Here is a 55,152-nt window from a genome sequence, read left to right as displayed (position 1 = left end):
GCTCCAGCCGCCCGCGGATGCTGAGCTTAGCCAGACGCTACTGCCGGTCACGCTGGTCATCCGCAGCTCGGCCTAAAACCTTCGCTTTTGTGATCGACCCCGCTTCTGGCGATGGCGATCCTTTACCTTTATCCCTTGTCCGGGCATCGTACAGAAAATTGTGAGCGCTTCGCAAAAATCATGAGGTCGACATGTCTGCTGCTGCACTGAACACCCTGCTTGCCCGCCGCGACTGGGAAAACCCAGTTGTGACCCACTGGAACCGTCTGCCAATGCACGTCCCTCTGCGCAGCTGGCGTGACGCCGAAGCAGCGGCCCAGGAGAGTGGATCTCCGTCATGGCGGCTGCTCAACGGCGAGTGGCGGTTTAGCTTCTATCCCGCTCCGGAAGCCGTGCCAGCGTCGTGGATAGCGGAGGATGGCGCCAGTGCCGTTGCCATGCCGGTCCCCTCTAACTGGCAGATGCAGGGGTTCGATACGCCGATCTACACCAACGTCACCTACCCAATCCCGGTTACGCCGCCGTTTGTCCCTGCGGAGAACCCCACCGGCTGCTACTCGCTGACCTTTGACGTGGATGCGGCATGGCTGGCGAGCGGCCAGACGCGGATTATTTTCGAGGGGGTCAACTCAGCCTTCTATCTCTGGTGCAACGGAGAGTGGATTGGCTATTCGCAGGATAGCCGCCTGCCCGCGGAGTTCGACCTCAGCGCGGTGCTGCGGCCCGGCGCTAACCGGTTGGCGGTGATGGTTCTGCGCTGGTGCGACGGCAGCTATCTGGAAGATCAGGATATGTGGCGCATGAGCGGTATCTTCCGCGACGTAGTGCTGCTGCATAAGCCAGCAACGCACATCAGCGATTTCCGGGTCGAGACCGCGCTAAACGCGGATTTTAACCATGCCCGGATAAATACCACCGTGCAGCTTGCCGGTGAGTTCACTGACTACCGGGTGGCCGTCACCCTATGGCGCGGCGAGGAGCCGATCGCCAGCGCGGAGCAGCGCCCCGGCAGCGCGATTGTGGACGAGCGCGGCGCATGGGCTGAGCGGTTGAGCGTCGAGCTTGCTGTCGATAAGCCGGATCTCTGGAGCGCCGAGACGCCGCACCTCTACCGGCTGACCGTCGCGCTGCTCGATGCGCAGGGCCAGCTGCTGGAGGCCGAGGCCTGCGACGTGGGCGTGCGTAAGGTGGAGATTAGCCACGGCCAGCTGAAGGTCAATGGCAAGGCGCTGCTGATCCGCGGGGTTAACCGTCATGAGCACCACCCGGAAAACGGCCAGGCGGTGGACGAGGCCACCATGCGCCGGGATATCGAGCTGATGAAGCAGCATAACTTTAACGCCGTGCGCTGCTCCCACTATCCGAACCATCCTCTCTGGTACCGACTGTGCGATCGCTATGGCCTCTACGTCGTTGATGAGGCCAACATTGAGACTCACGGCATGGTGCCGATGAGCCGTCTGGCGGAGGATCCACAGTGGTTCCCTGCGATGAGCGAGCGCGTCACCCGCATGGTGCAGCGCGACCGCAACCATCCCTCTATCATCATCTGGTCGCTGGGGAATGAATCCGGCCACGGCGCGAGCCATGACGCGCTCTACCGCTGGGTGAAGTCCAGCGATCCCACCCGTCCGGTGCAGTACGAGGGCGGCGGGGCGAACACGGCGGCGACCGATATTATCTGCCCGATGTATGCCCGTGTGGATAGGGACCAGCCTTTCCCCGCCGTGCCGAAATGGTCGATTAAGAAGTGGATCGCCCTGCCGGAAGAGACGCGCCCGCTGATCCTCTGCGAATACGCCCATGCGATGGGCAACAGCTTCGGTGGCTTTGCCAAATACTGGCAGGCGTTTCGCGATAACCCGCGTCTGCAGGGCGGCTTTGTCTGGGACTGGGTCGACCAGGCGCTGACCAAGCGTGATGAAAACGGTAACGCCTTCTGGGCCTACGGCGGCGATTTTGGTGATACCCCAAACGATCGCCAGTTCTGCATGAACGGGCTAGTCTTCCCGGATCGCACCCCGCACCCGGCCCTCTATGAGGCCCAGCGCGCGCAGCAATTTTTCCAGTTCCGTCTGCTTAGCACCACGCCGCTGGTGGTTGAGATCCACAGCGAATACCTTTTCCGCCACGCGGATAATGAGGTGCTGCGCTGGCACATTGCCCGCGACGGCGAGGTGCTGGCCGAGGGCGAGCAGCGGCTAGAGATCCTGCCCCAGGGCGTACAGCGGCTGGAGATCGATGCCCCCGCGCTGTCTGCCGTGCCGGGGGAGGTGTGGCTTAACGTTGAGATTTATCAGCAGCGGGCCACCGCGTGGTCCCCGGAGAACCATCGTTGCGCATGGGATCAGTGGCGGCTGCCTGCGCCGCTGGCTGTTGCCCCACAGGAGGATGCCGGTCCCGGCGCGACGTTGGCAGTCAGCGACGAGGCGTTTAACGTCAGCTGGCAGGATCGGCGCTGGCACTTCTCACGCCGCAGCGGCGATCTGGGGCAGTGGTGGTGCGGGGAGACGCCGACGCTGCTGGCCCCGGTTCGGGATCGGTTTACCCGTGCGCCGCTTGATAACGATATTGGTATTAGCGAGGTGACGCGTATCGATCCCAACGCATGGGTCGAACGCTGGAAGGCGGCGGGCATGTACGCCATGACGCCGCGTCTGCTGCACTGCGCGGCGCAGGAGAGCGCCGGAGAGGTAATCGTTACTACCCGCCACGCCTGGGAGCATGAGAACAAGGTGCTGTTTATCAGCGATAAGCGCTGGCGCATCGACAGCCACGGCGTGCTGCACGGTGAGGTTGAGGTGCAGATCGCCACTGACGCGCCGCCACCGGCAAGGGTAGGCCTCTGCTGCCAGCTGGCTGCGGTGGAGGAGTCCGCGAGCTGGCTGGGTCTGGGGCCGCATGAGAACTACCCGGACCGCAGGCTGGCGGCAAGCCAGGGGCGCTGGACGCGGCCGCTAAGCGCGCTGCATACGCCCTATATTTTCCCCAGCGATAACGGCCTGCGCTGTGATACGCGTCAGCTGGAGTACGGTGCGCACCGGCTGAACGGGCATTTTCATTTCTCTCTCAGCCGCTACGGCCAGCGTCAGCTCCATGACACGACCCATCACCATCTGCTGTGCGAAGAGGAGGGCTGCTGGCTTAACCTCGACGCGTTTCATATGGGGGTAGGCGGCGACGACTCGTGGAGTCCGAGCGTGTCGCCGGAGTTTATTTTGGCTGAGGAGCGGGTGCGCTACGCCTTCAGCTGGCGTCAGGCGTAACCTGGTGGGGCCGGAGGTTCTCTTCGGCCCATGCCATAAATGCCTCCTTCGACAGCGCCTTGCTGTAGAACCAGCCCTGGGCGAACTGCACGCCGTGATTGCGCAGCCACTCAAGCTGGCCTTCGGTCTCAACCCCTTCCGCGACCATCGCCAGCCCCAACGCTTTTGCCATCTCGATAATGTGTGGGGTGACGTTTTTGTACTCCAGCGCATCAACGAAAGATTTATCGATCTTCAGAATATCGACCTCCAGATTTTGCAGATAGCTCAGGCTGGAGTAGCCGGTGCCGAAGTCGTCAATATAGATCGCGTGCCCGGCACGGCGAAGCTCGGCAATGGCCGGGGAGCTGACTTTTGGATCGGCAAAGCCGCGCTCGGTGATCTCAAGGGCAATTTGCGAGGCGCTGAGCTGCCAGCGGGTCAGCAGCGTGCTGAGCAAGGTCGGAAGGCGTTTCGACACCAGATCGCCGGGATCGAGATTGATCGAGACGTGTTGATCCGGATGGCGCTGTAGCCACGGCCCTAGATCGCTGAATACCGTCTCAATAATCAGCTGTGTGAGCTGGGGCATCAGGCCAGACTGCTCCGCCAGCGGAATAAAGATATCCGGCGTGAGAAAGCGGCCGTCGGCCTGCCGCCAGCGAGCCAGCGCCTCGGCCCCGACCACTTTTCCGCTGCCCAGCGCGACAATCGGCTGGTAGTAGACCTCGATCTCGCGGGCGTTAATGGCATCCAGAATGCGATAGTGGGGCGACTGCAGGCGGCGCAGCACCCGCAGCAGGAAGAACGCGATCGCCAGGCTCATCAGCACACCAACCGGAAGCCAAATCAGCAGCTGTCGGTGCAGGTTTTTCCCCAGCGGGTCGAGGGAGGCAGCGGTAATAATGGCTAACCCCAGCTCGGGGAAGCGGCGAACGTCATACAGTGTGCCTTTCTGCTGGAAACGTGTCAGCGTACTTTGTCGCGCCTGCTGCCAGATGGCAGGATTGAACCCGCCGCTGCTGGCAATCAGCCGGTTGGTCGTCATGCTGACCAGCGACACGTCAATGGGCCATGCGCCAAAGGGCAGGACGTCGATAAAGGACAGGGGATCGATCATTACCACATGGCGCTCGCTGCCCAGCGCAGCCATGATGCGGTTTAAGCCGATATCGTTCTGGGTGGTGAGCCAGGCCCGGTAACCGTCCGGGGTGATCCTCTCTACCGGCGGGAGCATACCTTCCCGGCTGTGGTTTTCCAGCGACGAGCAGACGGGTTGCAGATGGTCAACGTAGATCATCTCCTGCACGTAGTGGTTAGCAAAGGCAACCCTGCGCATCGCCAGCAGATGGGCGGGGCTACAGGGCGCGCCCGTAAACTGGTCAATCTCGTTAAGGGCTAATTTGGCTTGCTGAACCACTTTTTGGGTGCGCATCACGACTCGGGTGGCGTAAGCGTCCAGCTCTTTTATAAAGTTCTCCTGCGCCTGGCGGTGCGCCAGCCAGATGCTCAGTCCCACCGGGATGAGCACCGCAAGGATCAGGACAACGGTAACAACGCTTACCAGCCGTCGGCTTGTCATCATCAAACGTTCCTTTTTGATATATGGCGAAAGAGAGTCAGCAGCAGATGTGTATAATCTTTATACCATTCTCTGCGGCGATCCTCTGCTATTTCACGCCAAAATTCCTTGATGCAAAAAACGTTTAATGAAAAAAGCGTAGCGCTAGCGGCGGTGGGCCAGCCGACGTACCAGACGATCGCCGGTCATCTGCACCCCCTGAACCAGCGCCACTAAAATGACCACCGTGCCCACCATCACCTGGTCGTTAAAGCGCTGGTAGCCGTAGCGAATGGCCAGATCCCCCAGCCCGCCGCCGCCAATGACCCCGGCCATCGACGAGAAGCCAATCAGCATCACTACGGTGAGCGTGGTCCCCGCCAGCAGCGTCGGCAGCGCCTCCGGCAGCAGCGCTTTAGCGATGACGTGCCAGACGCTGCCCCCCATCGACAAAATGGCTTCGATGCGGCCATAGTCCACCTCGTCCAGCGCGTTCTCCGTCAGCCGGGCAAAGAAGGGAAACGCGCCGATGGTGATGGGGACCACCGCGGCGGTGCTGCCCAGCGTGGTGCCAATCAGCAGCCGTGTAAATGGGATCAGCGCAATCAGCAGCACGATAAACGGCAGCGAGCGGCCAAGGTTAATTATGGCCCCCAGCACGGCGTTGGTTTTAGGCATCGGCAGCAGGCCGTTTGCCCGGGAAATAGAGAGTAATACGCCGATGGGCAGACCAATCAGCACGGTAAACAGGGCGGCCAGCGCCACCATGTAGACGGTCTCCAGGGTGCCGTTCAACAGCATCGGCCACAGCTCATCCCAGCTCATGCTACGCATAGCGGCCTCCCGTTTAAGCCATGTCGTTGCAGGAAGAGGCGTTCCGCCTGCGGATCGGGCAGCAGCGCCTGGCGCAGGCGCGACCATGGCGTGACCAGCAGATCGGCAATCTTCCCGCTCTCTATCAGCTCGCCGTTCTCCAGCAGCGCCGCATGATCGCAGAGGCTTTTTACCACCTCCAGCTGATGGGTGATCAGCACAATCGTCAGGCCGAGCTGGCGGTTAATATCCGCCAGCAGGCTGAGCACCGACTGGGTGGTCTCTGGATCCAGCGCGCTGGTGGCCTCGTCGCAGAGCAGCACCTGCGGGCGCGCCGCCAGCGCCCTGGCGATGCCGACGCGCTGCTTCTGCCCGCCGGAGAGCTGAGAGGGGAAGGCCTGCGCCTTATCGCTCAGTCCCACCAGGTGCAGCAGCTCCTCGACCCGCGCCCGGCGCTGCGCTTTGGCGACGCCTGCGATCTCCAGCGGCACGGCGACGTTATCCGCCACGCTGCGGGCGTGCAGCAGATTGAAGTGCTGAAAAATCATGCCGGTTTGCAGACGGTGCGCGCGCAGCGCCGCTTTATCGAAGCCGGTGATGTCGCGCCCGTTAACCAGAATGCGGCCGCGGGTCGGCCGCTCCAGCAGGTTAAGACAGCGGATCAGCGTGCTCTTGCCCGCGCCGCTGCGTCCGAGAATGCCGTAAATGGCTCCTTCGGGAACGGTTAGCGAGATGTCGTTCAGCGCCGGTCGGCCTGCTCCGGCATAGGTTTTACTCAGCCCTTCAATCACAATCATGACTGCGGCGCGACCGGAATAACCGAGCCGTTGTAATTTTTACGGATAAATTCCGCCACCTGTGGCGAGGTGAGGTCCTTCGCCAGCTCCTTGATGCGCGGATCGTTGGCCAACGCCGGATTGGTCACCAGAATATTGGCGTAGGGGTTGTGCTCGGCACTCTCCAGCCCCAGCGCATCTTTAGCAGGCGTCAGGCCTGCCTCCAGCGCGTAGTTGCCGTTGATCACCGCCAGATCGACGTCGTCCAGCGAGCGGGGGATCTGCGGGGATTCGATCTCAAGAATTTTAATATGCTTCGGGTTCTCGGCAATGTCCTTCGGCGTGGCGAGGGTGGTGGCGGGATCGGTAAACTTCGCGTTGAGCTTAATCAGCCCCTGGCTTTGCAGCAGGAACAGGGAGCGGCTCAGGTTAGTGGTGTTGTTCGGGACCGCCACCGTGGCGTTGTCAGGAAGCGACTTGAAATCTTTATACTTACGCGAGTAGATGCCTAGTGGTTCAATGTGTACCGTCGCCGCCACGGCAAAGGTTTTGCCCAGCGCCTTCTCCTGATCTTTTAGGTACGGAACGTGCTGGAAATAGTTGGCATCGACGTCGCCATTAGCCAGCAGCTCGTTGGCATTGACGCCGCTGGTCAGCTCCACCACCTTGATATCCAGTTTGGGATCAAACGTTTTGATATAGTTGAGAATTTCCGCGTGCGGTACGGCGTCCGCAGCGATGCGCAACGCTTCCGCGTGGGCGGAACCCCATGCCAGAGAAAGAGAGAGTGCCAGCCCAGCCAGTTTAAATGCTGCAGGTTTCATGATTTTTATCCTTTATCGTTATGACGGTAGGTTTGATCAGGCAATCAGCTGTTCGCTGCGCTCGCGCAGCACGTCCCGGTAGTAACGCTCGGCCACGTCCGGATGGGATCGCAGCCGCCCTTTCAGGTAGTTCCAGCCCACGTCGCGCAGCAGCGGGTTTTGCGGATCGCTCTCTGGCCCATGTGCCTCCTGCGCCAGCTGCTCGGGCAGGGCGTAGACCGGTACCACCGCGTCCAGCTGCGCGCCGAGGAAGAAGGCGATCGACAGTCGCTCCTGTCCGGCTGCGGGCGAGACCACCCGGTGCACCGTGGCGCGCAGATAGCCGTTGGTCGCCAGCTCCAGCAGCTCACCAATGTTCACGACAAAGCTCCCGGCCAGCGGGGCGGCATCCAGCCAGCGGCCCGGGGCCACCTCCACCTGCAAGCCTCTCTGCTCATCCTGCAGCAGGAAGCTAAGGAAGCCGGAGTCCTTGTGCGCGCCGACGCCTTGCTGGCTCTCGGTTGCTGGCTGGCCAGGATAGCGGATCAGCTTGATATGCTCATTAGGCTTATCGCCATACAGCGCATCAAAAGCGTCCGGGGGGAGATCCAGTGCCTGAGCGAAGGCGCGCAGCAGGTTGAGTGCCATGCGGGTCATTGCTTTTTGCCAGGCGAGGAGGGCAGGCTTCAGCGTCGGCTGCGCCTCTGGCCACAGGTTCGGCCCCTGCAGACGCCGCCAGCGAGGATCGTTTCCGGCAACGTTCAGGGCCGGACGCTCAGCGCCAATATCAAACTGTTCGCGCCAGTCCGGCTGGCCGCGCGTCAGCTCAGAGGCCGCCCGGTTATAGCCACGAAAATGGGGAGAGTGGATCATCGCCACCTGCTGCTTCTCTGCGTCGGAAAGAGCGAAGAAGCGGCGGGCCTCCTGCTGGACGGCGCGCTGCAGATCGTCATCCACGCCGTGATTAACCAGATAGAAGAAGCCGATATCTCGTGCGGCATGGCGCAGCTGTTCCAGAAAGGCGGGACGATTGACGGGGTCGGCAAAGTGCGACAGGTCAAGAATGGGCAGGCGGGTAGCGGTCATGGCTGGCTCCTTATATTGGCTTTCTGGCAGAGTGCCTTAACGCCAAATTTTCAACCAATAACCTTCTTTTCTAATTTATGACCGAGTGGGATCAAGTGCTTTTGCGAAAAATGGATAAGGCAGGGGATGCGGTTCGCGGCAGGCCAAAATGATAAGAGCCCTGACAGAAGAAGTCAGGGCTCTTAGGGTACTGCTGATATTGCATTTAACATTAAGGAACTTAACTACATGATACTGCTTATGATACTGCTTTAAATGTACAGGTTTAAGGTCGTAGACCTCGGTACTCAAGTACACACCCTTCGCGATATAGACTTTTTGATGCGTGGCCTTACTTCCATTGCGTTTTAAAACATGATGTTTTAACGCGCAACCCAAACAACATATAACGGGGCCTTACATCATCGCGATTACGTTCACACCCTGCGATTGTAGAGACTGACTACGTGGCCTTAAAGCGTCATCGGGTAGGCTTGCAACTGATTTACGCTACGCCGACTCTCCCATACAACAAGACTTCGTGGCCTTTATCGCATTTATACATTACATCTTACTGCTTAACAGCGCCCTCAATGAGCAACGCTGTTAACTTAAATCTAATACTTTTTTTGGATATGTCAACTGACTCAAGAAGCGACCTGTGGCTGGGCGTGCGGCCCGGTTTTAGGCTTTGTCAGCGAGTAGACGTCGTAGAACGAAAGCTCGCCTTTTTTCTGCACCATCTGCTGCAGCTGGCTCTTCTGCGCTGCCTCTACCTCTGGCGACTGCATAATGGCGTCGATCAGCTCAGGCGGCACAAAGCGCGTGTTGTACCACTCACCGTTATAGCAGACGCGGAAATCGAGCACGTCGATATCCTCATAGCGGTAGCGCGGGTAGACGTCAAAGAAGAAGAAACCGTTCAGCAGGGCGAACAGCACCACCAGCAGCCAGACAGAGCCGGCCAGGGTTTCGGACTGGAGCATCACCGCCAGGGTAGCAAACCAGCCAACGTACATGCCGATAAACAGCCAGGGATGGTTGCGGATAAAGCTAATGCTGAAGCGTGGCCGATTGTCACGCTTCTCGCGAATATTTAGCTCATTAATAGTTTGGGTAAGCAGTCGCTCTATTTCTGTCATTTTTTACCTTTGGGGATCGGACAAAACGCAGGTGAAACAGCCTATTTTACGATCCGTGGCAGTGAGAAAAAAGTAACAGAAAGGCGGCAAAAAAGCATAACAGTTATGCCGAGGCCGACGGCAGCTTTTTAATGATCCGTGCCGGGTTACCCGCCACCACCACATCATCGGGAATATCGCGAATAACCACGCTGCCGGAGCCAATCACCACGTTGTTACCAATGGTCACGCCCGGGTTTATCACTGCCCGACCACCGATCCAGACGTTATGGCCAATAGTCACGGGGGCACCAAACTCTAATCCGCTATTCCGTTCGGTCGCATCAAGCGGATGGGTGGCAGTGTAGATATGCACGCCCGGGGCGAGCATGCAGTTATCGCCAATATGTATCGGGCAAACATCCAGCATCACGCAGTCAAAGTTGGCATAAAAATCGTTGCCGAGAAAAATATTGTAGCCGTAGTCGCAGCGAAAGCTTGGCTCAATGTAGGCATTGCCGCTTTTGCCCAGCAGCTCCGCAAGCAGGGCGCGCCGTTCGCTCTTCTCGGTCGGGCCAGAGTGATTATACTGATGCAGCAGCTCCCTGGCACGCAGGCGATCTGCCCGTAATGTTTCATCGCCAGATCGGTAGAGTTGACCGGCAATCATTTTCTGCTTTTCTGTACTCATGGCTATCTCACTGTTAAACATAACAGCAGCATCCTGGAGTGAGATAGCCTGAAAGAGTATAGCGTTGGCTATAGTATGTGAAATAGATCACACTACTTCAAGAGACAAAAGCCCAACCTTGAGATTCACCAAAACGTGTCTGATAAAGGCGGCGGGGAATCGCGATAAAACCGTGGGCGGACTAGCGAACAAATTTCCACACGGAGGAGGGGATTTTGTCATAAAGCTTATTCATTGTCAGTTCAGCCAGACGGTGATCCGCTGCGGAATAAAACACGGTTAGCTCATTGTCAGAAAGTTCGTATTTATTTTTTTCAATCACGCGTTCCAGCGTGTCAATTGTCTGACAGCGCCGCAGGCGCATCAAATAATCTACTTTTGTTAATGGTTTATCAGACATAAATTCACCTATGTATTTGTAATAGTTTTAACAGGACAAGCTAACAGGGTTAGCCTTGCTCACATTAACGAAACAGCGAAACAGTCGGTTGCCGGATTTGCGCCATTTCTGCAAGTCTTCTGTACTAATGCCATAGCTACTGAACAGCATAAACGTGTCGTCCAGGTATTCGTCAATCTGGGCAATCAGTTTATTATCTTCATTGTACTTAATTTTATAATTAAGTGCGAAGGTCGCAATATGCTCAATCAGCTCGTTCAACTGCAAATTGATTGCTGACGTGGGATCGTTAACCCAGCCATGATGGCTTTCTTCAAGGTTGGAGAGGCAATCATGGTACAACGTTTCGCAAAGAAATTTCAGTTGCGCGACATCATGCCTTTTTGGCGAGTATTCGTCCATAACGTATCCCCTTCTAAGTGGCTTTTTTTTCACATGGAACACCGTTTCGGGATGGATACCTCCTTGAGGTCGGCGTGTAAGCTGCTCTTGCGCCTCAATTTAACTATAAGTCACTCTGAAAAAGATTTCCTGGAGCGATTACGAAAAATTACAATTATCATCTTTTGCTTTCGTTCACCCTCGGCTAAAGGGGTGAACCTCAACTCTCTCTCTGCTGCTTACTAAGAATATTCTTACATGAAAGTCTGTTTACTATTAATTAAGAATATCTTCACTTCGTAAGATAATCCTTTAAGCCTTAAGAATTATGCGACTTATATTTGTTACAGAAAATAACCAAATAAACAATAAGCCGTCGTGATGATTTTCCGGCGAGAAATGAAAAAGGCCGCATACGCGGCCTTTGATTCATAACTCTCTGAGATTCAGAGCCTATTAACGATGTTCAACGGCATGGCTGTGTTCAACATCTTCTGACTTGCGGCTAAAGCGGCGGCGCACCACCACAAAGAATACCGGAACAAAGAAGACGGCCAGAACGGTTGCCGTCACCATCCCACCCATAACGCCCGTACCTACGGCGTTCTGAGCACCAGAGCCTGCGCCAGTACTGATAACCAGCGGCATAACGCCGAGGATAAACGCCAGCGAGGTCATCAGGATAGGACGCAGACGCATACGTACCGCCTCCAGCGTCGCTTCGATCAGCCCTTTGCCCTCTTTTTCCATCAGATCTTTGGCGAATTCGACGATAAGTATCGCGTTCTTCGCCGACAGGCCAATGGTGGTCAGCAGGCCCACCTGGAAGTAAACGTCGTTACCCAGCCCGCGGAAGGTCGCCGCCAGCAGCGCACCGATGACCCCCAGCGGAACAACCAGCATGACCGAGAACGGAATCGACCAGCTCTCGTACAGCGCCGCCAGACAGAGGAAGACCACGATCAGCGAGATAGCGTACAGGGCAGGGGCCTGGTTACCAGAGAGACGTTCCTGATAGGACATGCCCGTCCAGTCGTAGCCTACACCCGCAGGCAGCGTGCCCGCCAGCTGCTCCATCAGATCCATCGCTTCACCGGTACTCTTGCCTGCACCCGCTTCACCGAGGATCTCCATTGATGGCAGACCGTTATAGCGCTCCAGACGCGGAGAGCCATACTCCCAGTGCGACGTAGAGAACGCCGAGAATGGCACCATCTGACCATCGCTGCCGCGCACGTACCAGTTATTGATATCGTTTGGCAGCATACGGTACTTAGCCTGTGACATCACGTATACCTTCTTCACGCGACCGCGGTCGATGAAGTCGTTAACGTAGCTACCGCCCCAGGCCGTACCCAGTGTGGTATTGATGTCGCTGATGGAGACACCCAGCGCCTGCGCTTTCTCCTGATCGATATCGATCTTGAACTGCGGCGTATCTTCCAGGCCGTTAGGACGTACGCCCACCAGCATGTCAGGGTGTTTCGCCACCTCGCCGAGCAGCTGGTTACGTGCCTGCATCAGCTTGTCATGGCCAAGGTTGCCCTGGTCAATCAGCTGGAAGTCGAAGCCGGTTGCCGTACCCAGCTCAACAATCGCCGGCAGGTTAAAGGCGAAGACCATCGCATCTTTAATCTGCGAGAAGTGTCCGCTGGCGCGGCCCGTAATGGCCGGAACCTTGTTCTCTTCCCCTGCACGCTCATCCCAGTTTTTCAGGGAGACGAATGCAATACCGGTGTTCTGCCCACGACCCGAGAAGCCGAAGCCGTTCACGCTAAACACGGAGTTAACGTTCGCTTTCTCTTCTTTCAGGTAGTAGTCCGTTACCTCATCGAGCACCTTCTGCGTACGCTCCTGAGTGGCACCCGCCGGTAGCTGCGCCATGGTGAGGAATACGCCCTGATCTTCATCTGGCAGGAACGAGGTTGGCAGACGGACAAACAGGAACGCCATGCCCGCAACGATGATGATATAGAGCAGCAGATAACGACCGGTGCTGCGCAGAATATTCCCTACGCTGTCGGTGTAGTGGTGCGTGCTCTTATCAAACATGCGGTTAAACCAGCCGAAGAAGCCTTTTTTGCCTTCGCCGTGGTCGCCTTTAGCGATCGGCTTCAGCATGGTGGCACAGAGGGCTGGCGTCAGGATCAGCGCCACGATCACCGACAGCACCATCGCCGAAACGATAGTAATCGAGAACTGGCGATAGATCGCACCGGTAGAGCCGCCGAAGAAGGCCATCGGGATAAATACCGCCGACAGCACCAGGGCAATACCCACCAGCGCACCCTGGATCTGGTCCATCGATTTCCGCGTCGCCTCTTTGGGCGGCAGACCCTCTTCGGCCATAACACGTTCGACGTTCTCTACCACCACGATGGCATCATCCACCAGCAGGCCGATGGCGAGTACCATACCGAACATGGTGAGGGTGTTTATCGAGTAGCCGAAGGCATTGAGGATCGCGAAGGTCCCCAGCAGCACCACCGGAACGGCAATCGTTGGGATCAGCGTTGCACGGAAGTTTTGCAGGAACAGGTACATGACCAGGAACACCAGTACGATCGCTTCGACCAGCGTTTTCACTACTTCGTTAATCGAGATTTTAACGAACGGCGTCGTATCGTACGGATAAACCACCTCAAGGCCTGCCGGGAAGGTCGGCTTCAGGGACTCAATGGTAGCGCGTACTGCCTCAGCGGTATCCAGGGCGTTAGCGCCGGTTGCCAGTTTGATCCCGAGACCGGACGCCGGCTGACCGTTGTACTTAGCGATAACGTCATAGTTCTCACCGCCCAGCTCAATCTCTGCCACGTCGCGCAGGCGAACCTGGGAGCCATCCTGGTTCACTTTCAGCAGAATTTTACCGAACTCTTCCGTGGAGGTGAGTCGGGTCTGGGCAATGATCGAGGCGTTCAGCTGCTGACCTTTCACCGGCGGCGTACCGCCGAGCTGGCCCGCAGCGACCTGGGCGTTCTGCGCTTTAATCGCGTTAATCACGTCAACCGGGGTAAGCTGGAAGTTGTTCAGCTTGTTCGGATCCATCCAGATACGCATCGCATACTGGGCACCGAACAGCTGTACGTCACCCACGCCCGCGGTACGGCTAACCGGATCTTTCACCGTCGCGCCCACGTAGTCGGCAATATCTTCCTGGGTCATCGAGCCATCGGTGTTGATCATCCCCAGCACCATCAGGAAGCTGCTGGAGGATTTCTCAACGCTGACGCCCTGCTGCTGCACTTCCTGCGGCAGCAGCGGCATGGCCAGCTGCAGTTTATTCTGCACCTGAACCTGCGCGATGTCCGCGTCGGTACCGGAGTTAAAGGTCAGCGTGATCTGTACCGTACCCGATGAGTCGCTGGTGGAGGACATATAGAGCAGGCCATCGATACCGTTCATGTTCTGTTCGATAACCTGCGTCACGGTATCCTGCACCGTTTTCGCATCAGCGCCGGGGTAGGTCGCTGAGACCGTCACTGCCGGTGGCGCAATCGAAGGATATTGCGCTATCGGCAAGTTGAGGATCGAGAGCGCCCCCGCCAGCATGATAATGATCGCGATAACCCATGCAAAAATGGGGCGATCGATAAAAAACTTAGACATGTCTTAACGGCTCCTGTTTAAGTTAAGACTTCGTTTGTTCTGACTGCGCGCCGGCTGCAGCTTGCTCTTTCTTGTCAGAAGCCTGATCGGTATTCACTTCCTGCACTTTTACCTGCGCGCCCGGCCGGACTTTCTGCAGGCCGGTGACAATCACGCGATCGCCATCTTTCAGACCGCCGGTAACCAGCCACTTATCGCCAATCGCCTGTGAAGTCTGTACCTGGCGGGTTTCAACCTTGTCGCCTTCGCCAACAACCATGGCGGAAGCTTCACCGCGCGGTGTGCGGGTGATGCCCTGCTGCGGAACCAGCAGCGCGTTCGGGTTCAGACCCTCTTCCAGACGGGCGCGGACAAACATGCCCGGCAGCAGAGTCTGGTCCGGGTTAGGGATGATAGCGCGCAGGGTAATGGAGCCGGTGGTTTCATCAACAGTGACGTCAGAGAACTCCAGCGTACCGGTCTGCGGGAAGGTTGCGCCGTCGTTGGTGAGCAGTTCGACTTTCGCTTTACCGTTCTCCTGCTTCAGGGTGCCTTTCTCCAGCTCCTGCTTCAGGCGCAGATAATCATTGCTGGACTGGGTCACATCCACATAGATCGGATCGAGCTGCTGCACGGTTGCCAGCGCGTTAGTCTGGCCGGTCTGTACCAGGGCACCCTCGGTTACCGACGACTTACCAATGCGGCCGCTGATAGGGGAGATCACTTTGGTATAGGCCAGGTTGATGCGCGCGGTTTCAACGGCGGCTTTGGCGGCCACGACTGAGGCATTTGCCTGCTGCGCTTCGGCCTGGGCGTTATCAAAGTCCTGCTGGCTGATGTACTTGGTGCCAATCAGGCTCTGGTAGCGTTTGAGGGTTACCTGAGCAATATTCGCGGCAGCCTGGGCGCGAGCTAAATCGCCTTTCGCGCTCTCATAAGAGGCTTGATAGGTTGCTGGATCGATCTGATAAAGCGAGACACCCGCTTCGACATCGCTGCCCTCGGTGAAGTTACGTTTTAAGATGATACCGCTGACCTGCGGTCTGACTTCAGCAACGCGATAGGCGCTGGTGCGGCCTGGCAGTTCAGTGGTCATCTGCAGAGGTTCGGATTTAAGTGTCACAATCCCAACTTCTGGCGCTTGCTGTGCTCCTTGTTGAGCCGGTTTATCATCACATCCTGTTAGCGCTAAGCTGCCCGAAAGCATCAGAACGGCCGCCAGAGGGGTAAATCCTCTGTTTTTGTTCATAGGTAAACCTCGAGTGTCCGATTTCAAATTGTTCAGTGGATCAAGCGCCCACAAACCCATTGCTGCGTTTATATTATCGTCATGCTATGGTACATACATTCATAAATGTATGTAAATCTGACTACCATAAAATCACCAACATATGGCACGAAAAACCAAACAACAGGCCCAGGAGACGCGTCAGCATATTTTAGATGTTGCTATGCGGCTGTTTTCAGCGCACGGCGTATCTAAAACGTCTCTTGCAGACATTGCGCAGGCAGCGGGTGTCACGCGTGGCGCAATTTATTGGCACTTCAAAAATAAGTCAGATTTATTTGGTGAAATTTGGCAGCTGTCAGAATCCAGTATTGGCGATCTCGAGCTTGAGTATCAGGCAAAATTTCCTGATGATCCACTCTCCGTTTTGCGCGAAATTTTGGTCTATATCCTTGAAGCAACGGTAGTCGAAGAGCGCCGCCGTTTAATGATGGAGATAATTTTCCATAAATGTGAGTTTGTCGGCGAAATGACCATTGTGCAACAGGCACAGCGTAATTTATGCCTCGAAAGTTACGATCGTATTGAACAGACGCTCAGCCACTGCATTAAAGCAAAAATGCTGCCCGCGAATCTGCTCACCCGCCGGGCGGCTATTCTGATGCGCAGCTATATCTCCGGCATTATGGAGAACTGGCTCTTCTCGCCACAAACGTTTGATCTTAAAAAAGAAGCCCGCGACTACGTTGCTATCCTGCTGGAGATGTTTCAGCTCTGCCCGACGATGCGCGCAAAGAGCGACGTGCTCTGCGCCTAATTTCTCTTCACTGTGCCAGGAAATATCCTGGAGGCTATGCGCATTGCTATGTTGTCCCAGACGGGCGTGATATTCTCTGCGCGTGGCCAGTCCCGGCCCGCTTTCCCGTAAAGAAACCATTCATCTAAAAATTATGCTGCACTTCATACGCTCGCAAAATCCGCTATCTGCTTTTGCTCTGATGCTGGTGCTTGTCGCAAGCCTGTTTTCGACGGCTTCGCAGGCCCGTGCCAGTACCGATCTGCCCGGCCGGGCAGAGGTGCAAAGCCAGCTTGATGCGCTAAATAAGCAAAAAGATCATACCCCACAGGATAAGCTCGTCATTGACGATCTGACACAAACGCTGGACACCCTCGACAAGCTCGAGCGGGTCAAGCAGGAGACCACCCAGCTTCGTCAGAAGGTTGCTCAGGCGCCGGATAAGATGCGCGAGGCGACGGACGGGCTAAATGCGCTGAGCGATAAAGACAACGATGACGAAACGCGCAAAACGCTGGCAACGCTGTCGCTGCGCCAGCTGGAGTCGCGCGTCTCGCAGCTGTTGGACGATCTCCAGACCGCGCAGAACGATCTGGCGACCTATAACAGCCAGCTGGTGGCGCTGCAAACCCAGCCGGAGCGGGTGCAGAATGCCATGTACACCGCCTCGCAGCAGCTGCAGCAGATCCGTAACCGCCTGAACGGCACTGGAGCAGGGGAGGGGGCCTTGCGTCCGACCCAGCAGACGCTGCTGCTGGCCCAGCAGGCGCTGCTGAATGCCGAGATTGACCAGCTGCGTAAAAGCCTTGAAGGCAACACCACCCTGCAGGATACCCTGCAGAAGCAGCGCGACTACGTGACGGCCAACAGCAACCGTCTGGAGCATCAGCTTCAGCTCTTGCAGGAGGCGGTCAACAGCAAACGCCTCACGCTGACCGAAAAAACGGCCCAGGAGGCAGTTACGCCGGATGAGACCGCGCGTATCCAGGCCAATCCGCTGGTGAAACAGGAGCTGGATCTCAACCACCAGCTCAGCCAGCGGCTGATTGACGCCACGGAAAACGGCAACGCGCTGGTACAGCAGAATATTAAAGTTAAAAACTGGCTCGATCGCGCCCTGCAGTCCGAGCGCAATATCAAAGAGCAGATCTCGGTGCTGAAGGGGAGCCTGCTGCTGTCGCGCATTCTCTACCAGCAGCAGCAGACGCTGCCCTCCGCCGACGAGCTGGCGGATATGACTAACCGCATCGCCGACCTGCGTCTTGAACAGTTTGAGATCAACCAGCAGCGCGATGCCCTGTTCCAGAGCGACGCCTTCGTCGGCAAGCTGGAGGAGGGGCACGAGAGCGAGGTGAACGGTGAGGTGCACGATGCGCTGCTGCAGGTGGTCGATATGCGCCGTGAGCTGCTCGATCAGCTCAACAAGCAGCTCGGCAACCAGCTGATGATGGCGATTAACCTGCAGGTTAACCAGCAGCAGCTGATGAGCGTCTCTAAAAGCCTGCAAGAGGTGCTGACCCAGCAGATCTTCTGGGTAAACAGCAACAAGCCGATGGACTGGGAGTGGGTGAAAGCCTTCCCGCAGGCGGTTAAAGAGCAGTTCCGCACCATGAAGATCACCGTGAACTGGGAGAAAGCCTGGCCTGCGGTGGCGATTGCGTTTCTGGCCGGGCTGCCGCTGCTGCTGATCGCGGGCCTGATTCGCTGGCGTCTGCGCTGGCTGAAGCAGTACCAGGCCCGGCTGGCGGACGAGGTGGGCCAGCTGCGTAACGACAGCCAGGGCCATACGCCGAAGGCGATCCTCATCGACCTGATCCGCGCGCTGCCGGTCTGCCTGCTGATCCTCGCGGCAGGTTTGGTCCTGCTTACCATGCAGCTTAACATTAGCGAGCTGCTGTGGGCCTTCAGTAAAAAGCTGGCGCTCTTCTGGCTGGTGTTCGGCCTGTGCTGGAAGGTGCTGGAGAAAAACGGCGTCGCGGTGACCCACTTCTCTATGCCTGCGGAGCTGACCAGCCACTGGCGTCGGCAGATCGTGCGCGTCAGCCTGGCATTGCTGCCGCTGCACTTCTGGTCGGTGGTCTCCGAGCTGTCGCCGCTGCATCTGATGGACGACGTCACCGGGCAGATTGTGATTTTCCTCAACCTGCTGGTAATTAGCATTCTGATGTGGCCGATGTGCCGCGATAGCTGGCGCGATAAGGAGTCACATGCTCTGCGCCTGCTGACCGTTACCGTGCTCTCCATCGTGCCGCTGGCGCTGATGGTGCTGACGGCGACCGGGTACTTCTACACCACGCTGCGCCTCTCTGGCCGCTGGATCGAGACCGTCTATCTGGTGATTATCTGGAACTTGCTCTACCAGACGGTGCTGCGCGGGCTTAGCGTGGCGGCGCGTCGCATCGCCTACCGCCGTGCGCTGGCCCGTCGGCAGAACCTGGTGAAAGAGGGGGCTGAAGGCGCGGAGCCGCAGGAGGAGCCGACCATCGCTCTTGAGCAGGTCAACCAGCAGACGCTGCGTATTACCATGCTGGTGATGGTGGCGCTGTTTGGTGTCGTCTTCTGGGCAATCTGGTCCGATTTGATCACTGTGTTTGCCTACCTCGACAGCATTACGCTCTGGCACTACAACGGCATGGAAGCGGGGGCCAGCGTGGTGAAAAGCGTCACCATGGGTAGCCTGCTGTTTGCCATCATCGCGGCGATGGTGGCCTGGGCGCTGATCCGCAACCTGCCGGGTCTGCTGGAGGTGCTGGTGCTCTCGCGCCTGAAGATGCGCCAGGGGGCCTCCTATGCCATCACCACTATTCTCAACTATGTGATTATCGCCGCCGGGGCGATGACGGTATTCGGTTCGCTGGGTGTATCGTGGGATAAACTTCAGTGGCTGGCGGCTGCGCTGTCGGTCGGTCTCGGTTTCGGCTTGCAGGAGATTTTCGGTAACTTTGTTGCCGGTATCATTATCCTGTTCGAACGCCCGGTACGCATCGGCGATACGGTGACGATCGGCACCTTCTCCGGAACGGTCAACAAGATCCGCATCCGTGCCACGACCATTACCGATTTTGACCGCAAAGAGGTGATCATTCCGAACAAGGCCTTCGTAACCGAGCGCCTGATCAACTGGTCGCTCTCCGATACTATCACCCGCGTGGTGGTACGGCTCGGGGTGGCCTACGGCTCCGATCTCGATAAGGTGAAGGAGGTGCTGTTGAAGGCGGCGATGGATCATCCGAAGGTGATGCACGATCCGGAACCGGCGGTCTTCTTTACGACCTTTGGCCCGAGCACCCTGGATCACGAGCTGCGCCTCTACGTGCGCGAGCTGCGGGATCGCAGCTACACCGTGGATGAACTGAACCGCACCATCGATCGTCTGTGCCGCGAGAACGGCATCGACATTGCGTTTAACCAGCTGGAAGTGCACCTGCGCAATGCGAAGGGTGAGGAGCTGACCGAGGTGAAGCGCGACCTGAACGGCGACGATCCAACACCTTCCATCGCCTGATGCGGCTCTAAGAACGTCTATCCTGAAGCGGGACTTTTTTCTCAAAGTCCCGCTTTACTATCTCCAGCGCCTTCAGCACTGTTTCCGGCGCGATAGCGTGCTCCTCCAGCAGCATAATCAGATCTACCGCCAGCTTGACCTCTTCCGGCGCATTTTCCAGCGACATAGTAACTCCTGTTATTCCCTAGCGCGTTAACCGGGCCAGTACGTTCTCAATTCGCGCCAGCGCATGGCGACAGCGGGCCAGCCTACCCTCCAGCGCCACCACTTCTCGCTGTAAATTTTGCTGCTCCTCAAAACCGGTGGCTCTGGCGAGCAGCAGCTCGCGGGCCTGTTTCATCTCCTGCAGGCGACGCTCATACTGCTGGTGCTGTAGCCGCTGGCGCTGCCATTTGGTCACTGCCGGCGAGGCGCTGTCCCACTGCCGTAGCGACCATGTGGCCGTTTCTCGGGTAAGGGCAGCGAGCTGCGACGAGAGATGCTCCGCCAGCCAGGCCACCTGCGGCAGCTGCCCGGCATTAACCGCGTGGCGCAGCGCAGCCAGATTATGGTCGGCCTCGTCCAGGCAGGCTCGCATTAATGTGCTGCGGGTCTGGAACAGATGGCGGTCAAAGCGTGCGCTAACGGTGGCGTGGTGGGCCAGCGGCGCGGCCCGCTCGCGCAGGGAGGCGAGCTGTTTCTCCAGCGAATCTAAAAGCAAAACCGTTTTCAACAATCTTTCCCCTGTATTCATCGGGGCTATGTTACATTAGCCAAAAAGCCCGATAACGATCCCATTATGCAACGTACTCTGTTAATTATCACCGGCTGGCTGGCGGTTGCGCTCGGCACGCTCGGCGTGGTGCTGCCGGTATTGCCTACAACGCCCTTTATTCTGTTAGCCGCCTGGTGCTTTGCTCGCTCCTCACCGCGATTTCACGCCTGGTTGCTCTATCGCTCCTGGTTTGGTAGCTATCTGCGCCACTGGCAGCAGTATCGTGCCATGCCCCGCGGCGCAAAACCTCGGGCTATCGCGGTTATCTTATTGACGTTCGCGATCTCATTATGGCTGGTCAAGCTGATGTGGGTACGTTTTCTGCTGCTGGCGATCCTCGCCTGCCTGCTAATATTTATGTGGCGCATTCCGGTAGTTGATGAGGTTGTTGATGAAAAGCAACAAAAGCAGTGAAGCGCACTCAAGCTTATTGCATTTGTCCCGTTCTGCCAGTACATTCGACCGTTTTCGAGCACGGGCACGTTTGGTTAAATGTTAAACAATAGTTACATGACCCGCAAAGCGTGCAGTGAGTATGACCGTTTCTAGCAGGCAAAAATCCATGACAGCAACTGCGCAGCAGCTTGAGTATTTAAAAGACAGCATTAAAAGCATTCAGGACTATCCGAAACCGGGGATCCTGTTCCGGGATGTCACCAGTTTGCTGGAAGATCCGAAAGCGTATGCTCTTAGCATTGAACTGCTGGTCGCGCGTTTCAAAGACGCAGGCATTACCAAAGTGGTCGGTACCGAAGCCCGTGGCTTCCTGTTTGGCGCGCCGGTCGCCCTGGCGATGGGCGTCGGCTTTGTGCCGGTGCGTAAGCCGCGTAAGCTGCCGCGTGAAACCATCGCCGAGAGCTATGAGCTGGAGTACGGCACCGACCAGTTAGAGATCCACGTCGATGCTATCAAGCCGGGCGATAAAGTGCTGGTGGTGGACGATCTGCTGGCGACCGGCGGCACCATTGAAGCCACCGTTAAGCTGATCCGCCGCCTGGGTGGTGAAGTGACCGACGCAGCCTTTATTATCAACCTGTTTGATATCGGTGGCGAAGAGCGTCTCGCGAAGCAGGGTATCACCTGCTACAGCCTGGTCCCGTTCCCGGGCCACTGATTACCATCCGTCAGTACACAGTCTCGCTGTTAGGGCGAGGCTGTGGTAGCATTGCCCCTCGTATATCCACCTTCCAGCGTTCCAGAGCCTGCCCATGAGTTATCAGGTCTTAGCCCGTAAGTGGCGACCACAAACTTTTGCTGACGTCGTCGGTCAGGAGCATGTGCTGACTGCACTGGCGAACGGCTTATCGTTAGGACGCATTCATCATGCGTATCTCTTTTCCGGCACCCGCGGCGTCGGAAAGACCTCTATTGCCCGTTTGCTGGCGAAGGGGCTGAACTGCGAGACCGGCATCACCGCAACGCCGTGCGGCGTGTGCGACAACTGTCGCGAAATCGAGCAGGGGCGCTTTGTCGATCTGATTGAGATCGACGCCGCCTCGCGTACCAAAGTTGAGGATACCCGCGACCTGCTGGATAACGTCCAGTACGCGCCGGCCCGTGGCCGCTTCAAAGTCTACCTGATAGACGAAGTGCATATGCTGTCGCGCCACAGCTTCAACGCCCTGCTGAAGACGCTCGAAGAGCCGCCAGCGCACGTGAAGTTCCTGCTGGCGACTACCGATCCGCAGAAGCTGCCGGTGACCATCCTCTCCCGCTGCTTACAATTTCATCTCAAGGCGCTGGACGTGGAGCAGATCCGCCAGCAGCTTGAGCATATTCTCGACGAAGAGAAGATCCATCACGAGCCGCGCGCGTTGCAGCTGCTGGCACGCGCCGCCGACGGCAGCCTGCGTGACGCCCTCAGCCTGACCGATCAGGCGATTGCCAGCGGCGACGGCCAGCTTACCACTCAGGCGGTGAGCCAGATGCTCGGCACGCTGGATGACGATCAGGCGCTGTCGCTGATTGAGGCGCTGGTGGAGGCCAACGGCGAGCGCGTAATGGCGCTGGTCAACGAGGCCGCTGCCCGTGGCGTGGAGTGGGAGGCGCTGCTGGTTGAGATGCAGACCCTGCTGCACCGCATTGCCATGGTTCAGCTCTCGCCCTCCGCGCTCGGCAGCGATATGGCGGCTATTGAGCAGCGCCTGCGCGAGCTGGCGCGCACCGTGCCGCCGGGCGACGTCCAGCTCTATTACCAGACCATGCTGATTGGCCGCAAAGAGCTGCCGTTTGCACCTGACAGGCGGATGGGTATTGAGATGACCCTGCTGCGTGCCCTGGCGTTCCATCCGCGTATGCCGCTGCCGGAGCCGAGCGTGCCGACCCAGGACTTCTCTCCTGTGGCACCCACGGCGGTGCTGACCCCGGAGCAGGTGCCGCCATCTCCGCCCCCCGCGCCGCCGCGTAGCGATGCGCCGCTGTCGGACACCACCAGCCAGGTGCTGGCCGCCCGCAGTCAGCTGCAGCGTGCCCAGGGAGCGACCAAAGCAAAAAAGAGTGAACCGGCAGCGGCAACCCGCACGCGGCCGGTGAATAACGCTGCGCTTGAGCGGCTGGCATCGGTTACCGAGCGCGTCCAGGCGCGTCCGGCCGCCGCCGCCCAGCAGCAAGCGCCGGTAAAAAAAGAGGCCTACCGCTGGAAGACCACCCTGGTCACTGAAGAGGTGAAGGAGGTTGTCGCCACGCCGAAGGCGCTGAAGAGAGCCCTTGAGCATGAGCGGACGCCGGAGCTGGCGCAAAAGCTGGCCGAAGAGGCCATCACCCGCGATCCGTGGGCGGCAGAGGTGAGTCGGCTCAGTTTGCCTAAACTGGTTGAACAGGTAGCGCTTAACGCGTGGAGAGAGCAGGAGGGGAGCCGGATCTGCCTGCACCTGCGCACTACCCAGCGGCACCTTAACTCCCCCGGTACGCTAAAAGTTTTAGGTGAGGCACTTAACGCCCTGTACGGTTCAGCGGTTGAAGTGTCTATCATTGAAGATGATAATCCCGCGATGCGCACTCCGCTGGAGTGGCGTCAGGCGATTTACGAAGAGATGCTTGCGCAGGCGCGCGAGTCGATTATTGCGGATAGCAACATCCAGACCCTGCAACGATTCTTCGATGCGGATCTGGACGAAGAGAGCATTCGCCCTATTTGATCGTGAGTTTGACTTACGATTGTCATTTTTAACGTGAATGAAGAGAGAAGCCTATGTTTGGTGGTAAAGGCGGTCTGGGTAACCTGATGAAACAGGCCCAGCAGATGCAAGAGAAGATGCAGCAGATGCAGGAAGAGATTGCGAAGCTGGAAGTGACCGGTGAATCCGGTGCCGGTCTGGTGAAGGTCACCATCAACGGCGCGCACAACTGCCGTCGCGTGGAGATCGACCCAAGCCTGCTGGAAGACGACAAAGATATGCTGGAAGATCTTGTTGCTGCGGCCTTCAACGATGCGGCGCGTCGTATTGAAGAGACCCAGAAAGAGAAGATGGCAGGCGTCTCCTCCGGTATGCAGCTGCCGCCGGGCTTTAAGATGCCGTTCTAATGCAGACCAGTCCGCTGCTGACGCAGCTTATGGAAGCCCTGCGCTGCCTGCCGGGCGTTGGCCCAAAATCGGCGCAGCGCATGGCCTTTACGCTCCTGCAGCGCGATCGCAGCGGCGGGATGCGCCTTGCCCAGGCCCTGACGCGGGCGATGTCGGAGATTGGCCACTGTGCCGACTGCCGTACCTTCACCGAGCAGGAGGTGTGTAACATCTGCTCGAACCCGCGTCGCCAGGAGAACGGCCAGATCTGCGTGGTGGAGAGTCCGGCGGACATCTACGCCATTGAGCAGACCGGGCAGTTCTCCGGCCGCTACTTCGTGCTGATGGGGCACCTGTCACCCCTCGACGGCATCGGCCCGAACGATATCGGTCTCGACCGACTGGAGCAGCGGCTGGAGCGTGAGCAGTTGAAAGAGGTGATCCTCGCCACCAATCCCACGGTGGAAGGGGAGGCGACCGCCAACTATATCGCCGAGCTGTGCGGGCAGTATGGCGTTGATGCCAGCCGTATCGCTCACGGCGTGCCGGTGGGCGGCGAGCTGGAGATGGTCGACGGCACGACGCTCTCCCACTCGCTGGCCGGACGCCACAAGATCCGCATTTCGTGAAAAAAACGGGGGCATTTTTCTGCCCCCGCTTGAAATCCTTCCGCCATATCCCCATCTTCCCCTCAACACCAAATGGCATTGTTGAGGTATTTTTTCGATGAAAGGACAAGAAACACGCGGCTTCCAGTCAGAAGTAAAACAGCTTCTGCATCTGATGATCCATTCTCTCTACTCCAACAAAGAGATCTTCCTGCGTGAGCTTATCTCTAACGCCTCGGATGCGGCAGACAAGCTGCGTTTCCGTGCGTTGTCAAAACCCGAGCTGTACGAGGGTGACGGTGAGCTACGCGTGCGCGTCTCCTTTGATAAAGAGAAGCGTACCCTGACCATTGCCGACAACGGTATTGGTATGAACCGCGACGAAGTGATTGACCATCTGGGTACGATTGCTAAATCCGGCACCAAAGCATTTCTTCAGTCGATGGGCTCCGACCAGGCAAAAGACAGCCAGCTGATCGGCCAGTTCGGCGTCGGCTTCTACTCGGCGTTTATCGTTGCTGATAAAGTGACCGTGCGCACCCGCGCAGCGGGCGAGAGCGCAGAGAACGGCGTGTTCTGGGAATCCGCAGGCGAGGGCGACTACACCGTTGCCGATATCACCAAAGAGGATCGCGGGACCGAAATTACTCTGCACCTGCGTGAAGGCGAAGATGACTTCCTCAACGACTGGCGCGTGCGCTCGATCATTAGCAAATACTCCGACCATATCGCGCTGCCGGTAGAGATCGAGAAGCACGATGAGCAGGATGGCGAAACCGTCATCAGCTGGGAGAAGATCAACAAGGCCCAAGCGCTCTGGACCCGCAGCAAGTCCGAAATCAGCGACGACGAATACAAAGAGTTCTACAAGCATATTGCCCACGACTTCACCGATCCGCTGGCCTGGAGCCACAATCGCGTAGAGGGCAAGCAGGAGTACACCAGCCTGCTCTACATTCCGGCGCAGGCACCGTGGGATATGTGGAACCGCGATCACAAGCACGGCCTGAAGCTCTACGTACAGCGCGTCTTCATCATGGACGAGGCCGAGCAGTTCATGCCGAACTACCTGCGTTTCGTGCGCGGCCTGATCGACTCCAACGATCTGCCGTTGAACGTCTCCCGTGAGATCCTGCAGGACAGCTCCGTCACCCGCAACCTGCGTAGCGCCCTCACCAAACGTGCCCTGCAGATGCTTGAGAAGCTGGCTAAAGATGACGCCGAGAAGTATCAGGGCTTCTGGAAACAGTTCGGCCTGGCGCTGAAAGAGGGCCCGGCGGAGGACAGTGCGAACCAGGAGGCGATTGCCAAACTGCTGCGCTTTGCCTCGACCCATACCGACTCCTCTGAGCAGACGGTGGCGCTGGCGGACTACGTCTCCCGCATGAAAGAGGGCCAGGAGAAGATCTACTACATCACTGCCGACAGCTACGCCGCTGCGAAGAGCAGCCCGCACCTGGAGCTGCTGCGTAAGAAAGGTATCGAAGTGCTGCTGCTCTCCGATCGCATCGATGAGTGGATGATGAGCTATCTCACCGAATTCGACGGCAAATCCTTCCAGTCGGTGGCGAAAGCCGATGAGTCGCTGGATAAACTCAACGACGAGGTAGACGAAAGCGCGAAAGAGGCCGAAAAAGCCCTTGAGCCGTTCGTTGAGCGCGTGAAAACCCTGCTGGGCGATCGTGTGAAAGAGGTACGCTTTACCCACCGTCTGACCGATACGCCGGCGATCGTCACCACCGACAACGATGAGATGAGCACCCAGATGGCGAAGCTGTTTGCCGCTGCGGGCCAGGCCGTACCGGAAGTGAAGTACATCTTTGAACTTAATCCAGACCACGTTCTGGTGAAGCGCACCGCCGATATCCAGGACGAAGCGCAGTTCAAAGCATGGATCGAACTGCTGCTGGATCAGGCCCTGTTTGCCGAGCGCGGCACGCTGGAGGATCCTAACCAGTTTATCCGTCGCATGAACCAGCTGCTGGTTTCTTAACCTCTCTCCGCTCCGTTCCCTCTTACCCCCTGGTAGGAGGGAACGATTCAGCTGCTCAACTTCCCGCCGAACCCGCCTGCATAAGCCTCGCTTCCTTGTGGTGATACTGACTTTAGTGGTATGGTTTTCGCTTCAAACAACGTTGTATACCTGTCATTAATTATCTGGGTATAAAAATTTAAACGTAGAGGAATTACGCAATGCGTATCATTTTGCTCGGCGCTCCGGGCGCAGGTAAAGGCACTCAGGCTCAGTTCATCATGGAGAAATACGGTATTCCGCAGATCTCCACCGGTGACATGCTGCGCGCCGCGGTTAAATCTGGCAGCGAGCTGGGCAAACAGGCTAAAGACATCATGGATGCTGGCAAGCTGGTGACTGACGAGCTGGTTATCGCGCTGGTGAAAGAGCGTATCGCCCAGGAAGATTGCCGCAACGGTTTCCTGCTGGACGGTTTCCCGCGCACCATTCCTCAGGCTGATGCAATGAAGGAAGCCGGTATCAACGTTGACTATGTGCTGGAGTTCGACGTACCGGATGAGCTGATTGTCGATCGCATCGTAGGCCGCCGCGTTCACGCTGCCTCTGGCCGCGTTTACCACATTAAATACAATCCGCCGAAGGTAGAAGGTAAAGACGACGTGACTGGCGAAGAGCTGAGCACCCGTAAAGACGATCAGGAAGAGACCGTGCGTAAGCGTCTGGTGGAGTACCATCAGCTGACCGCGCCGCTGATCGGCTACTACCAGAAAGAAGCCGAAGCCGGCAACACCAAATACGCGAAGGTTGATGGCACCCAGGCCGTCAGCGCCGTTCGCGCCGAGCTGGAAAAGATCCTCGGTTAAAACGCTTATCCCCGGTGCCTGCGCCGGGGATGTTCTTCCCCATTTCCCCCCAAGCTTTTCCCTTTCGCAGCAATGGGTTTCGTTTACGCCCGTTTCAGTTACAATTCTCTCAGTTAATTTCTTAAGCTTAAATGAATACGAGGCGCGAATGAGTCACGCTAAAACCGGCATCCTGCTGGCGAATCTGGGTACACCCGATGCTCCCACCCCCGCAGCGGTCAAACGCTATCTTCGCCAGTTTCTCAGCGATCGACGCGTAGTGGATACCCCACGCCTGCTGTGGTGGCCGCTGCTGCGCGGCGTGATCCTACCGATTCGTTCTCCGCGCGTGGCGAAGCTCTATCAATCCGTGTGGATGGAGGAGGGGTCGCCGCTGATGGTTTATAGCCGTCGACAGCAGCAGGCGCTGGCTGCCCGGCTGGCTGACGTGCCGGTGGCGCTGGGGATGAGCTACGGCTCGCCCTCGCTGGAGAGTGCGGTAGATGAGCTGATCTCTCAGGACGTAGAGCACATTGTGGTTCTGCCGCTCTATCCGCAGTACTCCTGCTCGACCGTGGCCGCCGTCTGGGACGAGCTGGGACGTATTCTGCAACGCAAGCGCAGCATTCCCGGTATCTCATTGATCCGTGACTATGCCGACAACCGGTCGTACATCGACGCGCTGGCTAACAGCGTGCGGGCCTCCTTTGCCCGCCACGGCGAGCCGGATCTGCTCCTGCTCTCCTATCACGGCATTCCTCAGCGCTACGCCGAAGAGGGTGACGTTTATCCTCAGCGCTGCCGCGATACCACTCGCGAGCTGGTTTCGGCCCTCGGCGTGCCGCCGGAGAAGGTGATGATGACCTTCCAGTCGCGCTTTGGCCGCGAGCCGTGGCTGACGCCCTATACCGACGAAACGCTGAAGATGCTCGGCGAGAAGGGCGTGAAGCATATTCAGGTCATCTGTCCGGGCTTCTCTTCCGACTGTCTGGAGACGCTGGAGGAGATTGCGGTGCAGAACCGGGAATTTTTCCTCGAAGCGGGCGGGGAGAAATATGAATATATTCCGGCGCTTAATGATTCTGCCGATCATATCGACATGATGCTGGACCTGACGGCCCCCTACCGCTAATCGCGCCCGGTGCCGGGAGTGTGCTACCATTCCCGGCCCAATTGGTTATTCATAATAAACGCGCATGAAATTTCCCGGTAAACGCAAATCCAAACACTATTTCCCTGTTAACGCCCGCGATCCGCTTCTGCAGCAGATCCAACCGGAGAGCGATGCCAGCGCCTCCTGGGTGGTCGGTATCGATCAGACGCTGGTGGATATTGAAGCGAAGGTGGACGATGCGTTTATCGAGCGCTATGCCCTCAGCGCCGGGCACTCGCTGATCATCAGCGACGAGGCTGCCGACGCGCTCTATAAAGAGCTGGTCCGCGACAATCTCATCACCCACCAGTTTGCCGGTGGCACCATCGGTAACACCATGCACAACTACTCTGTGCTGGCGGATGACCGCTCGGTGCTGCTGGGCGTCATGTGCAGCAACGTGGAGATCGGCGGCTACGCCTATCGTTACCTCTGCAACACCTCCAGCCGGACCGACCTTAACTACCTGCAGGGCGTTGACGGGCCGATTGGCCGCTGCTTTACGCTGATCGGCGAGGCGGGGGAGCGCACCTTTGCTATCAGCCCTGGCTATATGAACCAGCTGCGTCCGGAGAGCATTCCCGAGTCGGTGATCGCCGGGGCCTCCGCGCTGGTGCTCTCCTCCTATCTGGTACGCTGCAAGCCCGGTGAGCCGATGCGTGAGGCGACCATGAAGGCGGTAGAGTACGCCAAAAAGCACAACGTACCGGTGGTGCTGACCCTCGGCACCAAGTACGTGATTGCCGATAATCCAGAGTGGTGGCGCGACTTCCTCAAAGAGAACGTCTCAATTTTGGCGATGAACGAGGAGGAGGCCGAGGCGCTGACCGGGCTGAGCGATCCGCTGCTGGCCTGCGATAAGGCGCTGGACTGGGTTGACCTTGTACTCTGCACCGCCGGTCCGGTGGGGCTGTACATGGCAGGCTTTACCGAGGAGTCGGCGAAGCGTAAGACCCAGCATCCGCTGCTGCCGGGGGCCATCGCCGAGTTTAACCAGTACGAGTTTAGCCGGGCGATGCGTCACCAGGACTGTGAACAGCCGCTGCGTATCTTCTCCCACATTGCGCCGTACATGGGTGGGCCGGAGAAGATCATGAATACCAACGGCGCGGGCGATGGCGCACTGGCCGCGCTGCTGCACGATATCACGGCTAATAACTTCCACCGCAGCAACGTACCGAACTCCAGCAAGCACAACTATGCCTGGCTGACCTACTCGTCGCTGGCTCAGGTGTGTAAATACGCTAACCGCGTCAGCTACCAGGTACTGAACCAGCACTCGCCGCGCCTGACGCGCGGCCTGCCGGAGCGGGAAGATAGCCTGGAAGAGGCCTACTGGGAGCGCTAATCGTTAATAAATAGCCCGCCGACGGCGGGCTAGAATGTCTCTGTTAAAGGCACGGATCTTATTTAGCGGCAGCGTAAAGAAATGAAAAAATCCCGATAAACAGAGTGGGGTTATGCCAGAATAGGGCCGTGTTTAACTACTGAGGACAATTTTTCATCCACACTGAGGAAAAGCAACAACGTGGATAAGTTGTAAAATTATGAACAAGATGTTCGCACCCATGATTATTATTCGCTCCTGCCTTCACACCGTATCCCACTGTTCGATCTGCGACCAGCACTGGCGCTCTACGCTATAGATCCGTTCTCTCCTTTACTCACAATTTAATTTCACTCTGCCAACACGCTTATTTTGCGTGGCGGATATCTATTTCTCATTAAGGAGAGAAATCATGCGCTACTGGATTTTATTAGCCCTGGCCATCGTGGCTGAAATAATTGGCACGCTGTCAATGAAATGGGCCAGCGTCAACGATGACAAGGCAGGATTTATTTTTATGCTGGTCATGATTGCACTGTCATATATTTTCCTGTCGTTTGCCGTTAAACGCATTGCCCTCGGCGTCGCCTATGCCATCTGGGAAGGGCTGGGTATTTTATTGATTACGCTGTTTAGCGTGATGCTGTTTGATGAAACCCTATCGGCGATGAAAGTCGTGGGCTTAGTCACCCTGGTCACAGGTGTTGCGCTGATCAAATCCGGCACGCTGGCACGTAAGGAGCAGCAGCATGACTACGTTTAATATGGTGCATATTGCCTGGCTGGCGCTGGCGATTGGTTTAGAGATCGTTGCCAACATCGCCCTTAAATACTCCAATGGCTTTCGCCGACCTCTGCACGGCGTAGTGTCCCTTGTCGCCGTACTGGCCGCGTTTAGTGCCCTGTCGCAGGCGGTAAAAGGTATCGATCTCTCCGTAGCCTATGCGCTATGGGGCAGTTTTGGCCTGGTCGCTACCGTGGCAGCGGGTTGGGTGCTGTTTGGTCAGCGGCTAAACCGAATTGGCTGGCTGGGTGTAACGTTGCTAACCGCAGGCGTGGTGCTCATCAAGCTGGCCTGATGAAAAATGCGCAGGCCCCTATGACGATCGTGAAAGTTCTTCATGTTGAATGAAATTAAATCACTTTTACTCACGCAGTGACTCAGGCATAAAGTGATCATGTTATTAACAATAGATCATGCAGATTACGATGAATAATGCGATTACATTTAACGTGAAGAGCCTTCGCTTCGACGAGAATTATAATCCCTCGGAGAGCACGCGCATCACCACCAACTTTGCTAATTTAGCGAGAGGTGAGAAACGCCAGGATAATTTGCGCAATGCCTTAACGATGATCGACAATCGGTTCAACGCGCTGGCGCACTGGGACAACCCCAGAAGCGATCGCTACGCGGTTGAGTTGGACATCATCTCCGCTGAAATGAATATTGCGGTTGAAGGCAAGCGCACTATTTTCCCCGTAATTGAGGTGTTGAAAACCACTATTGTCGATCGTAAAACGGATATGCGCATTGAGGGGATCGTAGGCAATAACTTCTCCTCTTACGTGCGTGACTATGACTTTAGCGTCCTGCTGTCCGAGCATAACAAAAACGGCGCAGGATTTAGCACCCCGGATAACTTTGGCGATCTGCACGGCAACATATTTAAGCGGTTTGTTGAGTCAGACTGCTATAAAGAGAACTTCAAAAAAGCGCCGGTGATCTGCTTAAGCGTATCGAGTAAAAACGTCTATCAGCGGACGGGCAATCAGCATCCTGTACTGGGCATTGAGTATCAGCAGGACAGCGCCTCCCTGACCGATCGCTATTTTGCCAAAATGGGGCTGCAGGTACGCTTTTTTATGCCGCAGGGCAGCGTTGCGCCGTTGGCGTTCTATTTTGCAGGCGATCTGCTGCGTGACTACAGCGATCTGGAGCTTATCAGCACCATCAGTACGATGGAGACATTCCAGAAGATCTACCGGCCGGAGATCTATAACGCTAACTCAGCGGCAGGACATATCTATCAGCCCAGCCTGAACTACCGGGACTACTCGTTAACGCAAATTGTTTACGATCGAGAAGAGCGCAGCAGGTTAGCGATTGAGCAAGGACGGTTTACCGAAGAGCACTTTATCAAACCTTACCAAATCCTGCTTGAGCAATGGTCTGCTCATCCCGCTCTTTGATTAACTAAAAATATAAGGTCACCTGCTATGAAAAAATTATTACCGACGTCTACCGCGGGCAGCTTGCCTAAACCGGCCTGGCTTGCCCAACCTGAGACCCTGTGGTCCCCCTGGAAATTACAGGGTGACGAGCTGATCGAGGGCAAGCAGGATGCGCTGCGGTTGGGACTACAAGAGCAAGAGCAGGCGGGGATTGATATCGTCAGCGACGGCGAACAAACTCGACAGCACTTCGTCACGACCTTTATTGAGCACCTTAGCGGCGTTGATTTTGAGAAACGTGAGATCGTTAAAATCCGCAATCGTTATGATGCCAGCGTACCGTCCGTAGTGGGTGAGGTAAGCCGCCAAAAGCCGGTGTTTGTAGAGGATGCCAAATTCTTGCGTCAGCAAACCGATCGACCGATTAAATGGGCCTTGCCGGGGCCGATGACGATGATCGATACGCTGTACGATGGCCACTACAAAAGCCGTGAAAAACTGGCCTGGGAATTTGCCAAAATTCTTAACCAGGAAGCGAAAGAGCTGGAAGCTGCCGGGGTTGATATCATTCAGTTTGATGAGCCCGCATTTAATGTCTTTTTTGATGAGGTCAATGACTGGGGCATTGCTGCATTAGAAAGAGCTATTGAAGGACTCCAGTGCGAAACCGCCGTGCATATCTGCTATGGTTACGGCATCAAAGCCAATACCGACTGGAAAAAGACGCTGGGCTCCGAGTGGCGTCAATATGAAGAGATCTTCCCCAAGCTGCAAAAATCTAACATCGATATCGTCTCCCTGGAGTGTCAAAACTCTCACGTGCCGATGGATCTCATTGAGTTGATTCGCGGTAAGAAAGTGATGATTGGGGCGATTGATGTGGCAACCAATACCATTGAAACACCGGAAGAGGTCGCCGATACGCTGCGGAAAGCACTTCAGTTTGTCGATGCCGACAAGCTCTATCCCTGCACCAACTGCGGCATGACCCCGCTGTCTCGCCGGGTGGCCAGAGGCAAGCTCAACGCCTTAAGCGCGGGTGCAGAGATTGTTCGCAGAGAACTGCTGGCTAAATAATTTCATCACCAAGTAAAAACGCCCTGGTCAAGGCGACCAGGGTTAAAATAATGACTTATTCGTTACCAGCATCAACGCCTCACGCAAAATACTCTGCTGTACCTCTCCAGATGAGAGCTTCATTCTGACAATCAGCACCAGCTGAATTTCTTTAAATGTCAGACTCTTACCAGACTTAAGCAACTCTGCTGATATGGCTCCGATCGCCTCTTCCGGACTGGCATACTCTGGCTGTAAAACAATCGCTGCGGCGCTATGTTCTGCTTCAACCAGAATTTGACAAGTGATTGTATCCCCTGAATTTTCATGGGTTATTTTATTCATGGCGTGCCTTAACTGCATTGGCAAGCGGGCCATTCGTCCTCGAATAACGCTGCTTATATTTGATATCTGTGCCGCCAATGCCGTGAGAAATCCTTGCGAACTATCGCACACTAGCGCTATCGAGCGCGCCGCATTTGGCTAGATGAAAACATGTGAGAGCTGCTTAATCAGCTCATTGGAGATGAGGTGCACCCGCATCGATTCAGGGGCATCAAACCTGCTAGAGGATGTGGCCTGGACGATCACCAGACATATCTATCCTAACATCTTTCCTGACCCGCAGTTAACTCTTTACATATTGTTTAAAATCGATGCTTTCGATGCGAGGCCAGCGTCGCTCTGACGCACCACCGCTATATTTGTATTAAACAACAGGCGGGGGAAACCTATGTTTGAGGGATTTACGCATACAACAATACGCGTTTCAGAAGCAGAGCTTAATGTGCGCTATGGCGGAAATGGGCCTCCCGTTTTGCTGCTGCACGGGCATCCCCGAACCCACGCAACCTGGTCAAAAGTGGCTCCGGAGCTTGCTAAATCATTTACCGTCATATGCCCTGATTTGCGTGGTTTTGGCCGCTCATCCAAACCTGTCGACCAGCCTGACCATGCGGGGTCTTCTAAGAGAGCGAAGGCAAAAGATTGCGTTGAGTTGATGAGCCAGCTGGGTTTCGAACAGTTTTCCCTGGTTGGACACGACAGAGGAAGTTACACAGCCTACCGGGCCGCTCTTGATTACCCGCAACGAATTACTCGCCTTGCCGTACTGGACTGCATCCCCATACTTGAAGCACTCAACCGATGTAACGAGAAATTTGCCAGGCAGTGGTATCACTGGTTTTTCTTTGCACAACCAGAAAAACCCGAGCGGGCAATTCTGGCCGATCCGGACAAATGGTATGGAGGGCAGCCGAAAGCAATGGGTGATGAAGAGTACGTTGAGTTCAGGCGAGCCATACACGATCCCGAAACGGTACATGGGATGCTCGAAGACTACCGGGCGGGTTTATCCATAGATAAGGAGCATGAGCTTGAGGACCGTCAGCACGGACGCATGATTACATGTCCGACGCTCTGCTTATGGTCGAAATATGATGATCTGGAAGAGATATATGGCGACATCGTTGGTATCTGGAAAAGCTGGGCAAAAGATGTTCGGGGCAAAGCAATAAGCAGCGGCCACCATATGGCCGAAGAGGCTCCAGAAGACGTTGCCGCCGAACTCCGGCATTTCCTGCTGTCCTCCGTTGAGGATCATAGCGTAAACCGCTGTCGCTAATCGATCATCCACTATACTGACCATTGAGGCTGTAACCTACATACGAGGTTGCGCACGGTTAATTACCTGTCGCCAACCTTACCCATGACCATCAGGAGAACAAAATGCAAAAGAGTCAAACCTTGAAAAAGCTGCTAGCCGTATCAGCAGTAGCAGCTATGTTCATCTCTGTCGGCGTGCAAGCCCAGACGCAGACCAGCACCATGCAGAGTGACGCCACAGGCCAGACCGCATCGAATACTAAGCTTAGCGCTGGCGACGAAAAAGCCTTGAAGGACATGGCGCAGGCCAATATCAACGAAATCGCTGCGGCTAAGATCGCGCTGACCAAGGCCCAAAGCAGCGAAGTTAAAGCATTCGCTCAGAAGATGGTCGACGATCACGGCGCTGCGCTGACCAAAGTACAGACCACCGCCCAGCAAAAAGGCGTGACGCTGCCAACTGAGCCAGACGCCATGCACAAGACGATGGCTGCCCAACTGGAAAAGCAGAGCGGCGACGCGTTTGACAAAATGTATATGGAAAACGCCGGCACCAAAGACCACGAGATGGTGCTAGCGAAGCTGAAAAGTGACGCCAGTATGATCAAGGATGCGGATGTGAAGGCTCTGGCCGACGCGCATACGCCGGTCGTTGAGCAGCACCTGAAATCTGCCCAGCAGATAAATAAATAGGATGTTCGATAGGCAGATGTTCTGGTGCAAAAGTGAACATCTGGTCTGCATAACAGAGTGGGGCGCGAGACCCCGCTCTGTTTGCATTGATGTGATGTCAAACGGCTATCCAGGAAGTGCGTACACATTGTTCAGTACACCGCTGCCATATTGATTGTAAATGCTTCTCGTTACGCTTTCTTTATCTGGCTTCTTCAACCAGGCTTCTTACTCCAAAAGATGTCTAAATCTACCAGGAGAAAGTCATGTTTCATCACTCATCCAAAATGCAGTTCCCCGTACGCGTTGAAAAAGCAGATCCGGAATTTGCCATGCTGCTGCAACAGGCGATTGGTGGCGTAGAGGGAGAGATCCGCGTAGCGATGCAATACTTTTTCCAGGCGATGGGGGCCAGAGGCGATGCCCGAATTCGGGATCTGCTCATTTCTACCGCCACAGAAGAGCTTAGCCATATCGAAATGCTAGGGTATGCCGTTGCCCTGAACCTTGAGGGCGCGCCGCTCTCCTATCAGGAGGCGTCAGCAAAAGACCCGGTAGTTAACGCCATTCTGGGCGGCATGAATCCCCGTCATATCCTCTCCTCCGGCTTAGCCGCGCTGCCGGTCAATGCTAACGGCGTACCCTTTGATATGAGTCATGTTTACGCATCCGGTAACGTTGCTGCCGACATGCTGGCAAACGTCACCGCCGAGGCCACCGGGCGCGTGCTGGCTACTCGCCTGTACAATCTGACTGAAGATAAGGGCATGAAAGATTTTCTTTCGTTTCTTATCGCTCGTGACACCATGCACCAGCAGCAGTGGCTGGCGGTGATTGAAGATATGGGTGGGCTGAATGCTTCCCTGCCAATCCCCAACAGCTTCCCGCAGGAAAATGAGGCACAGGAGCACGCCTATTACTGCCTGAATACCTCTCTCGACAAGCCGCTGCCGAAAGGGCGCTGGAGCGAAGGTCCGGCTTACGATGGACGCGGACAGTTTACGGCTAAAGAGCAGCCGGACATCCTGGGTGGCGAGCCCGCGCTGGGTGCTGCCCGTCCGGGCTCAGGTGCGCAGAAAGAGCAGATCGATGGCACGGTTCCACCGGTGAGTGGATCGGTGTAAACGCACTCCCGCTAAAAGAAAGCCCCGGCGGGACAGCGCCTGCCGGGGCAAGAGCTTATCCCGTGACCGCCTCTGCCGCCGGACGCTGCACACTCAGCGCGGCGATATCTTTTGGGGTAGTCCGGCAGCATCCGCCGATAAGCCGCGCACCGGCCTCTAACCACTGTGGTAAATATCCCACTAAGGAGCCGCATGAATCGCCGTGCGTATGCCACTCCTTCGTTGTCGCGTCGTAGGTTTCCCCGGAGTTAGGGTAGACAACCAGAGGCAGCGCCGTCAGGCTGTGCAGATGTTTTAGCGCTGCGGTCGTTTTCTCCAGCGCAATACAGTTAATCCCCAGCGCAACGATTTGCGGATATTTTGCCAGCGTCTCCACTACCTCGACGAGAGGGGTGCCGTCACTCAAGTGTCTCTCGTCACGTAAGGTAAATGAGAACCACGCCTGCGCCTGCGGATAGTCCAACAGCAGATCGGCTAATGCCTCTATCTCTGCAAACGAGGGTAAGGTTTCACAGGCCAGCAGATCTGCGCCCGCATTGAGCAACGCTTCTATCCGCGGACGGTGAAACGCCTGAAACTCTTCAGCGCTATGGACGTAGTCACCGCGATACTCAGAGCCATCGGCCAGATACGCGCCGTATGGCCCAACGGAGCCAGCCACAAGCAGCGGGCCCGCGCTGGCATTTTCTGCCTGATAAATTTCACGCGCCTCTTTCGCCAGCGCCACACTGTGCGCAATAAGCGCTCTCGATTGCGACTCGGTCAGCCCGCGAGCAGCAAAGCCAGCAGGCGTGGCCTGGTAACTGGCAGTAATCGCTGCCTGCGCGCCCGCACGGAAGTAATCCAGATGTACGTCGCGAATGAGCTGTGGATTTTCCATCAATACTTTGGCGGACCAGAGATTATCGGCAAGGTTGCATCCGCGCGCCTCCAGCTCGGTGGCCAGAGCGCCATCAAGGACAATAAAGGAGTGGCTTTCAAGCAGCGCGGTAAGAGGATTAATCTGCGGCATAGTCAGCCTCCTTCGATTCTGTTCTGTGGGTGAGAAAATAGGTCGCGTAGCAAAGGGCAACAAAAGGCACTCCGCAGTAAAGCGCAATGCGCTGATCCGGGTCGAATGCAAGCCCAACGCAGGCCAGCAGACACAGCACGAACCCCAGGACGGGGACCAGCGGATACCAGGGCGCTCTGTATTTTAGATCGGTCAACGGCTTGCCCAACTGTAGATGACGGCGACGAAAGATAAAGTGTGCCGCGCAGATACTGAGCCATACGGCGACAACGGCGAAACCAGAGATGGCGCTAAGGGCAACGAACACGGTATCGGGCGCGACTACGCTCGATAAAAGCGCCAGCAGACCGCCAAGCATTGAGACAGAAAGCGCGACCAGCGGCACGCCGTTCTTATTGACGCGGGCAAAACAGCTCGGCAGCGTTTTTTCATTGGACAGCGACCACAGCATGCGTCCCGATGCATAGAGTCCGGAGTTCGCCGCTGAGAGAATTGCGGTAAGAATGACGAAGTTAAAAATATCCGCCGCATAGGGAATGCCTATTTTCTCAAAGACCAGCACAAACGGACTCTTCTCGACGCCTGCCACCTGCATCGGAATAAGTGCCGCCAGGACAAAAACGGTGCCGATAAAGAATATAATCAGCCGGGCAATGGTGGTACGGATCGCGACCGGGATAGCGTGGTGTGGATTTTCCGTTTCGCCTGCCGCAATACCGATAAGCTCAGTGCCAGAAAATGCAAAATTGACTGCTACCATCGTCATCAAAATGGGCAAGCCGCCGTGTGGGAACCAGCCTTCACTGGTGAGGTTGGATAGCCCCGGCGCAGGTGAACCGTCTTTCATCGCGATAAAACCAAAAATCGCCCCGCAGCCTAAGATGATGAAAACGATGATGGTCACGACTTTAACCAGTGAAAACCAAAACTCGCCCTCGGCAAAAAAGCGCGTTGAAATCGCGTTAAGAGAAAAAATCACGACACAAAACAGGGCGCTCCATATCCAGACGGGAATATGCGGGAACCAGTACTGCATGCAGAACCCGGCGGCGGTAAAGCTGGACCCCAACGCAACGGTCCAGGTGAGCCAGTAGAGCCATGCCACGGTATATCCCGTTGCTGGGCCAATATAGCGCGCCGCATAGACATGAAAAGCACCTGTTACCGGCATCGCCACGGAAAGCTCACCAAGGCACTGCATCACCAGCCAGACAACCAGCGCTCCAATCAGATAAGCCAGCAGCGTTCCCGCTGCGCCTGTCGTAGAGATGATGTATCCCGTATTAAAAAATAACCCTGTGCCAATCACGCCGCCCAATGAAAGCATAATCAAATGGCGGGTTTTCATGGTGCGCTTTAGCTGCCCATTCTCTTGCTGCGTGTGCATATCACCTTCTAAACGTATGGATGTCTAAATGTCCGTTTGAAGGAGTTTTATACCCTGATTGTTAACAAAATGCCAGCAGCAGTGCATGCCCTGCTGGGGCAACAATTTATCCGGTGACCGCCTCTTCAACCGGGCGCTTCTCAATCAGCGTCAGCATGGTGTTGGCAATCTCACGTTCGCCCATCACCACCTGGTTTGCGCCGCGTTCGGTGATGTAATCCACCTCGTCGTCATAGTGCGCCCGGGCAATGATCTCAATGTTCGGGCACTTCTGGCGAGCGGTAGCCACTACTTCACCAGCCTCGTAACCGTTGGGGATGGTGAGCAGCAGCCAGCGGGCGCAGTCGAGGTGCGCAAGGTTCATGATCTCTTCGTTGGCCGCGTTGCCCAGCACCGCGCGGATACCGCGCTCACGCAGCTCGTCCACCCGGGTACGCGACGTTTCGATCACCACCAGCGGAATACCCTGCGCCATCAGCTTCTCGCCCAGCAGGCTGCCTACGCGGCCAAAACCCACCAGCAGAGCATGGTTGCAGATATCCACCGGGATCTGTTTCTCATCTTCGGTAACCTCTTCCAGCGTCTGCTCTTCCAGGGTTTCGGTCTTGTCGAGGTACTTCTCCAGCAGGGCAAAGAGGATTGGGTTAAGCATAATCGAGAGGATCGCACCCGCCAGAACCAGGTTCTGTCCGGTCTGCGGCAGCAGATCCAGCGCCATACCGAGGCCCGCCAGAATGAAGGCGAACTCACCAATCTGCGCCAGGCTAGCGGCGATGGTTAACGCGGTGCGCGGCGAGTGGCCGAACATGCGAACCAGGAAGAAGGCGGCAATGGATTTCCCAAAGATAATGATCGCCAGCGTCCCGGCGACGGCCAGCGGCTCATCGATCAAAATTTTCGGGTCGAACAGCATCCCGACGGAGACAAAGAAGAGAACTGCAAAGGCGTCGCGCAGGGGCAGGGTGTCGTGCGCGGCACGGTGGCTCAGCTCGGACTCGTTCAGCACCATACCGGCAAAGAACGCGCCGAGGGCAAAGGAGACGTCAAACAGCTCGACCGCACCAAAGGCGATGCCCAGCGCGAGGGCCAGCACCGAGAGGGTAAACAGCTCCCGCGAACCGGTAGCCGCGCTGCGGGCCATGATCCACGGGACAAGACGACGGCCGACCAGCATCATGATGGCGATAAACGCCACCACCTTGCCAATGGTGATCCCCATATCCAGCGACAGCGTCGCCAGCCCAACGTTACCTTTTTCAATCATGCCGGCGACGGCAGGCAGCAGGACCAGCGTTAACACCATCACCAGATCTTCTACAATCAGCCAGCCAATGGCGATCTGCCCACGCTGGCTGTCGATAAGCTGTCGCTCCTCAAGGGCGCGCAGCAGCACCACGGTACTGGCGGTAGAGAGACAGAGTCCAAAGACAATACCGGTCATTAGCGACCAGTCCATCACGGCGGAGAGCGCCATACCCAGCAGCGTCGCGACAGCAATCTGTGCGATAGCACCGGGAATGGCGATGGACTTTACCGCCATCAAATCCTTCAGCGAAAAGTGGAGACCCACGCCAAACATCAGCAGGATCACCCCCAGCTCAGCCAGCTCAGGAGCCAGCTTGGTATCGGCGACAAAGCCTGGGGTAAAAGGTCCGGAGAGCACGCCCGCTAACAGGTAACCCACCAGCGGAGAGATGCGCAGCTTATTGGCAATCATGCCGAGGATAAAGGCGAGCACAAGGCCGCCAACAATGGTGGTGATAAGCGGTGTGGCGTGATGCATTCCGTCTCCTTTCGCGGTAGTGGATCCATTTCTGGCTAAAAAACCAGAAGCCCGAGTTACAGTCTATGACAATTTTAATGATTATGTTGATGAATAATTGTTGAATATTGAAGAAAAGCACGCTCTGACATAAAAAAAGCGTATGAGAGGGGATTAGGGCAGTGAACGTCTTATAAGTGTTATGGCATGGGCAATGCAGGCGGCCGAAGTTTGCCTTTGGCCGCCCTGGAATCAGGCTTTATGGCGATTATCGGGCAGGAATATAGTTAACATCCCTAAAAGCGGCAGAAAAGCACAGATTTTATAGACTACGAATATATTAGTATGGTCGGCAACCAGCCCCAGCACGGCAGCGCCAAGCCCACCCATGCCAAAAGCGAAGCCAAAAAAGAGCCCGGAAACCATGCCGATACGTCCCGGCAGCAGCTCCTGGGCATAGACCAGAATGGCGGAAAAGGCCGATGCAAGGATAAAGCCAATGATCGCCGTTAAAATCCCGGTCCAGTAGAGGGATGCGTAGGGTAAAACCAGCGTAAAGGGGGCAACGCCGAGGATAGAGCCCCAAATAACATATTTGCGGCCAATCTTATCCCCGACAGGACCGCCAATTACCGTGCCCGCCGCAACCGCCAGCAGGAAGGCAAACAGATGAAACTGGGCGTTTTGTACCGATAAGTGGAATTTTTCCATCAAATAAAAGGTGTAATAGCTGCTGATACTCGCCATATAGAAGTATTTTGAAAAAATCAGCATCAGCAGGATGCCTACCGCCAGGATCACTTTATTACGCGGCAGCAGACTGCGCTCAATAACGGCTTTTTGCCCCTTATTCACCCGATGCTGGGCAGCATACCAGCGGCTGACCTGCGCCAGCACCACGATAGCCAGCAGCGCGGCCAGCACAAACCAGCCCACGTTACCCTTACCGTAGGGGGCGATAATCAACGCCGCCAGCAGCGGCCCGAGAGAGCTACCAAAGTTGCCCCCAACCTGAAAGATGGACTGCGCCAGACCATGACGGCCGCCGGAGGCCATGCGCGCTACGCGGGAGGACTCCGGGTGGAAAACAGAGGATCCGGTTCCTACCAGCCCCGCCGCCAGCAGCACCATGCCGAAGCTGCCTGCCAGCGCCAGCAGCACCAGGCCGCAGAGGGTAAAGCACATGCCGATAGGCAGCGACCACGGCATCGGGTGCTTATCGGTGTAGTAGCCCACTACCGGCTGTAAGAGCGAAGAGGCGAGCTGAAAGGTGAGGGTGATCATGCCGATCTGCACAAAGCTTAGCGAGAAGTCAGCCTGTAGCAGCGGGTAGAGGGCGAGGATCAGCGACTGCAACATATCGTTGAGCAGATGCGAGAGGCTGATCGCCCCCAGAATACCGAACGCAGTACGCGGCGGCGATGCGGCAGCGCCGGAAAGCGCGCCGGTGGATTGATTTATTGCCATAAAATGTCACTTCTTGTCTTTTATTGGAGTGCAGGAGTTGTGAAAGCGTCCTGATTATTAGCAAACTAAGATACGCGTCCCGACTCTTTGAGGGAAGTCGCAGACATAAAATCCTATTTGTTTATTCTCTGTCCCCGCGCTACTTTTGCGTGTGTTATGTCATCAGGGAGAGAGAAATGAATATGTTAAAGCAGGGCGTTGCACTGGCGCTTCTCGCCGCGTGGGGGCTCACCAGTCTGCCTGCCCAGGCCTGGGAACAGGATAAAACCTATAAAATAACCATCCTGCACACTAACGATCACCACGGCCACTTCTGGCGCAGCGATGACCGCGAATATGGTCTGGCAGCACAGAAAACGCTGGTGGACAGCGTCCGCAAAGAGGTGGCTGCCGAAGGGGGCAGCGTGCTAGTGCTCTCCGGTGGCGATATCAACACCGGCGTGCCGGAGTCCGATCTGCTGGACGCCGAGCCGGACTTCCGCGGCATGAACCTCATCGGCTACGACGCGATGGCGGTCGGCAACCATGAGTTTGATAACCCGATGGAGGTGCTGCGCCAGCAGGAGAAGTGGGCTAAGTTCCCCTTCCTGTCAGCCAATATTTATCAGAAGAGTACCGGCGAGCGTCTCTTTAAGCCGTGGGCTATCTTCAAGCGCCAGGATCTGAAAATCGGCGTAATCGGTCTGACCACCGATGACACCGCCAAAATTGGCAATCCGGAGTTCTTCACCGACATTGAGTTCCGCAAGCCCGCCGACGAGGCGAAGCTGGTGATTCAGGAGCTGAATGGTCTGGATGAAAAAGAGCGGCCGGATATCCTGATTGCCACCACCCATATGGGACACTACGATAACGGTGAGCACGGCTCCAACGCGCCGGGCGACGTCGAAATGGCGCGCAGCCTGCCGGCGGGTTCGCTGGCGATGATTGTCGGCGGCCACTCGCAAAACCCGGTCTGTATGGCTGCAGAGAATAAAAAGCAGGTAGATTATGTACCGGGCACGCCCTGCGCACCGGACCGGCAGAACGGTATCTGGATCGTTCAGGCTCACGAGTGGGGCAAATATGTCGGCCGCGCGGACTTTGAGTTCCGCAACGGTGAGATGAAGCTGGTGCACTATCAGCTGATCCCCATCAACCTGAAGAAAAAGGTCGTTTACGACAACGGCGAGAGCGAACGCGTGCTCTATGCGCCGGAGATCCCTGAAAACGCTCAGATGCTCTCCCTGCTGACGCCCTTCCAGAATAAAGGCAAGGCCCAGCTGACGGTGAAAATTGGTTCGGTCAATGCGCCTCTTGAAGGCGATCGCAGCAAAGTGCGCTTTGTACAGACCAATCTTGGGCACCTGATCCTCGCCGCGCAGATGGCACGTACCGGAGCCAACTTTGCCGTGATGAGCGGCGGCGGGATCCGCGACAGCATTGCCGCAGGGGATATCACCTACAAAGATGTGCTGAAGGTGCAGCCGTTCGGCAACGTCGTGGTCTATGCCGACCTGACCGGGAAAGAGGTGGTGGACTACCTCACCGCCGTGGCGCAGATGAAGCCCAATTCAGGGGCCTATCCGCAGTTTAGCCACGTCAGCTTTACGATGGCGAACGGCACGCTTAACGATCTGAAGATCGGCGGCGAGCCGGTAGATCTCGCTAAAACCTATCGTATGGCAACCCTCAGCTTTAACGCCACCGGCGGCGACGGCTATCCGCGTCTGGACGATAAGCCTGGCTACGTTAATACCGGCTTTATTGATGCCGAGGTGTTGAAGCAGTACATCCAGCAGAATTCACCGCTGGATGCCGCAACCCTTGAGCCGCAGGGCGAGGTGAACTGGCAGTAACGCTGTGCACTCTGTAGGCCTGATAAGGCGTCAGCCGCCATCAGGCGTATGTGGGATGCTGAACGCCGGATGGCGACGCTAACGCGTCTTATCCGGCCTACAACGAGTTAATCCCGGCGGGCGATATCGGCGAATTTTGCGTCCAGCATCTTCGCCAGGTCGCCTGCCGCCAGCTCAATATCCAGCCCGCGTCTGCCGCCGGAGATGTAGATCGTCGCGTATTCCTGAGCGGGAGCGTCAATAAGCGTCGGCAGGCGCTTTTTTTGCCCCAGCGGGCTGATGCCACCCACCAGATAACCGGTAGTGCGCTGGGCAACGGCGGGGTCGGCCATATCAACCTTCTTCGCCCCCAGCGCCTTCGCCACCTTTTTCAGATCCAGCTGACCTGCCACCGGCGTCACCGCGACCGCCAGCTGCTTCATATCACCGTTTACCGCCACCAGCAGCGTCTTGTAGACCTGGTCGGCGTTCAGGCCGAGCTTACGCACCACCTCATCGCCAAAGTTAGTTTCCTGAGGATCGTGATCGTAGCTATGCAGCTGAAAAGGGATCTTATTCTTTTCGAGTAACTTTACGGCGGGCGTCATAAAAATCCTTCTTACCACAGATGATCGAGCTATCAGCATACGCCTGACGGCGCTCGCAAAAATAGTACCATCTTGCCGTTTATGTTGGAGAGACGATCAATTCTGTCATGACCCGGTGCTGCGTGGATAAGAGTTAGCTAACGTTTATATGGCGTTTAAAAACGGCAGGAGCACCGGCAAACAGCGCATTTTCTGGAATATGAGATGTGACAACACTATTAGCTGCAATGACGCTGTTATCACCAATAGTGACACCCGGAAGAATAACCACACTTGCGCCGATCCAAACGTTATTACCGATGGTTACGGCCTCGGAGGCGGTTTCTTTGCGGTTTAATAAGTCTACAGGATGGGTAACGGTACAAATAGTCACGTTAGGCCCCAGCATCGTTTTTTCGCCGATGGTAATCATTTCGTTATCCAGCATCGTGCAGTTATAATTAACGAAAGATCCATCTCCAAGACGAATATTGCCGCAGGTGTAAAAGAAAGGAGCGTAAATTACTGATTTTCCATGAAAAACGAACCCTGATTTACGCAGTGCTAAATTGCGCTTTTTGCGGGAAAAATTTGAGTTATTAAAAATCCATACTGCTGTTTTTATTGATAATTTGGTGGAGAAAAATAACTTTAAATAGCTCAGTATGCTTAATTTATCTTGGGGTTGACTTTGTCAAGAGGATAATTAGTAAGCTTGAACAATGCAAGCGTAAAGTAGTTTTAGTCAATTAAGGACAATCTTAAGAAGACTATTTTTTGTTGTTCATCCTGACGTTAAATGCAAAACAGGCTGGGGAGTTTCGGGACGCTATATTATGCGCTCATTTTCTGCCGCAGAAGCGTTGGTAAATTTCCTTCGCCATAGAGGTGCAGTGCGCCTGCAGCCACCACATAGTGGCCCGGCGGCAGCGCCAGCAGCCGTTTGCACCAGGCCTGGTTGCGCTGATGCATTAGCACATCGTAAAGCGGCTGGCTAAAGGTAGAGGGGAGGGGCTGCGACGCCTCGGCAGGGGGACTGTTGAGCCACCAGCTGAGCATCACCTGTAACAGACGGGCATTGGTGTGCCAGTGGGTGAGGGTATCCAGCAGCAGCGCTTTCCCATCCTCCGGTAGCTGACAGAGCAGGTTAACCTGATCCGCCGTTCCCTCCAGCTCAATCACTTGCATCTGCCTATTGTGGGCGGCCTGCAGCATCTGATAGTCGATACCGTAGTCGGGGCGCAGACCTAAGCGCTGGGCCTGGGTTGCCTGCAATACAAGCGCGATCTTCCATGCGGGCTGCTGGTCAAAGCTCTCCAGCGGCAGTGCCAGCTCGTTCAGCACCCGGGATAACGCGGCAAGCTGGGCGGGATCCAGCCGCTCCGCCAGCGGTGGGCGCGGAGGAAGCTCGGAGAAAGGCGAGCCGCTAACAGAGACGTCGGCTTCAACGATCAGGGCATCGGCCTGCTTAAGCTTGCGCAGCAGCCCTTCCGGCAGGGGAGACATATCGCGGGTGCCCATGTGGATACTGCCGACCAGGTGCAGGTAGCGCCCACCCGGCAGGGTAACATCCAGCGCGGGCCACGAATAGGTGCGGCTGTACAGCGCACCCAACAGCATTTTTAAACGGCTAAACAGGCCCATACGCTCTCCCGGCTGAAAGACCCATGCTAGCGCGAGCCGGGAGAAGGTGCAAATCAGGCAGGCAGCTTACTCTTTGGGCGTAAAACGCAGGAGGCGGTTGGCGTTGCTCACCACCGTAATGGAGGAGAGCGCCATCGCCGCACCCGCCACCACTGGATTGAGCAGCGACCCGGTCAGCGGCCACAGAACCCCGGCAGCAATCGGAATGCCCAGCGAGTTATAGATAAACGCCCCCACCAGGTTCTGCTTCATGTTGCGCAGCGTGGCGCGAGAGATGGCCAGCGCATCGGCAACGCCCATCAGGCTGTGACGCATTAGGGTGATAGCAGCGGTCTCAATCGCCACGTCGCTGCCGCCGCCCATGGCGATACCGACCTCGGCCTGGGCCAGCGCCGGGGCATCGTTGATGCCGTCCCCCACCATGGCGACCTGACGACCCTGACGCTGTAGATCCTGAATCGCGGCGGCTTTGCCATCCGGCAGCACCCCGGCGATCACCTCGTCGATACCGGCCTCTTTGGCGATGGCGTTGGCGGTGACGGCGTTGTCACCGGTCAGCATCACCAGCCGGTAGCCGGCACGGTGCAGGCGCTGCAATGCCGCCACGCTATCCTCACGCAGCGGATCGCGAATGGCAAATAGCGCCGCCGCCTTACCATCAACTGCCAGCAGCACCGGCGTCGCACCCGTGGCTGCCTGGGCGGTGATATCCCTCTCCAGCACAGCGGTATCAATCCCCTGTTCGTTCAGCAGGGCCTGGTTACCCAGCAGCAGGCGTCGGCCTTCGCAATCTCCGCTCAGGCCCAGCCCGCGCAGGGTACGAAAGTTAATCACCTCTGCCAACGGCTCCGTTCCGGCCTTGTCGATAATCGCCCGGGCCAGCGGGTGACTGGAACCCTGCTCCAGCGCGGCGGCCAGGCGCAGCGCCTGCTCGCTGGAGAGATCGCTATAAGTTGTGACCGATGCTACCTGCGGGCGGCCCTCGGTGAGGGTGCCGGTCTTATCAAACACCAGCGTATCAAGCTGGCTGGCACGCTGGAGCGCATCGGCATCGCGCACCAGCACGCCAAACTCGGCGGCGCGGCCGACACCGGAGATAATCGACATCGGCGTGGCCAGGCCCAGCGCGCAGGGGCAGGCAATAATCAGCACCGTGGTGGCGATCACCAGGGTATAGACAATCTGCGGGGCAGGGCCAAAGAGGTACCAGGTCGCCCCGCTCACGAGGGCAATCGCGACCACCACCGGCACGAAGACCGCGGAGATCCTGTCCGCCAGCTGGCCGATCTCCGGCTTGCTGCTCTGGGCCTGGCGCACCAGGCGGACGATCCGCGAGAGGGTCGTATGGCTGCCGGTGCGGCTGGCGCGAAACAGCACGCTGCCGTCGGAGACTACCGTTCCCGCATGAATAGTATCGTCACGCTGTTTCTGCTGCGGAACAGGTTCGCCGGTCAGCATCGCCTCATCAAGCCAGGCTTCGCCCTGGACAATCTCCCCGTCAACCGGAACGCGATCGCCTGTAGTCAGGCGCAGCGTCATGCCCGGATGAACCTCGGCAAGGGGAACGGTCTCTTCCCCGGCATCGGTCACCACTCTGGCGGTAGGCGGGGTCAGGTCGAGCAGGCGCTCCAGCGCTTTTGATGAACGCTGGCGGGCACGAGCCTCCAGCATATGGCCAAGGTTGATCAGGCCGATAATCATCGCGCTGGCTTCATAGTAAAGGTGGCGCGCCTCCATCGGGAACCAGGTCGGCCAGAGGTTGACGCTCATCGAGTAGAGCCAGGCGGCTCCGGTACCCAGCGCCACCAGGGTGTCCATGGTGGCGGTACGGTTCAGCAGGCTTTTCCACGCGCTGCGGTAGAAGTGGCCCCCGGCAAAGATCATCACTCCAAGGGTGATCAGGCCGATGACCAGCCAGAGGCTGCGGTTGGCATCGGTGACCATCATATTGTCACCTGCCATACCCCAGATCATCACCGGGATACCCACCAGCAGGGCAACAATCGCCTGCCAGCGGAAGCGTTTCATGGTAGCAACGGCGGTCTCCTGCTGGCGTTCGCGGCGGGTGGCGTCATCGTCAATCGCCTCCGCACCGTAGCCCGCGCTTTCCACCGCGCTCACTAATTCAGCGGCGGAGGCGCTGCCCATAACCAGCGCAGAGCGCTCCGCCAGATTGACCCGTGCCTGGGTTACGCCGGGTACCGCCTGCAAGGCTTTCTGCACTCGGGTAACGCAGCTGGCGCAGCTCATGCCACTCAACAGCAGCTGCTGGCTGTCGTCAGTGTCATCCGCTGCCGGAAGCTCAGTTTCGGCCGCTGTCAGTGCTTCCGACGGAGGTGATGACTCTGCCAGCGGATCAGCCTTTGGGTGGCTAAGCGTCGCCCCGTACCCGGCCTGTTTAACGGTATCGATCAGTGCATCCGCATCGGCGCTACCGGTGACTTCCGCCCGGTCGATGGTGACCTCGGCGCGCTCCACGTCGGGGCGCTGTTCAAGACTCTCTTTCACCCGTTTGACGCAGTGGCCGCAGGAGAGACCCTCCAGCGCCAGTTCGATTGTTTGGGACATCATCATACTCCTGTGCATTAAGGATTGACTGAGCCGCTATTTTGGCTAACTGTACATAAGCTTAAACCTTCCATTAAGGGGAAGGTCAAGGGGGAAGCATGAATATTAGCGACGTAGCAAAAAAGACAGGCTTAACCAGCAAGGCGATCCGCTTCTATGAGGAGAAGGGGCTGGTGACGCCGCCGCTGCGCAGCGAGAACGGCTATCGCAGCTACACGCAGCAGCATCTGGATGAGCTGACTCTGCTGCGCCAGGCGCGGCAGGTGGGGTTTAATCTTGAGGAGTGCGGCGAGCTGGTCACCCTGTTCAACGATCCGGCCCGGCACAGCGCCGACGTGAAGGCCTACACTCTACAAAAAGTGGCGGAGATCGAGCGTCACATTGTTGAGCTACAGGCGATGCGCGATCAGCTGCTGAGCCTGGCGAACGCCTGTCCGGGTGATGACGGTGCCGACTGTCCGATTATCGATAACCTCTCCGGCTGCTGCCACCGGCATTCGGCTAAGGAGAGCTAGCGCGCTTTGATACGCAGGGTAATGCCTTCAACCGCCACCACTTCCACCGGCGTCCCGGCAGGCAGATCGTCATCGGCGCTCACCGGCCAGGTACTGTCGCCGACGCGCATATGGCCGCGGCCGTTAACGAGAGGGGTGTCGAGGGTAAAGTGTTTGCCCACCAGCTGCACGCCGCGCTGGTTAAGCGCCGCGTCGGCGGGCTTCTGCTCGCGCACGCGGCGGGCCAGCCAGCGCCACCACAGCCACGCCGCCAGCAGGGTGAGCAGGGCAAACAGCGCCCCCTGCCACTCCCAGCCAAACGGCAGCAGCCAGACCAGCAGGCCGGTCACCACCGCCGCCACGCCGCTCCAGAGCAGATAGCCGTTGCCGCCCAGCATCTCGGCCGCCAGCAGCAGGCCGCCAAGGCTGAGCCAGAAGAGGTGCGGGTGCTGGAGCAGGGAGTCGATCATAGGCCTTTCCGTTCGCTGGCGCTCTCTTTCACCAGCTCGGCGATGCCAGCGATAGAGCCCATCAGGCTGCTGGCCTCCAGCGGCATCAGTACGACTTTGCTATTGGTTGATGAGCCAATGTGCTGGAGCGCCTCGGTGTATTTCTGCGCCACGAAGTAGTTCACCGCCTGAATATCCCCGGCGGCAATCGCCTCGGAGACCATCTGGGTAGCGCGGGCCTCCGCCTCGGCCGAACGCTCACGGGCTTCCGCCTGCAAAAACGCCGACTGTCGCTCGCCCTCGGCCTTGAGGATCTTCGACTGCTTCTCCCCCTCGGCCTTGACGATCTGCGCCTGGCGGATCCCCTCAGCTTCCAGAATGTAGGCGCGCTTGGTTCGCTCGGCCTTCATCTGGGCGTTCATAGAGGAGATAAGCTCGGCGGGCGGGCGCACGTCGCGGATCTCAATGCGCGTCACCTTGATACCCCAGGGGTTGGTCGCCTCATCAACGATATGCAGCAGACGGGTGTTGATGTTATCGCGCTGGGAGAGCATCTCGTCCAGCTCCATCGACCCTAAAACGGTACGGATGTTGGTCATCGTCAGGTTGATGATGGCCAGCTCCAGGTTGCTTACCTCATAGGCCGCCTTCGGGGCGTCGATCACCTGGATAAAGCAGACCGCATCGATGGTGACGTTGGCGTTATCCTTGGAAATGACCTCCTGAGAGGGGATATCCAATACCTGTTCCATCATATTGATTTTGCGGCCAATCCTGTCCATAAACGGCACAACCAGGCTCAGGCCCGGCTGTAACGATTTGGTGTAGCGCCCGAAGCGCTCCACGGTCCACTGGTAGCCCTGCGGCACAATCTTTACGCCCGCGCCGACAATCACCAGCGCGACGAAAATCAGTACCGGGATGACGATAAGCATTTACACCCTCCCTGCCGCAATAGCGGTCAATCAATAAAGCAGTGAATAGAGCTTGCGGCGATAGGATGTAGCCAGCGCATCACCGGTCCCCAGCGCGGCGAGGATCTCCTGCAGCATTTTACGCGCCTCGCCGTTGGCAGCAGAGAGATCCTTGCGCAGATGGCTAAACAGCAGCTCCAGCGCCTCTTCGTTGCGCCCAACCTGATGCAGCTGCAACGCCAGCTGGGTTGCCAGCTCGGCGTTCTCCGGCGACTGCTCAACCTGCTGTTGCAGAAGCTGGATCTCTGGAGTATCGGCGGCCTTTTTCAGCAGCTCGATCTGCGCCACCAGGCCCTGGTAGCGGGTATCCTGATCCTGCAGCGGAATAGTTTTCAGCACCGCTTCGGCTTCGTCGGCGCGGTTAAGGACGATCAGCGTCTCGGCCAGCAGCAGACCAAACTCACCGTTCTGATTCGACAGCTGCCAGGCCTCTTTCGCCAGCGGCAGCGCCTCGGCATAGTTGCCTTCCTGAGCCAGGGCCATCGCCTGCTGGGCTTTCAGCTCCTCAGGGCGGGGCAGAACCTTCTCCAGCAGAGCGCGGATCGCCTCTTCCGGCTGAGGCCCCTGGAAGCCGTCCACCGGCTGGCCGTTCTGGAACAGATAGACGGTTGGGATCGCCCGCAGGCCAAACTGCGAGGCCACCATCTGCTCAGCGTCGCAGTCCACCTTCGCCAGAATAAACTGCCCGCTATACTGCGCGGCCAGCGACTCCAGCACCGGGGTCAGCTGCTGGCAGTGCTGGCTACGATCGGACCAGAAATAGAAAAGCACCGGCAGGTTAACCGACTGCTCTAGCGTCTGTTGGAGGTTCGCTTCGGTAATAGTGACAATATTCTGTACGGACATAGCTAATTCTCTGTTTTCACGTTTATCTTTACATGGGGTTGAGAGGTGTGGCCTTCAACTCACCCACGCAAAATTTTATCCATCGCCCGTCCCGGCAGCAGGCGCTTCAGCCAGCAGACGGCGTGGGTCACCAGCGTCACCGGATAGCGCAGCTTTGGACGCTTGCTCTCAAAAGCATGGCGCACTTTCGCCACTACCGCCTCCGGACCAAGGGTAAACCGTGCGGCAATGCCAGGATTTTCTACCGGGTTATCCTGCTGGGTCTGGTTAACGTTTTTGGTGAAGCGCGTACGGATGGGGCCGGGCTCGATCAGGCTCACCTGAATGCCGCTGTGGCGCAGCTCCATGCGCAGGGCATCCGACCACGCCTCAAGGGCATATTTACTCGCCGCGTAAGCCCCGCGTCCCGCCGTGGAGATCAGCCCCATTACCGAGGAGGTCATCACGATACGCCCTTCGCCGTAAGGGAGCATTGCGGGCAGCAGGCGCATGGTCAGCTGATGCGCACCAAAGAAGTTGGCGGAGAACTGCTGCTCCATCTGCTCGCGGCTGATGGTGGCCAGCGGGCCGTAGACGCCGTAGCCGGCATTGTTAAAGATGCCGTAGAGGCGATTGCCGGTCCGCGCAATAATCTCATCGGCGGCGCGATCGACGCTCTCCGGGAGGTCGAGATCCAGCAGGATGCCGGTAAAGCCCATCCCGTTCATGCGTGAGACGTCATCAGGCTTGCGGCAGGCGGCAAGGATATGAAACCCCTGGCGCTTTAGCTCTACTGCTGCTTCCAGACCGATTCCGCTGGAACATCCTGTTATTAAGACCGATTTTTGCATAACTTTACCCGTAGGCGTCCCCGATTATTTATGAGTCATGGTTAACTATCATGGTTAACTAAAGGTGCGAGGCGCGTGGCCATCCAGTCGGCGATAAACGGCTGGGCATCCAGATTGGGGTGAATGCCATCATCCTGCATCCACTGCGGCTTGAGATAGACCTCCTCCATAAAGAAGGGGAGCAGCGGTACGTCAAACTCTTTGGCCAGCGCAGGATAGATCGCGCTAAAGGTCTCCGTATAGCGACGGCCATAGTTGGCCGGCAGGCGGATCTGCATCAGCAGCGGCTGTGCGTTGGCGTCCTTAATGGTCTGCAAAATTTTACGCAGGGTCTGCTCGGTCTGCTGTGGCGCAAAGCCGCGCAGGCCGTCGTTGCCTCCCAGCTCCACCAGCACCCAGCGCGGCCGGTGCTGCTTTAGCAGCGTGGGCAGACGGGAAAGCCCCTGCTGGGAGGTATCGCCGCTTATACTGGCATTAACCACCGGCGGCGTCTGCTGCCACTTATCGTTAAGCAGCGCAGGCCAGGCCGAGTTGGCCGCCATGCGGTACCCGGCGCTCAGGCTGTCACCGAGAACCAACAGCGTGTCAGCGGCTGCGGCACGGAAGGTAAACAGAAGCATAAACAGGAAGGGCAAATGCCAGCGGAAAACATTGTTGAAGTTCATCATCTTAAGAAGTCCGTCGGTCAGGGGGAACATGAGCTTTCCATCCTCACCGGAGTTGAGCTGGTTGTCAAACCGGCGCAGACGATTGCCCTGATCGGCGAATCGGGTTCCGGTAAGTCAACCCTGCTGGCGATCCTCGCCGGGCTGGACGACGGCAGCAGCGGCGAGGTTAGCCTGCTGGGCCAGCCTCTGCACACCATGGATGAGGAGGCGCGGGCGGCGCTGCGGGCGCAGAACGTCGGCTTTGTCTTCCAGTCCTTTATGCTGATCCCCACCCTGAATGCGCTGGAGAACGTCGAGCTACCGGCGCTGCTGCGCGGTGAAAACGGTCGCCAGAGTCGCGAGAGCGCCAAAACGCTGCTGACCGATCTCGGCCTGGGCAAGCGGCTGGATCACCTTCCTGCCCAGCTCTCCGGCGGCGAGCAGCAGCGCGTGGCGCTGGCCCGCGCCTTCAACGGTCGCCCCGGCGTGCTCTTTGCCGATGAGCCGACCGGTAACCTCGACCGGCAGACCGGAGATAAGATCGCCGATCTGCTCTTCTCCATGAACCAGCAGTATGGCACCACGCTGATTCTGGTCACGCACGATCCGCAGCTGGCGGCCCGCTGCGATCGTCGCCTGCGGCTGGTCAACGGCGAACTGCGGGAGGAAGCATGATTGCCCGCTGGTTCTGGCGCGAATGGCGTTCGCCGTCGCTGCTGATCGTCTGGCTGGCCCTCAGCCTGGCGGTGGCCTGCGTGCTGGCGCTGGGCAACATCAGCGATCGCATGGAGAAAGGCCTTAGCCAGCAGAGCCGCGACTTTATGGCGGGTGACCGGGCGCTGCGCAGCTCCCGTGAAATCCCTCCGGCGTGGCTGGAGGAGGCACGCAAGCGAGGCCTGAAGGTGGGCGAGCAGCTCACTTTCGCCACCATGACCTTTGCCGGGGATACGCCGCAGCTGGCTAACGTCAAGGCCGTGGACGCTATCTACCCTATGTATGGCGAGCTGCAAACCAATCCGCCGGGCCTCAAGCCGCAGGCGGGGACGGTGCTCCTTGCCCCGCGCCTGATGGCGCTGCTGAGCCTTAAGCCCGGCGACTATATCGACGTGGGTGACGCCCGGCTGCGCATTGCCGGGGAGGTGGTGCAGGAGCCGGACGCCGGGTTTAACCCCTTCCAGATGGCCCCGCGTCTGATGATGAACCTTGCCGACGTGGCGGCGACCGACGCGGTACAGCCCGGCAGCCGCGTAATGTGGCGCATCAAGTTTGGCGGCACGCCGCAGCAGCTCGAAGATTACGAAAAGTGGCTCCTGCCGCAGCTCACACCGGAGCAGCGCTGGTATGGCCTCGAGCAGGACGAAGGGGCGCTGGGGAAATCCCTCGAGCGCTCCCAGCAGTTCCTGCTGCTGTCGGCCCTGCTGACCCTGCTGCTGGCGATCGCCGCCGTGGCGGTGGCGATGAACCACTACTGCCGCAGCCGCTACGATCTGGTCGCCATTCTGAAAACGCTGGGGGCAGGGCGCGCCCAGCTGCAAAAGCTGATTGTCGGCCAGTGGCTGCTGGTGCTGGCCCTCGCCACCGTCACCGGGGGCGCTATCGGCCTGCTGTTTGAGCAGGTATTGATGATCCTGCTCAAGCCGGTGCTGCCCGCTGCGCTGCCGCCTGCCAGCCTCTGGCCGTGGCTGTGGACGACAGGGGCGATGCTGGTGATCTCTCTGCTGGTGGGGCTGCGACCCTATCGTCTGCTGCTGGCGACCGCGCCGATCCGCGTCCTGCGCCGCGATGCGGTGGCTAACGTCTGGCCGCTGAAGCTCTACCTGCCGATTGTCGCCGCCGTTGCGGTGCTGCTGCTGGCCTGGCTGATGGGCGGCAGCATGCTGCTGTGGGCGGTATTGGCGGGCGCGG

50 protein-coding genes and 1 other annotated feature are annotated in these 55,152 nt (G+C 57.4%); of the genes, 23 read left to right on the top strand and 27 right to left on the bottom strand.

All coding sequences use genetic code 11. The features are described 5' to 3' along the window. Nucleotides 1–191: 191 nt before the first annotated feature. Entirely contained in the window at nucleotides 192–3,266 is a 3,075-nt protein-coding gene (locus RTP97_RS03980) for a beta-galactosidase (RefSeq protein ID WP_312411141.1), read from the top strand. Here the strand turns inward: RTP97_RS03980 and RTP97_RS03975 are convergent. The 11 genes from RTP97_RS03975 to acrA form a co-directional block, all read right to left on the bottom strand. Beyond that, a complete protein-coding gene (locus RTP97_RS03975; protein WP_312411202.1) occupies nucleotides 3,247–4,827 on the bottom strand; it encodes an EAL domain-containing protein in 1,581 nt (526 codons plus the stop codon). The two genes, RTP97_RS03980 and RTP97_RS03975, sit on opposite strands and share 20 nt — an antisense overlap. 144 nt (nucleotides 4,828–4,971) lie before the next feature. After that, entirely contained in the window at nucleotides 4,972–5,631 is a 660-nt protein-coding gene (locus RTP97_RS03970) for a methionine ABC transporter permease (RefSeq protein WP_312411200.1), read from the bottom strand. Then, a complete protein-coding gene (locus tag RTP97_RS03965; RefSeq protein WP_312411138.1) occupies nucleotides 5,628–6,416 on the bottom strand; it encodes an ATP-binding cassette domain-containing protein in 789 nt (262 codons plus the stop codon). Before RTP97_RS03965 ends, RTP97_RS03970 begins: the two co-directional genes overlap by 4 nt. Further along, complete coding sequence (locus RTP97_RS03960; protein ID WP_312411136.1) at nucleotides 6,413–7,219, bottom strand: MetQ/NlpA family ABC transporter substrate-binding protein; 807 nt, start codon at nucleotides 7,217–7,219, stop codon at nucleotides 6,413–6,415. Before RTP97_RS03960 ends, RTP97_RS03965 begins: the two co-directional genes overlap by 4 nt. A 36-nt stretch (nucleotides 7,220–7,255) precedes the next feature. Next, complete coding sequence (locus RTP97_RS03955; RefSeq protein WP_312411134.1) at nucleotides 7,256–8,284, bottom strand: isopenicillin N synthase family oxygenase; 1,029 nt, start codon at nucleotides 8,282–8,284, stop codon at nucleotides 7,256–7,258. 626 nt (nucleotides 8,285–8,910) lie between these two features. After that, the gene (locus RTP97_RS03950; protein WP_312411132.1) at nucleotides 8,911–9,405 is read right to left on the bottom strand and encodes a YlaC family protein; all 495 of its coding nucleotides are present in this window, start codon (nucleotides 9,403–9,405) and stop codon (nucleotides 8,911–8,913) included. A 103-nt stretch (nucleotides 9,406–9,508) separates the two neighbouring features. Continuing rightward, nucleotides 9,509–10,075, bottom strand: coding sequence for a maltose O-acetyltransferase (gene maa / locus RTP97_RS03945; RefSeq protein WP_312411129.1), 567 nt, complete (start codon nucleotides 10,073–10,075; stop codon nucleotides 9,509–9,511). A 181-nt stretch (nucleotides 10,076–10,256) separates the two neighbouring features. Beyond that, nucleotides 10,257–10,475: an HHA domain-containing protein gene (locus RTP97_RS03940; protein ID WP_042391642.1), complete on the bottom strand. Its 219-nt coding sequence runs from the start codon at nucleotides 10,473–10,475 to the stop codon at nucleotides 10,257–10,259. Nucleotides 10,476–10,502: 27 nt separating this feature from the next. Beyond that, entirely contained in the window at nucleotides 10,503–10,877 is a 375-nt protein-coding gene (gene tomB, locus RTP97_RS03935) for an Hha toxicity modulator TomB (protein WP_042391644.1), read from the bottom strand. A 435-nt stretch (nucleotides 10,878–11,312) separates the two neighbouring features. Continuing rightward, on the bottom strand, nucleotides 11,313–14,462 hold the full coding sequence (gene acrB, locus RTP97_RS03930) for a multidrug efflux RND transporter permease subunit AcrB (protein ID WP_312411127.1): 3,150 nt from the start codon (nucleotides 14,460–14,462) through the stop codon (nucleotides 11,313–11,315). A 22-nt stretch (nucleotides 14,463–14,484) separates the two neighbouring features. After that, entirely contained in the window at nucleotides 14,485–15,690 is a 1,206-nt protein-coding gene (acrA, locus tag RTP97_RS03925; protein WP_312411125.1) for a multidrug efflux RND transporter periplasmic adaptor subunit AcrA, read from the bottom strand. A gap of 142 nt (nucleotides 15,691–15,832) precedes the next feature. On the opposite strand from acrA, the gene acrR reads away from it, so the two are divergent. Then, the gene (acrR, locus tag RTP97_RS03920; RefSeq protein ID WP_312411122.1) at nucleotides 15,833–16,486 is read left to right on the top strand and encodes a multidrug efflux transporter transcriptional repressor AcrR; all 654 of its coding nucleotides are present in this window, start codon (nucleotides 15,833–15,835) and stop codon (nucleotides 16,484–16,486) included. Between the two features lie 181 nt (nucleotides 16,487–16,667). After that, nucleotides 16,668–19,970 (top strand): mechanosensitive channel MscK, encoded by a 3,303-nt coding sequence (gene mscK, locus RTP97_RS03915; RefSeq protein WP_409455921.1) that lies wholly within the window; start codon nucleotides 16,668–16,670, stop codon nucleotides 19,968–19,970. Between the two features lie 7 nt (nucleotides 19,971–19,977). Here mscK and rsmS read toward each other — a convergent pair whose 3' ends face one another. Further along, nucleotides 19,978–20,136 carry a pleiotropic regulatory protein RsmS gene (gene rsmS, locus RTP97_RS03910; protein ID WP_312211225.1) on the bottom strand — a complete coding sequence of 53 codons (159 nt, stop codon included), beginning with the start codon at nucleotides 20,134–20,136 and terminating at the stop codon, nucleotides 19,978–19,980. 18 nt (nucleotides 20,137–20,154) lie between these two features. Next, nucleotides 20,155–20,682 (bottom strand): primosomal replication protein N'', encoded by a 528-nt coding sequence (gene priC, locus RTP97_RS03905; protein WP_312411119.1) that lies wholly within the window; start codon nucleotides 20,680–20,682, stop codon nucleotides 20,155–20,157. Nucleotides 20,683–20,748: 66 nt separating this feature from the next. Here priC and RTP97_RS03900 point away from each other — a divergent pair, with 66 nt between their 5' ends. From RTP97_RS03900 to RTP97_RS03840, 13 genes are all read left to right on the top strand, one after another. Next, on the top strand, nucleotides 20,749–21,138 hold the full coding sequence (locus RTP97_RS03900) for a DUF454 family protein (RefSeq protein ID WP_312411118.1): 390 nt from the start codon (nucleotides 20,749–20,751) through the stop codon (nucleotides 21,136–21,138). 148 nt (nucleotides 21,139–21,286) lie between these two features. Further along, nucleotides 21,287–21,838 carry an adenine phosphoribosyltransferase gene (gene apt / locus RTP97_RS03895; RefSeq protein WP_312411117.1) on the top strand — a complete coding sequence of 184 codons (552 nt, stop codon included), beginning with the start codon at nucleotides 21,287–21,289 and terminating at the stop codon, nucleotides 21,836–21,838. Nucleotides 21,839–21,932: 94 nt separating this feature from the next. Continuing rightward, nucleotides 21,933–23,861, top strand: coding sequence for a DNA polymerase III subunit gamma/tau (gene dnaX / locus RTP97_RS03890; RefSeq protein ID WP_312411115.1), 1,929 nt, complete (start codon nucleotides 21,933–21,935; stop codon nucleotides 23,859–23,861). Next, nucleotides 23,194–23,258 (top strand) — a sequence feature (DnaX frameshifting element). (Overlaps the previous gene by 65 nt.) A 53-nt stretch (nucleotides 23,862–23,914) precedes the next feature. Next, entirely contained in the window at nucleotides 23,915–24,247 is a 333-nt protein-coding gene (locus RTP97_RS03885; RefSeq protein WP_042391656.1) for a YbaB/EbfC family nucleoid-associated protein, read from the top strand. Next, complete coding sequence (gene recR, locus RTP97_RS03880; protein WP_042391660.1) at nucleotides 24,247–24,855, top strand: recombination mediator RecR; 609 nt, start codon at nucleotides 24,247–24,249, stop codon at nucleotides 24,853–24,855. The genes RTP97_RS03885 and recR overlap by 1 nt, the downstream gene beginning before the upstream one ends. A gap of 97 nt (nucleotides 24,856–24,952) precedes the next feature. Further along, complete coding sequence (gene htpG, locus RTP97_RS03875) at nucleotides 24,953–26,827, top strand: molecular chaperone HtpG (protein WP_312411111.1); 1,875 nt, start codon at nucleotides 24,953–24,955, stop codon at nucleotides 26,825–26,827. Between the two features lie 200 nt (nucleotides 26,828–27,027). Next, a complete protein-coding gene (gene adk / locus RTP97_RS03870; RefSeq protein ID WP_312411109.1) occupies nucleotides 27,028–27,672 on the top strand; it encodes an adenylate kinase in 645 nt (214 codons plus the stop codon). Nucleotides 27,673–27,820: 148 nt separating this feature from the next. Beyond that, nucleotides 27,821–28,783 carry a ferrochelatase gene (hemH, locus tag RTP97_RS03865; RefSeq protein ID WP_312411106.1) on the top strand — a complete coding sequence of 321 codons (963 nt, stop codon included), beginning with the start codon at nucleotides 27,821–27,823 and terminating at the stop codon, nucleotides 28,781–28,783. A 64-nt stretch (nucleotides 28,784–28,847) separates the two neighbouring features. Continuing rightward, on the top strand, nucleotides 28,848–30,152 hold the full coding sequence (locus RTP97_RS03860) for an inosine/guanosine kinase (protein ID WP_312411103.1): 1,305 nt from the start codon (nucleotides 28,848–28,850) through the stop codon (nucleotides 30,150–30,152). Nucleotides 30,153–30,543: 391 nt separating this feature from the next. Further along, complete coding sequence (gene mdtJ / locus RTP97_RS03855) at nucleotides 30,544–30,894, top strand: multidrug/spermidine efflux SMR transporter subunit MdtJ (protein ID WP_312411100.1); 351 nt, start codon at nucleotides 30,544–30,546, stop codon at nucleotides 30,892–30,894. Continuing rightward, nucleotides 30,881–31,210, top strand: coding sequence for a multidrug/spermidine efflux SMR transporter subunit MdtI (gene mdtI, locus RTP97_RS03850; protein WP_312411097.1), 330 nt, complete (start codon nucleotides 30,881–30,883; stop codon nucleotides 31,208–31,210). Before mdtJ ends, mdtI begins: the two co-directional genes overlap by 14 nt. A 130-nt stretch (nucleotides 31,211–31,340) precedes the next feature. Further along, nucleotides 31,341–32,324 (top strand): DUF1852 domain-containing protein, encoded by a 984-nt coding sequence (locus RTP97_RS03845; RefSeq protein WP_312411094.1) that lies wholly within the window; start codon nucleotides 31,341–31,343, stop codon nucleotides 32,322–32,324. A 27-nt stretch (nucleotides 32,325–32,351) separates the two neighbouring features. Beyond that, a complete protein-coding gene (locus RTP97_RS03840; protein ID WP_312211243.1) occupies nucleotides 32,352–33,383 on the top strand; it encodes a methionine synthase in 1,032 nt (343 codons plus the stop codon). A 42-nt stretch (nucleotides 33,384–33,425) separates the two neighbouring features. On the opposite strand, the gene RTP97_RS03835 is transcribed toward RTP97_RS03840, so the two are convergent. Further along, the gene (locus RTP97_RS03835; RefSeq protein WP_312411092.1) at nucleotides 33,426–33,707 is read right to left on the bottom strand and encodes a biofilm development regulator YmgB/AriR family protein; all 282 of its coding nucleotides are present in this window, start codon (nucleotides 33,705–33,707) and stop codon (nucleotides 33,426–33,428) included. Between the two features lie 388 nt (nucleotides 33,708–34,095). Here RTP97_RS03835 and RTP97_RS03830 point away from each other — a divergent pair, with 388 nt between their 5' ends. The 3 genes from RTP97_RS03830 (at nucleotide 34,096) to RTP97_RS03820 (ending at nucleotide 36,763) form a co-directional block, all read left to right on the top strand. Beyond that, nucleotides 34,096–34,986: an alpha/beta hydrolase gene (locus RTP97_RS03830; RefSeq protein ID WP_312411090.1), complete on the top strand. Its 891-nt coding sequence runs from the start codon at nucleotides 34,096–34,098 to the stop codon at nucleotides 34,984–34,986. A 104-nt stretch (nucleotides 34,987–35,090) separates the two neighbouring features. After that, nucleotides 35,091–35,660: a DUF4142 domain-containing protein gene (locus RTP97_RS03825; RefSeq protein ID WP_312411088.1), complete on the top strand. Its 570-nt coding sequence runs from the start codon at nucleotides 35,091–35,093 to the stop codon at nucleotides 35,658–35,660. A 245-nt stretch (nucleotides 35,661–35,905) separates the two neighbouring features. Next, nucleotides 35,906–36,763: a manganese catalase family protein gene (locus RTP97_RS03820; protein ID WP_312411085.1), complete on the top strand. Its 858-nt coding sequence runs from the start codon at nucleotides 35,906–35,908 to the stop codon at nucleotides 36,761–36,763. A gap of 55 nt (nucleotides 36,764–36,818) precedes the next feature. Here RTP97_RS03820 and mmuM read toward each other — a convergent pair whose 3' ends face one another. The 4 genes from mmuM to RTP97_RS03800 form a co-directional block, all read right to left on the bottom strand. Continuing rightward, on the bottom strand, nucleotides 36,819–37,775 hold the full coding sequence (gene mmuM, locus RTP97_RS03815; protein WP_312411083.1) for a homocysteine S-methyltransferase: 957 nt from the start codon (nucleotides 37,773–37,775) through the stop codon (nucleotides 36,819–36,821). Continuing rightward, complete coding sequence (mmuP, locus tag RTP97_RS03810; protein WP_312411081.1) at nucleotides 37,762–39,162, bottom strand: S-methylmethionine permease; 1,401 nt, start codon at nucleotides 39,160–39,162, stop codon at nucleotides 37,762–37,764. The genes mmuM and mmuP overlap by 14 nt, the downstream gene beginning before the upstream one ends. 106 nt (nucleotides 39,163–39,268) lie before the next feature. Next, on the bottom strand, nucleotides 39,269–40,945 hold the full coding sequence (gene ybaL, locus RTP97_RS03805) for a YbaL family putative K(+) efflux transporter (RefSeq protein ID WP_312411078.1): 1,677 nt from the start codon (nucleotides 40,943–40,945) through the stop codon (nucleotides 39,269–39,271). 231 nt (nucleotides 40,946–41,176) lie between these two features. After that, a complete protein-coding gene (locus tag RTP97_RS03800) occupies nucleotides 41,177–42,391 on the bottom strand; it encodes an MFS transporter (RefSeq protein ID WP_312411075.1) in 1,215 nt (404 codons plus the stop codon). A gap of 176 nt (nucleotides 42,392–42,567) precedes the next feature. Between RTP97_RS03800 and ushA the strand changes: the two genes are divergently transcribed. After that, nucleotides 42,568–44,229 (top strand): bifunctional UDP-sugar hydrolase/5'-nucleotidase UshA, encoded by a 1,662-nt coding sequence (gene ushA / locus RTP97_RS03795; RefSeq protein ID WP_312411072.1) that lies wholly within the window; start codon nucleotides 42,568–42,570, stop codon nucleotides 44,227–44,229. 107 nt (nucleotides 44,230–44,336) lie between these two features. Here ushA and ybaK read toward each other — a convergent pair whose 3' ends face one another. The 4 genes from ybaK to copA all read right to left on the bottom strand — a co-directional run bounded on the left by ybaK (nucleotide 44,337) and on the right by copA (nucleotide 49,007). Continuing rightward, nucleotides 44,337–44,816 carry a Cys-tRNA(Pro)/Cys-tRNA(Cys) deacylase YbaK gene (gene ybaK, locus RTP97_RS03790; protein WP_312411070.1) on the bottom strand — a complete coding sequence of 160 codons (480 nt, stop codon included), beginning with the start codon at nucleotides 44,814–44,816 and terminating at the stop codon, nucleotides 44,337–44,339. A gap of 133 nt (nucleotides 44,817–44,949) precedes the next feature. Further along, complete coding sequence (locus tag RTP97_RS03785; RefSeq protein WP_312411067.1) at nucleotides 44,950–45,228, bottom strand: DapH/DapD/GlmU-related protein; 279 nt, start codon at nucleotides 45,226–45,228, stop codon at nucleotides 44,950–44,952. 401 nt (nucleotides 45,229–45,629) lie between these two features. Then, nucleotides 45,630–46,439, bottom strand: coding sequence for a TraB/GumN family protein (locus tag RTP97_RS03780; RefSeq protein WP_312411064.1), 810 nt, complete (start codon nucleotides 46,437–46,439; stop codon nucleotides 45,630–45,632). A 66-nt stretch (nucleotides 46,440–46,505) separates the two neighbouring features. Then, entirely contained in the window at nucleotides 46,506–49,007 is a 2,502-nt protein-coding gene (gene copA, locus RTP97_RS03775; RefSeq protein ID WP_312411061.1) for a copper-exporting P-type ATPase CopA, read from the bottom strand. Nucleotides 49,008–49,105: 98 nt separating this feature from the next. On the opposite strand from copA, the gene cueR reads away from it, so the two are divergent. Next, complete coding sequence (cueR, locus tag RTP97_RS03770; RefSeq protein WP_154057423.1) at nucleotides 49,106–49,522, top strand: Cu(I)-responsive transcriptional regulator; 417 nt, start codon at nucleotides 49,106–49,108, stop codon at nucleotides 49,520–49,522. Here the strand turns inward: cueR and RTP97_RS03765 are convergent. Genes RTP97_RS03765 through tesA form a run of 5 tightly spaced genes read right to left on the bottom strand, consistent with a single transcriptional unit; the run spans nucleotide 49,519 to nucleotide 53,265 of the window. After that, nucleotides 49,519–49,971, bottom strand: a complete 453-nt coding sequence (locus RTP97_RS03765; protein WP_312411058.1) for an NfeD family protein — start codon at nucleotides 49,969–49,971, stop codon at nucleotides 49,519–49,521. The two genes, cueR and RTP97_RS03765, sit on opposite strands and share 4 nt — an antisense overlap. Then, complete coding sequence (locus RTP97_RS03760; protein WP_312211269.1) at nucleotides 49,968–50,885, bottom strand: SPFH domain-containing protein; 918 nt, start codon at nucleotides 50,883–50,885, stop codon at nucleotides 49,968–49,970. The genes RTP97_RS03765 and RTP97_RS03760 overlap by 4 nt, the downstream gene beginning before the upstream one ends. A gap of 30 nt (nucleotides 50,886–50,915) precedes the next feature. After that, nucleotides 50,916–51,770, bottom strand: a complete 855-nt coding sequence (locus RTP97_RS03755) for a co-chaperone YbbN (protein WP_312411055.1) — start codon at nucleotides 51,768–51,770, stop codon at nucleotides 50,916–50,918. A gap of 59 nt (nucleotides 51,771–51,829) precedes the next feature. Further along, on the bottom strand, nucleotides 51,830–52,600 hold the full coding sequence (locus RTP97_RS03750) for an SDR family oxidoreductase (RefSeq protein WP_312411053.1): 771 nt from the start codon (nucleotides 52,598–52,600) through the stop codon (nucleotides 51,830–51,832). A gap of 41 nt (nucleotides 52,601–52,641) precedes the next feature. Further along, entirely contained in the window at nucleotides 52,642–53,265 is a 624-nt protein-coding gene (gene tesA, locus RTP97_RS03745; protein WP_312411199.1) for a multifunctional acyl-CoA thioesterase I/protease I/lysophospholipase L1, read from the bottom strand. On the opposite strand from tesA, the gene ybbA reads away from it, so the two are divergent. Beyond that, a complete protein-coding gene (gene ybbA, locus RTP97_RS03740; RefSeq protein WP_312411052.1) occupies nucleotides 53,236–53,922 on the top strand; it encodes a putative ABC transporter ATP-binding protein YbbA in 687 nt (228 codons plus the stop codon). The genes tesA and ybbA overlap by 30 nt on opposite strands. Next, a partial coding sequence (locus tag RTP97_RS03735; RefSeq protein WP_312411051.1) for an FtsX-like permease family protein occupies nucleotides 53,919–55,152 on the top strand: 1,234 nt, incomplete at its 3' end. The genes ybbA and RTP97_RS03735, both read left to right, overlap by 4 nt.

This window comes from Pseudescherichia sp., from assembly GCF_031998825.1.
GTDB lineage: Bacteria > Pseudomonadota > Gammaproteobacteria > Enterobacterales > Enterobacteriaceae > Pseudescherichia.
Note: the sequence above shows the minus strand (reverse complement) of the source record. Positions and strands in the feature narration are given on the sequence as shown.

Coding starts and splice junctions, on each gene's coding strand:
- RTP97_RS03940 (WP_042391642.1), bottom strand. CDS start 10,475: ATGTCTGATAAACCATTAACAAAAGTAGATTATTTGATGCGCCTGCGG.
- mdtJ (WP_312411100.1), top strand. CDS start 30,544: ATGCGCTACTGGATTTTATTAGCCCTGGCCATCGTGGCTGAAATAATT.
- RTP97_RS03845 (WP_312411094.1), top strand. CDS start 31,341: ATGAATAATGCGATTACATTTAACGTGAAGAGCCTTCGCTTCGACGAG.
- copA (WP_312411061.1), bottom strand. CDS start 49,007: ATGTCCCAAACAATCGAACTGGCGCTGGAGGGTCTCTCCTGCGGCCAC.
- RTP97_RS03980 (WP_312411141.1), top strand. CDS start 192: ATGTCTGCTGCTGCACTGAACACCCTGCTTGCCCGCCGCGACTGGGAA.
- RTP97_RS03955 (WP_312411134.1), bottom strand. CDS start 8,284: ATGACCGCTACCCGCCTGCCCATTCTTGACCTGTCGCACTTTGCCGAC.
- rsmS (WP_312211225.1), bottom strand. CDS start 20,136: ATGTCGCTGGAAAATGCGCCGGAAGAGGTCAAGCTGGCGGTAGATCTG.
- dnaX (WP_312411115.1), top strand. CDS start 21,933: ATGAGTTATCAGGTCTTAGCCCGTAAGTGGCGACCACAAACTTTTGCT.
- mmuM (WP_312411083.1), bottom strand. CDS start 37,775: ATGCCGCAGATTAATCCTCTTACCGCGCTGCTTGAAAGCCACTCCTTT.
- RTP97_RS03970 (WP_312411200.1), bottom strand. CDS start 5,631: ATGAGCTGGGATGAGCTGTGGCCGATGCTGTTGAACGGCACCCTGGAG.
- RTP97_RS03760 (WP_312211269.1), bottom strand. CDS start 50,885: ATGCTTATCGTCATCCCGGTACTGATTTTCGTCGCGCTGGTGATTGTC.
- mmuP (WP_312411081.1), bottom strand. CDS start 39,162: ATGCACACGCAGCAAGAGAATGGGCAGCTAAAGCGCACCATGAAAACC.
- mscK (WP_409455921.1), top strand. CDS start 16,668: ATGCTGGTGCTTGTCGCAAGCCTGTTTTCGACGGCTTCGCAGGCCCGT.
- mdtI (WP_312411097.1), top strand. CDS start 30,881: ATGACTACGTTTAATATGGTGCATATTGCCTGGCTGGCGCTGGCGATT.
- ybbA (WP_312411052.1), top strand. CDS start 53,236: ATGCCAGCGGAAAACATTGTTGAAGTTCATCATCTTAAGAAGTCCGTC.
- RTP97_RS03765 (WP_312411058.1), bottom strand. CDS start 49,971: ATGATCGACTCCCTGCTCCAGCACCCGCACCTCTTCTGGCTCAGCCTT.
- acrA (WP_312411125.1), bottom strand. CDS start 15,690: ATGAACAAAAACAGAGGATTTACCCCTCTGGCGGCCGTTCTGATGCTT.
- recR (WP_042391660.1), top strand. CDS start 24,247: ATGCAGACCAGTCCGCTGCTGACGCAGCTTATGGAAGCCCTGCGCTGC.
- ybaK (WP_312411070.1), bottom strand. CDS start 44,816: ATGACGCCCGCCGTAAAGTTACTCGAAAAGAATAAGATCCCTTTTCAG.
- RTP97_RS03965 (WP_312411138.1), bottom strand. CDS start 6,416: ATGATTGTGATTGAAGGGCTGAGTAAAACCTATGCCGGAGCAGGCCGA.
- RTP97_RS03860 (WP_312411103.1), top strand. CDS start 28,848: ATGAAATTTCCCGGTAAACGCAAATCCAAACACTATTTCCCTGTTAAC.
- RTP97_RS03900 (WP_312411118.1), top strand. CDS start 20,749: ATGCAACGTACTCTGTTAATTATCACCGGCTGGCTGGCGGTTGCGCTC.
- cueR (WP_154057423.1), top strand. CDS start 49,106: ATGAATATTAGCGACGTAGCAAAAAAGACAGGCTTAACCAGCAAGGCG.
- hemH (WP_312411106.1), top strand. CDS start 27,821: ATGAGTCACGCTAAAACCGGCATCCTGCTGGCGAATCTGGGTACACCC.
- RTP97_RS03950 (WP_312411132.1), bottom strand. CDS start 9,405: ATGACAGAAATAGAGCGACTGCTTACCCAAACTATTAATGAGCTAAAT.
- ybaL (WP_312411078.1), bottom strand. CDS start 40,945: ATGCATCACGCCACACCGCTTATCACCACCATTGTTGGCGGCCTTGTG.
- apt (WP_312411117.1), top strand. CDS start 21,287: ATGACAGCAACTGCGCAGCAGCTTGAGTATTTAAAAGACAGCATTAAA.
- RTP97_RS03835 (WP_312411092.1), bottom strand. CDS start 33,707: ATGAATAAAATAACCCATGAAAATTCAGGGGATACAATCACTTGTCAA.
- RTP97_RS03785 (WP_312411067.1), bottom strand. CDS start 45,228: ATGATTACCATCGGCGAAAAAACGATGCTGGGGCCTAACGTGACTATT.
- RTP97_RS03960 (WP_312411136.1), bottom strand. CDS start 7,219: ATGAAACCTGCAGCATTTAAACTGGCTGGGCTGGCACTCTCTCTTTCT.
- htpG (WP_312411111.1), top strand. CDS start 24,953: ATGAAAGGACAAGAAACACGCGGCTTCCAGTCAGAAGTAAAACAGCTT.
- RTP97_RS03975 (WP_312411202.1), bottom strand. CDS start 4,827: ATGACAAGCCGACGGCTGGTAAGCGTTGTTACCGTTGTCCTGATCCTT.
- RTP97_RS03825 (WP_312411088.1), top strand. CDS start 35,091: ATGCAAAAGAGTCAAACCTTGAAAAAGCTGCTAGCCGTATCAGCAGTA.
- RTP97_RS03830 (WP_312411090.1), top strand. CDS start 34,096: ATGTTTGAGGGATTTACGCATACAACAATACGCGTTTCAGAAGCAGAG.
- RTP97_RS03885 (WP_042391656.1), top strand. CDS start 23,915: ATGTTTGGTGGTAAAGGCGGTCTGGGTAACCTGATGAAACAGGCCCAG.
- tesA (WP_312411199.1), bottom strand. CDS start 53,265: ATGAACTTCAACAATGTTTTCCGCTGGCATTTGCCCTTCCTGTTTATG.
- acrR (WP_312411122.1), top strand. CDS start 15,833: ATGGCACGAAAAACCAAACAACAGGCCCAGGAGACGCGTCAGCATATT.
- RTP97_RS03750 (WP_312411053.1), bottom strand. CDS start 52,600: ATGCAAAAATCGGTCTTAATAACAGGATGTTCCAGCGGAATCGGTCTG.
- maa (WP_312411129.1), bottom strand. CDS start 10,075: ATGAGTACAGAAAAGCAGAAAATGATTGCCGGTCAACTCTACCGATCT.
- ushA (WP_312411072.1), top strand. CDS start 42,568: ATGAATATGTTAAAGCAGGGCGTTGCACTGGCGCTTCTCGCCGCGTGG.
- acrB (WP_312411127.1), bottom strand. CDS start 14,462: ATGTCTAAGTTTTTTATCGATCGCCCCATTTTTGCATGGGTTATCGCG.
- RTP97_RS03755 (WP_312411055.1), bottom strand. CDS start 51,770: ATGTCCGTACAGAATATTGTCACTATTACCGAAGCGAACCTCCAACAG.
- tomB (WP_042391644.1), bottom strand. CDS start 10,877: ATGGACGAATACTCGCCAAAAAGGCATGATGTCGCGCAACTGAAATTT.
- RTP97_RS03840 (WP_312211243.1), top strand. CDS start 32,352: ATGAAAAAATTATTACCGACGTCTACCGCGGGCAGCTTGCCTAAACCG.
- RTP97_RS03780 (WP_312411064.1), bottom strand. CDS start 46,439: ATGGGCCTGTTTAGCCGTTTAAAAATGCTGTTGGGTGCGCTGTACAGC.
- RTP97_RS03820 (WP_312411085.1), top strand. CDS start 35,906: ATGTTTCATCACTCATCCAAAATGCAGTTCCCCGTACGCGTTGAAAAA.
- adk (WP_312411109.1), top strand. CDS start 27,028: ATGCGTATCATTTTGCTCGGCGCTCCGGGCGCAGGTAAAGGCACTCAG.
- RTP97_RS03800 (WP_312411075.1), bottom strand. CDS start 42,391: ATGGCAATAAATCAATCCACCGGCGCGCTTTCCGGCGCTGCCGCATCG.